We start from the raw sequence: 57,528 nt of genomic DNA on the forward strand, positions 1-57,528 counted from the left end.
AAAACCGCCTTTGTCATTTGGGCCAATACCGACTAAGCCGTTGACGGATGTATCCGCTGGCAATGCTACTTTAGTTGCAGCGGCGACAAATTTCATTGCGCCAATAAAACAAGCGGAATAACCAGCAGCGAACATTTGCTCCGGGTTAGTACCTTCGCCGCCTGCACCGCCTAGTTCTTTAGGTGTGCTCAGTTTAACGGCGAGGTGATTGTCGTTACTAGCTGCTGTGCCATCACGACCACCAGTTGCTGTTGCGTTTGCTGTGTAAAGTACTTGCATGTGATTCTCCTGTTGGATTGGACTAATGAGTTTAGTCCAAATAAATAATTGATCAAGCTGAAATAAATGTTGCTGCGACTAATTTTCGATCTACTTACTCTGAAATTCTAACTACGCCGTTTTGGCATTATCGCTGCCAGTGAAAATATAATAGTACACAATTAAATTGTGCGCAATCTAAATTTAAATAAATATTTAGTAAACTTATTTAAAACCCGTATTTAAAAACCGCATTTAAAAATCTAACCATACAAATATCTCAAGCAATTCTTTTGGGTAATGTTTGTCGAACGATACTGCTCGGTTAGCCTAAGTTGCTCTCCGTTAAATCACCTCTGATTTGCGATAACTGAGACCGCAGATTGATTAAGGTTTCTTTCGTTTGCCCACTGGCACACATAATTTGCAGAGGGATTTCTTTGGCAGCTTTTTTCAGTTGCTTCCCTTCTTTAGTCAAAGTGATTCTGACCTGGCGTTCATCGATCTCGTCGCGTGTACGTTGCAGCAGATCGGCGGCTTCCATCCTCTTTAATAGCGGCGTTAACGTGCCAGAATCCAGGAATAGCGCCTCGCCTATATCTTTAACCAGAATGCCATCATGCTCCCACAGCACGATCATGACCAGGTATTGTGGATAGGTCAGGCCGATTTTTTCTAACAAGGGTTTATACGTCTTAGTCATCGCCAGGGACGCAGAATACAGCGCGAAGCAGAATTGATTGTCTAGTGCCAGTAAATCGACTTCAGCAGTAGTGCTATCTTTAGAACTATTTTTAGAGGTATTTTTCATTGCTGTATTGATACGCTGATGATGGTGGATCTGAATGTTACGTCTTGCCAGAAATTGCATAAAGTGTGCATGAATTATCGGCGCTCTAGGCCAGATTATCAAATAAAGACGGTACCTTTACCACGACGCAGCGGCAGTTTTGAGTAAGTTCTCATAATGTCACACGTTATAATGTCGACTATTTCATATATCCAGGACTTACGCAAAATGATCCAGCAAGACGTAGCGACGACGATAGTACTTTAGTACAACTAAGAGCTACAACGCAGCTGGAGCGGTTTTGCGTAAGTCCTCATATTAATTCATGCATCAAATTGCATTTTACTGTTCGGATCAACATCGTTGCTCTGAACACACCCTAAGGTAAATCGTGACGTTCATCGAAAAACTCTCCGCCGCTTGGGCGAAAAATAATTCTTTGTTGTGTGTCGGGCTTGATCCTGATGTATCTCGCTTTCCCGCAGAGATCGCGCAGCAGCCAGATGCGATTTTTGCATTTTGTAAAACTATGATTGATGCGACCGCGGATCTCGCCTGCTCATTCAAGCCACAAATTGCGTATTTTGCTGCCTTACGGGCAGAAGATCAGTTGGAAGCTATTTGCCGCTATATCAAAACAAGGTATCCGGCGATCCCGATTATTTTAGATGCCAAACGTGGCGATATCGGCGCAACCGCCGAGCAATATGCGCGTGAAGCGTTTGAGCGCTATGACGCCGATGCTGTGACAGTCAATCCGTATATGGGTTTTGATTCAGTCGCGCCGTACATGGAATGGAAAGACCGTGGCGCGATAGTTTTGTGCCGCACCTCCAATGCAGGCGGATCGGATTTGCAATTTTTAGATGTCGGCGGCAAACCGCTGTATCAGCATGTCGCCCAATTGGTAGCCGACAAATGGAATACTAACGGCCAATGCGCCTTGGTCGTCGGTGCAACTTTTCCTGCGGAGCTAGCGCAGGTACGCCAGATCATTGGTGATATGCCTTTGCTGGTACCGGGAATCGGTGCGCAAGGTGGAGATATCGCAGCGACAGTTGCCGCGGGTAAAACGGCTGGCGGAACTGGGATGATGATCAATTCGTCCCGAGCAATCTTGTACGCCAAACCGCAAGCCGAGGAGAGCTATAGCCAGGCTGCGCGACGGGTTGCGATGGAAACCAGAGACGCGATTAATGCTTGTCGTATTTAAGTAAAAAGCGTTTGATTGAAGAGTTAAAAAGGGAGCCTGGCTCCCTTTTGTCATTACAGCTTACCGGTCTTAAAAATAAACCTGCATTCTAAGCACTCACTGAAATACTACTTCCAGAGCCGGTATTGCCAGACTGAAAAGGATCAGCGTAGGCCTGCAATAACTGCAATGCTTTTCTAAATAATGTGGCATCGCTGCTGGTGCTGGCGTTGCCGCTACTGTCGGAACTGGTGCCGGTCGATCCTGAGCTGGACGATGCTGCATTGGACGACGTTGCCGCTATTCCAGTAACGCCCGTGGCACTGGTGGTGTTGGCGGTACCCGATGAGCTGGTACCCGACGTTGCTGAGCTAGATGTCTCGTTTAGCTTTGCCTCGGCGGCGGCTAATAGTTTCTCCGCATAGGCCAAACTCTCTTTGGTTGACACCGTGCCATCTTCATTGGTATCCGCCGGGTCATAGGTTTTTGTCGCACTGCTGCTGGCGGTTGCACTGGCAGCGCCACCACCACCACCGCTTTGTTCGCCAGAATCAGCTGATTGCGCCTGACCAGAGCCTGCGCTTTGAGTTGGCGGTGGAGGTGGGGCTTGATTGCTGACATCGCTAGCGCCTGCACCAGAAGTGCGGCGGGCGTTGAACTGGCTTTCTAGTTCATCGCTGAGTTTTTGCAAACCAGAGCTGAATTCTTGTTTAGTGACTTTGCCATCGCTGTCACTATCTAGTTTTTTGAAAAGATCACTAATTTCGGTCGTGCTGCTTGAGCTGCTGCCAGAAGCTGTAGTTGCATTGGACGAGGTTGTAGCAGACGTGGAGGAGGACGAGGAAGACAGTTTGCTAAACGCCGACTGCAAATCAGCTTCGCTTAAATAGCCCTGATTATTGGTATCAAGCTTACTAAAAACATCGTCCGCAATCTGCGTCGGGTCTGGCTTTTGTCTTTGTACACTGCTGGAATAATTATAGGCCGAGGTAGTGCCTATGCTTCCTATTGAACTCATGATGTCGCTCCCTTCTGATTGATGACGTTAGTAAGCAAAGTGCTGCGGAAAAACGGATAGTGCCAGTTTCTCCCAGCGATGTTGCTTAGCTGTGTCTGCTTTGTATCAGACTCGACATATTTAAAACGAATACAAGAAGTTGAGTATGTTCAGAACAATCACTGAATAGGATTTTATTAAAATAATGTAATTACTGATCAGACAATTTTCTAGGCAAGCAGATCTGTGCAGTCAGGCCGCGGCGCTCAGTATTATTGAACAAAACTAAATCGCCAGCATGCTGGCGTGCGATTTCTCTGGCGATACTTAAGCCCAGACCAACACCGCCGCTATTTCTGTTACGTGATTCTGATAAACGGACAAATGGTTCAAACACCTGCAGTAACTGATCTGGCGGAATACCTGGCCCATCATCAACAACCTGAATTAAAAGTTGATCGGGACTATCGCGCAAAATAATTTCGACTTCTTTGCCATGACTGAGCGCATTTTCTAAGATGTTAGAAATACAGCGACGCAAATCAGAAATAATCGCAAAGAGTGGCTGAGCATCGCCTGAAAAATGTACCTGATGTCCTTGCTCTTGTGCATTATCAACCAAGGCTTCTACCAAGGCTTGCACGTCCAATAATTGCCCCGATGCAGTCGCTTTACCGTTACTGCGCAGGTACTCCAAAGTCGTATCCAGCATCAAGCGCATTTCTTCTATATCTTGTTGCAATTTATCTTTGGTGGCATCGTCGTCCAGATGTTCTATCCGTAATTTCATGCGGGTTAAAGGTGTACGCAAGTCATGCGACACCGCAGCTAAAAAGCGACCTCGCTCTTCTAATTGCAATCGAATCCGTTCCCGCATTTTATTAAATACATTGGCGGCCTGGCGTGCCTCTGCCGGGCCGGTTTCCAGCAAAGCTGGTGCATTCAAATTATCGCCAACCTGGCTTGCGGCATGCGCCAGATTTTGTATCGGTTTCGCCAGATTGCGTGATCCATACCAGGCAGCAATTGCAAGAATTAAAAATTGCATAGACATACTCAGAAAAAAACCCAGCATCGGCCCCGGGAAGTGATCTTCATGCGGTGGCAGATGTCTTAGTGGTGCCATATTGTCGGGCGGTGCCGTTTGCATTTGCCTAGAAAACGGTGGTCTGTTCTCTGCATGCGGATGTGGAAAACGGTCACCCAAAAATACGAATAACAAAATAAATGTCATAACATGGCTGACGATCACCGCCCCCATTGCCAATCCGAATAAGCGTGTAAAAATCGTATCAGAGAAAAAACGGCGTAATCCCAATGTTGTTGCTGGTGTTGTCGTCATTATTTAATTCGAGGAAGGATGAGGCAAAGACGGCGATGGCAGCAGCGTCGGTGTAACTGTTTTCGATGCAGATGCAGATGCCGGTGGCTGAAACATATAGCCTTCGCCGCGTATGGTTTTTAGCATTGATGGTTGGCGCGAATCCTCACTGAGTTTTTGCCGTAGTCGCGAGACCAGCAGATCGATACTGCGATCAAATGCCAAAGACGATTTGCCACGTGCGATATCCAATAACTGATCGCGGCTAAGAACTTGCCCCGGGCGCTTTACAAAAGTTAATAGCAAACGGAACTCTGCATTGGACAGCGGCACCACTAAATTGTCGGGCGTATTGAGCTGGCGCGTATGACAATTAAGACGCCAGCCATGGAACGTAATTTCTTCTTCGGTTCGGTTATTGTGCTGGCTATGGTGTTGGCTAATTTGGTTGCTCTGGCTGGCCTGACCGGCCTGTGTCCGGCGCAAAATCGTATGGATACGCGATACCAGTTCTCGGGTATCAAAGGGCTTGACTACGTAGTCGTCTGCACCTAACTCTAAACCAATAATTCTATCGGCAGATTCGCCGCGAGCGGTCAACATCAGGACGGGGATTTGGCTGTCTTTGCTATTTCGCAGACCTCGCAATAAAGAGAGTCCGTCTTCATCAGGCAACATCAGATCAAGCAAAATAATATCGATCTGGGTAGCTGCTAATTGTTGACGCATCGCTTTACCGTCGGCGACGGTAATGCAGCGGATACCAAATTTTTCTAAATAGCGTGCTAACAGTTCACGGATGTCAGCATCATCATCGACCAGCAGGGCATTAATGTGCGGTTCTGGCAGCGTTGCCTGCGAGTGGGCTTTACTGGCGTTGGGGCTCGTTGTGAGTGCATCAGTGTGTACATTAGTCGTAGACAAATCAATTTCCTTCACACTATCTTTGACAGGACTTGCGCTACATTACTCCGGCGAAGTTCTTTTAAATTTTTTGCTACGCTTCTTTAACATAGCGTAGCAACTTATCTAAAGCATGCACGATAGTTTGCTCACGTACCGCGTGACGATCACCGCTAAATACTTTGCGTTCAGTATGCGTGATGCCTCCAACCAGCCAGGCAAAACAGACTGTGCCAACCGGCTTGCCCGGTACTGCACCGCCCGGACCAGCAATACCCGTGGTGGAGAGGGAGACATGGGCCTCAGAATTGGCTAGCGCGCCTTCTGCCATGGCCGCGGCAATTTCTTCACTGACCGCACCGTGCTGTGCAATCAATGCGTCGGAGATATTTAATAATTCCGTTTTGGAGGAGTTGGAGTAAGTGATAAACCCGCAATCAAACCATTCCGAGCAACCGGCGATTTCGGTAATGGCTTGGCAAACGCCGCCGCCAGTGCAGGACTCTGCGACCGACAATAAAAGTTTTTTGGATTGCAGGGCTGAGCCGACTTCGGTAGCGAGTTGAATAACATTTGGCATGGCATGGTCTCCTGTGGTGGATTAACTCAATTAGGCGAATAAACGAATCAAGTTGATGAATTACTTTACCACTTTGTCCATGCGCATTGATAGCGACTTGATGAAGTTTCAGCTTTGTAAAGTGGATTTTTACAAACGTGCAAGATCAGATCTTTAGCTAACACTACTGGCTGAAACAGTTTGCCTGCAGACGTTGAAAAAGCGTAAAAAAGTACGTATTTGGAATACTTTTTTTAGTTTTTATAACAAAGATTGGATTGAGATGATTTTATATACTCACTATGAGTATATTTTATTGTCCAAGTAATCTCTGGACAATTTGGCATATTTATTAAAAATAAGGGGGGAGTATATTCAATTTAATGAGGAATTTAATGCAATGAAGCCGTCAGATTACGCGCCACAAGGCAAATAGCAACAAGGTATAAAACGCGGCCAGAATATCGTCCCACATCACACCAAAACCGCCTTTGAGCTGACGATCAAAATAGCCTATCGGTGGTGGCTTGACCATATCAAATACCCGGAACCAGAAAAATGCCCAGCATTGGGTAGAAAAACTGGCAGGCGTGACAAACAGCAATACTAGCCAAAACGCAATGATCTCGTCCCACACCATGCTGCCATGATCTGCCACGCCCATATTGCGCCCGGTTACCTGGCATGCCCATACACCCACGACAAAACCCAGCACAATAATCCAAGCCCACGAGCTTGGCGTGAATAAATCTGGCCAGCGCGTACTCAGCACATTAAAACTTAGCCAGGCAAATAAGGTGCCGCTGGTACCAGGCATGATGGGCGAGAGTCCGCTGCCAAAGCCTTGCGCGAGGATATGTGCCGGATTACTCAGCATAAAGCGTGCGCTTGGTTTGATTGTTTTTATGCCGTCGGTGCTAGAGGTGTTAAATATGCTCATGGGCTGATTCTGTCTCGGCTACGGACTACTAAAATGATCAAAAGAGGTCAATGATAAAGCTAATGGCTGCCCGCTGGCATCCAGCAAGCGTAAGCCAAGATCAGTCTCAATCCGGCCAATACGTGTGACCGTAGTCTGGCTGTGGCGTCCCGCCTCCGCAACCGCATCACGTTGGCTAACAGGGGCGGTAAAACATAATTCGTAATCATCACCACCCGCAAGACAAAACTCGCGGCGCCTTGTTTGATCTTGCTTGCGTAGCGCCAAACCTGCTGGCAAATCATCCACCGACAAGCTGGCACCAACACCGGATTTTTTTAGAATATGCCCAAGGTCGCCGATCAAACCGTCTGAGATATCCAATGCCGCATGCGCAATAGCCTGCAATGCCGTGCCCAGCGCAATACGTGGTGTAGGCTGATGCATGCGTGGTGCGGCAATCGCCAGATCGGCGTCACTCAAGCGCATCTCATCCCAATAGTGCGCCAATGCCAGACGCGCATCGCCTAAAGTGCCAGAAACCCAGATGTCATCGCCGACCTGTGCGGCATCACGGCGTAAGGCTCGTCCGGGCGGCAATTCACCAAAAATCGTGATGCAAATTGTCAGCGGACCTTTAGTCGTATCGCCACCGATCAAAACACAGTGATGTTGCTCCGCCAGTGCCAGCAAGCCGCCAGAAAATTCTGCCAACCAATCTGGTCTTGCTTCTGGCAAGGCCAGCGCCAAGGTAAACGCAACTGGTTTGGCACCCATCGCTGCGAGGTCAGACAAATTCACCGCCAGACATTTATGCCCCAGCATACGGGGATCGGCATCCGGGAAAAAGTGCCGGCCCGACACCAGCATATCGCTGGAAATCGCCAATTGCATGCCGGGTGAAGGCTGGAGTAAAGCGCAGTCGTCACCTATCCCCAGCGCAATCCGGCGGTCGCTGCTGGCGGGTGTGACGAAATACTGTTGGATAAGGTCGAATTCAGAGAGCATGCCGGATTGTACCGAATCTCTTTTGTTGATCAAGTGAATAATGATTGAAGACAGGCAAGGCTATTTCTTTCTAAAAAAGATGGTACTAGAGAAAAGAAAAAACAAGAAAATGCAAGAAAAAGCGATAGCAAAAGTAAGTAAAAAACAAAGTAAAAAGCTCAGTAAAAAGTCGGTTGCAAGGACATTGTGAATTTGATAGACAGCCAGAAGTAGATAGATCCGTGTTGCACTTTACACTCAGATGACCGAATATAAACTTTCCCTGCGGGAAAACTTGAATCTTCGGGTTAGAATTCGACAGGTTTATTGGCTGATGAATTGGTTGATTGCTCGGCAGTTCCAACAGCTCCGGCAGTTCCCGCAGTTCCATTAACGGGTCTATTTTTATTTACGGACCTGTTTTTATTTAGATTCGTTGCGTCATTCGAAACCCTATTTATCCAATGGGGTGCGTTGCAGTTGTTATCCATATTCTGATATCTACTGATACTTATTGATTCGTGTACAAGCTAAAAAATTATTTCCATGCATGGTTGCAAAAAAGTGTGTACGTGCGGCTATATGTCCCACTGACTTTATTAATTATTCTCGTAAGCGGGTTTCGCTATTATTTGCTGATACAGGCTGAAACTACTGAGGTCAGGCAGCGCGCCTCTGCTGAAATGCGGCAAGCAAGTCATTTTTTACTACCTGTAATTAAAGAGCTTTCAGCGAGACATCAGCCTGCTGAGATAAAACAATTAATTGAACGCGAAATAAGTACCAGTGACCAGATTACCGAGATCACTTGGCAGGATGAGCACGGCCAGCTTGTTGCAGAAAATATTACCAACAGCATCAGTGCTGCACCGCCTTGGTTTTTTCATTTTATCCTACTAAAAAATGAGTCGCAGGTTCATCAGATTATGTTATCAGATGGTGCTATGGCGACGCTCCAGTTAACGACCTCGCCCGCTACGGTCATCGATGCTATCTGGGCTAAAGTATGTACGCAAGCCAAGCTGTCGGCTGCGATTATTTTTACTATTTTTTTCTTGCTTAGTTTGATTTTACGCGCCAATGCCAGAACCTTAGCAAAACTCGCCATTGCAACGATCAGATTTAAAAAAGGCGAGCATTCCGTCCGTATGGAAGTCGCTGGTAGTGTGGAATCGCGCGCATTGGCAAGCACCTTCAACAGCATGACGGAAGAAGTTCAGAAACTCTTTAAGTCTTTGCAACTCAGCAGACACGAGCTGGCAATCGAGAAGGAGATCGTAGAAACTACCTTGGCATCCATTGGTGACGCTGTGATCAGTACCGATATTGACGGGAATATTTTGACCCTGAATAAAGTCGCTCATCAGCTGACGGGTTGGAGCCAGCAAGAGGCGCATGCTACACCTTTAAAACACGTCTTCACTTTGCTGGATGCAATCGATCAACGCAGAATGACGATTTTTGTTCAGGGTATTCATGTTGTTGAAAACAAGCTTGAAAGCAGCGGAAACAATAGCCCAAATAATAGCGAAAAAAATAGAATTGAAAGTGATAACCAGGATGTACTGCAATCCTCGGGGAAGATGCTGATAAACAGAAATGGTCAGCAACATGAAATCGACTTTACTGCTTCTCCGATCAAACGGAAAGACAGTAGCGTAATTGGTTGCGTTCTGGTCTTCAGAGATGTCAGCGAAAAGCGTCTTTTAATGCAGAGAATTTCTTGGCAAGCCGGTCATGATCAGTTAACAGGCTTAGAGAATCGTCACCTGTTTACTGAGCGTTTTAAACTGGCTATTGAGCAGGCAAATGCCGATCAATATTGGCTCGCAGTATGCTTGCTTGATCTGGATCATTTTCAAACTATTAATGAGCAACACGGACAAGAAGTCGCTAATAAATTACTTCAAAATATTGCAGGAAGATTAGAGACGTGCATAGCAACAGCTAACTCCGGCAATTACATAGCGCGCTTGGGCGGTGACGAATTTGTTGCATTAATCCAAGTCCAGATCGGCGCCGCAGATCTGGAGGATAAATTGACCAGACTAATGACGGAATTATCCCGTCCGCATCAATTTGAGCAAAAAGAAATTGCCATCACAGCGAGTATTGGCGTGGCAATTTATCCGCGTGATGATCTTAATCCCGATATTTTATTGCGTAGCGCTGATCAGGCTATGTACCAAGCAAAATTGAATGGACGCAATCAATTTCATGTCTTTGATGCGCAATTAGATCAGCAGGTCAGGACACATCACAATCAGCGCACCAGAATCAGACGTGCATTAATTGACGGCGAGTTGAGGTTGTATTACCAGCCCAAAGTCAACATGCGAAAAGGCGAAATCATTGGTATGGAAGCGCTATTGCGCTGGCAACATCCTGATAAAGGTATCGTCGGGCCACTACATTTTTTGCCGATAGTTGAGCATACCGATTTGATCGTTGATATCGGCGAGTGGGTTATACATCAGGCATTGGAGCAATTAGTTCTCTGGTATGAGGCTTACTCGCATTGGGTGCTTAGCGTGAATATTGCGGCAAGACATTTTCAGCATCCCGATTTTTTGGCAAGATTGACGAGCATTCTGGCCGACTATCCCCAAGTCAATCCACAATCTTTAGAAATTGAAATTTTAGAATCTGCAGCGATTCAAGATATTCAGTATGTCCGTGAAGTCATCATCGCCTGCCAAGAATTGGGTGTACGTTTTGCCTTAGATGATTTTGGAACGGGTTATTCCTCTTTGTCGTATCTAAAACGATTACCCACTAATACCTTAAAAATCGATCAGAGTTTTGTCAGAAACATGCTAGAAGACCAAGAAGACCTTGCGTTAATCAGTGCGGTTATCGGCCTTGCCGATGCTTTTAAACGCGAGGTTATTGCTGAGGGTGTTGAGACAGCAGAGCAGGGCGTCTCCTTAATGCGACTTGGTTGTGATTATGCGCAAGGGTATGTAATTGCGCATCCTATGCCAGCGCGCACAGTAGACTCTTGGGTAAGAACATATAGACCAGCATCTGAGTGGAGTCTGCAAGCCAAACTTGCCTAGCTGGGTGTTGGCACAATGTTGGCTTAAGGACGGCCGCTATACAGTAGGATATCAGTTACTAATTTCTTGATTAAATTACCTTAATAATGATGATCTCTATACGTCGCTACCTTGCAACTGACTGGAACAGTATTTGGCCGATCTTGCAGACCACTTTTGCCCAAGGTGATACCTACGCTTATGATACTCAAAGCACCGAGGCAGAGATACATAGCGCGTGGATTAAGACTCCTGCCGCCACTTATGTCGCCTGCGCAGCAGATGGACAGATATTAGGTACTTATATCCTCAAACCTAACCAGCCAGGTTTAGGTAGCCATGTCTGCAATTGCGGTTATGTGGTCGCGCCAGATGTACAAGGCAAGGGTATCGCTTCTGCAATGTGTGAACATTCGCAGTCAGAGGCAATCGCGATGGGGTTTCTTGCTATGCAATTTAATTTGGTGGTGTCTACCAATGAGCGCGCCGTGCGCCTTTGGCAGCGGCTGGGCTTTAGCGTGATTGGTACTCTGCCTCTCGCTTTTAAACACCGGCAACTTGGTTATGTTGATGCTTTTGTGATGTTTAAGACCTTGGTAAGTCCACCATCTGATTAGATGTGGACAGGATTATGCGCTGATAGACCAACACACCTTAAGACAGCCAGTGCATAATTCTGAGTGCTTGCTATAGGTTAAATATTCTCAAGGACTACAATGATACGTGTTGCCATTTGTGATGATCATCAAATTGTTCGTGCTGGATTTAAGCAGATTTTTTCTGAGGTAGCCGATATTGAGGTCGTGGCTGAGGCAAGTACCGGCAGAGAAGCATTGGATATTGCGCGGAATAAGTTGTGCGACGTGATGCTGCTCGATATCAGCATGCCAGATCAGAGCGGCATTGATACTTTGCGCACCATCAAGCAAGGGCAGCCAGAATTACCGATTTTGATTTTAAGTGGTTATCCAGCTCAGCAATACGCGGTCAATTTATTCAAAATGGGTGCCAACGGTTATCTGAATAAAGAGTATGACACCGATGAGCTGATTAAAGCTGTTCGTACGGCCGCTACCGGACGGCGTTATGTGAGTGCAGAGGTGGGAGAAATATTGGCGCAGGGCTTTGATCAAGATGTCACTGCAGCTTTACACACAGAATTATCTGATCGGGAGTTTCAGGTATTTTTGCGCTTGGCGAAGGGAGAATCGGTGTCTGATATCGCGCTTGTTTTATCGCTTAGTGTAAAAACGATCAGCACCTACCGTGCTCGCGTGATGGAAAAAATGCACTTACATTCAAACAGTGATCTGACGTATTACGCTTTAAAAAATAATTTGCTGGATTGAACATTACTTAAAAAAATCGTCAACTATTTCAATAAATTTACTTGTATCGCAAGCTTGTTTCCCCATTAAATTTTAAGACTTTAATGTAGCAAGTCCCGAATACGGCTGACCAGCAAATCCATCTCACGCGACTTATCAAAAAAATCTTCAGCACCGTATTTAAGACTGTGGGTTCGCAACGCTGGCGTAGGATGATTGGTAAATACAAAGCGCTTTCCGTAATCACGGGCATCATTTTGTAAGGCGGCTAATACGGCTAAGCCATTACCTTCGCTCAAACTGATATCTACAATCGCTACGTCCCATTCACTAGCCCTCAATTGCTTTAAAGCGTCTTTTTCGTTCTCAGCAAAACCTACCACTTCGATCTGTTCCGTGTCATGCAGCATGTCAATCAAGACAGTACGGATTCGCTGAGAATCCTCTATCAAGAACACTTTAAGTTTTTTCGTTACATCCATAATTTCGACCTCACGTAACATCGCTGAAGATGTTGACGATTTTTCAGTTATTTGCTGCATTGCGGCTCCAATTCGCGATTTCCATTTATGATCTCGCTTTAGAGTCATTGTAAACATGGTGATAAGTGCTTGCAATCAGCGTAAACTGAAGATGATGTAGGAGTGTTCCTACGTGCAGATTTTTCGTACTATTTCGTACTTAGTTTTATTAATAATCGCCAGCTAAAATCTTAAAAAAACGCATAACAGTCGCCACATCCATAGCAAATTAGGATATTCGTGTGAATAAAACTTCCTCCACTTCACTACCGCTGTACATCACAGCTTTATTTCTCGTTTGTTTAATTACCTTGATTGGTAACGCGATATCTGATTATCAAAATCTGCAAAAGCTGAAAAATAATACCGATTGGATCGAGCACACATGGAATATTAAAGATCATTTAAAAAATGTGAATTTGCTCATCATGGATGCCGAGAGCAGCATGCGTGGTTATTACTTATCAGGCGATGAGGTATTTTTAGGGCCGAAGAAAAATGCCGCTATTCAGCTTAATCAGGAATTTATTTTACTGAATAGTTTAGTCAAAGATAATCCAGCTCAAATTAAAAATCTATCTCAGTTGCGCGAGATGTTTGATCGGAAAATGAAAAAATTTGATCAAGGTATTGCGCTATATAAAGATGGCGGTTTAGATGAGGTTGTTAAGGTAATTCGGCTAGGTGAGGGCAGAGAAATCATGGATGAGATCCGTCTTCTGGATGTCATCATGGAGAAAGAAGAGCTGGAGTTATTATCCAATCGTCGTACTCAATTTTTTAATGAACATAATCAGGCGCTATGGATAGGCAATATGATCAATATCATTGCCATTCTGGTGTTAATGCTTTTTTATCGTCTGATACAAAAGAGCTTTGCAAAACAAAGAGAGGTAGAGGCAGAATTAAAAACGACAAACGATAATCTTGAGTCTACGGTCATGGCACGTACTGAACAGCTGTCAGTTTTGTCGCATCATCTGCTGCGTGTATCTGAGGAAGAAAAAGCAAAATTAGCGCGAGAGTTGCATGATGAAATGGGGGCTAGCCTGACCGCTATTAGTATGGATGTATCAATGTTGACGGAGAAATTAAAGACCAAAGAGCCAGCTTTGTCTCTTCAGCTACAAAGAGCAAAAACCACCTTGTTAGAAGTGGTTGATCTTAAGCGTCGCATTATCGAAGATCTGCGCCCCAGTATGTTGGATAACCTTGGTCTGGCAGCATCCATACAAAATTATTGTGACGAGGCAGCGCGTATCGCTGGCTTGCAACTGGTGATGGATATTGATGAGGATATCGACAGAATAGATCCAGCCTGGTCTATTGCTTTATTTAGGATCGCGCAAGAATCGCTGACGAATGTGATCAAGTATGCCAAAGCAAAAAAAGTCACAGTCAGTTTAAAAAGAGAGCGGTCGGACCTGTATTTACAGATTTTAGATGACGGTATTGGTATATCTATTGACGCTATTAAAAAACCGCGCTCACATGGATTGCTGGGGATGCGTGAGCGTACTCTGCTATTGGGTGGAACGTTTACGATCAAACCAGGTAAGGACGATACGGGCACATTAGTTGAGGCGCGTATTCCCTACCCTGGACAAACTCCTGCTAGCGAAATGATCTGACTGCTATCGTTTGATTGCCGCATTTGCCAGCATTAAATCGAAGGCATGTCTGGCGACTTTGTAGCATTCGCCAGCATGTGCTTCCAGGCCTTCTCTATCCAATACCGTGATGCTGCCACGACGATATTTTAGCAAGCCGGCGTGTTGTAACTTGCCGGCGGCCTCGGTAATACTCTCACGGCGTACACCCAGCATATTTGAAATTAACTCATGCGTTACTTTCAGCTCATTAGTCGGCAAACGATCTAACCGGTCTAACAACCAACGGGATAATTGCTGGTCTACAGAATAGTGGCGGCCAGAGACAGAATTTTGTGCCATCTGTGCGAACAAGGCTTGGGTATAGCGCATCATCAAAGACTGTAATTTATCTCCTTGATTACAAGCTTCTTTTAAGACAGATGTTTTTAAACGATACGCGTAACCTGTACTTTGTACCATTGCTGTACCCATGGCGCTTTCGCCCATCAGTGCAGAAATACCGACCATACCCTCATGACCGATCACGGCAATCTCTGTTACACCACCGTCTGCCAGCACGTATAAGAGCGCAACGATGGCAGTAGTTGGGAAGTAGACATAAGAGAGCTTATCGCCGTAGTCATGCAATTTTTGATCAAACGACAGGTCGACAAACTCTAGATGCGGCAAGAGGAAGGCTAATTCTTCAGCAGGCAATGCCGCCAACAAATCATTTTGAATTGGACCGATAGGACGTGGATTCAATACTGCATTGATGGCGAAATCATGTTTCAGCAAAGAGCGTTGTAAGCGTGGTGCTACATCTGCTTTGATGGAGATTTCAGTGCGCAAGGATTGAGTCATTTTTAGCCTCTCATTTAAATCACGTAAGTCGTATCAAACTTGGTCAAAGTTGCTGCAAACATCAACACGTCTGGTGTCAGTGCATGAGTTGTACTTTATGTGTTTAAAGTAAGAGTTGCCATCGGAATAAGGGGCGTACTTTTGTACGCAAAGAGCCTGGGATGTTGTCAGCGTTGTCTTACAGCACAGGCAGGGAGAATAGCACCAGAGATTGTTTTTGCCGAGATAATATCTGGCGCTTTAACCTGTTAATTTAATATACTCCCATCTAAATTTTTTAAAAATTGTGCATTATCCAATGATTGTATGGACGTTAAAAATATACATGGTGGGAGTATATTATTATCTTGTTTAATTATCGAGTTGGTTTTATGCGCTTTCAGCACTGTATTTTGTTACCGTGTAATGTCAGATTCTTGATTGGCGCGTGTAGGACTCAGTTTTAATCCAGCGTCTGAGTTACCTGAGTTAGCGCAAAGCGGATCAAATCTGCTTGTCCTTCAATATGTAATTTGCGTTTGATATTGAGTCTGTGTGTTTCTACCGTTCTGACACTTAAGTTGAGTTCGCGGGCGATGTGTTTATTGGATTTGCCTGTAGCGATGCTTTTGAGTATGCCTTGCTCTCTTTGGGTCAGCATCTGCGCCGCCGAGGGCGCAGCGGATTGTTTTTGTAAGCCTGAGCTGAAATACCGCTTACCATCCATCACATCATGGATGGCCGCGATGATCTCTTCCGCCGGCGCATCTTTTAAAACATAAGCACGTGCGCCAGCTTGCATGGACTGGCTGACATATTCCGCTTTCTCATGCATGGATAACATGATCACTGCGATTTTTGGATAATCCCTGCTTAACTGTGCAGTCAAACTAATACCGTTAGCAGAATTTGCCCCCAAATTGATATCCATCAGTATCAGATCAATGGGCAAGTTGGCTGCCAGTTGCAGCGCCTGCTCAGCATGAGCCGCTTCACCAATAATATGGAAATGCGGAATCGTTTCCAGCCTGGCTTTAAGACCGTCTCTGACTAGCGGATGATCATCTACCAGCAGCAGATTGATGGATTTTGTGGTGGCCTGATCTGGCGTTGCTGTGTTCATGATGAGTTCCTTGCGATGCTGGTGATGCGGGCAATAACTTGGGTACCGCTGGCGCTGGAATGCAATTCTAACTGGCCGTTGACGGTTGCCAGTCGCTCTCGCATATTGCTCAATCCTATACCGCGTTTGGGGTGACTGGCGATACCTTGTACGTCAAATCCGGCACCATTGTCCTCGATCATTAAATCGACAGAATGTTTGTCGCCCCGCAAAGTAATCTGCACCTGTGTCACCTGGCCAGCATGTTTGTGGATATTGGTCAAAGCCTCTTGGGCGATGCGGAATAAGACCGTATTACTGATGTCGTCCAAACCATCGCAGTCGCCATCGCTTAAAAAGTTGACTGGCAGGCCAGTGTCTTGGGTAAATTCTTCGCTTAAATGCTCAAACGCTGCGGCGAGTCCCAGGTCATCCAGCATTGCAGGGCGCAGATCATGTGAGATTCTTCTGACCTCGCCTAGTGCATCGTTGAGTTGGGTTGTGGCGCGCATGAATGAGGATTTAGCAGATATATTTTTAGACCCGTTCTCAGAGGCGGTTTCTAACTGCTCTGCATCCAGCTTGGCTAAGCCTGATTCGATTTGCAATTTGACCGATACCAATAACTGACTCAATCCATCATGCAGATCACGCGATAAACGGGCGCGTTCGTCTTCTTGTGACCGGACTACACTTTGCGCCAGCACCTTGAGTTTTGCCTCTGCTACGCGAGATTCGCTAATGTTTAATGCCAGGCCAGAAGCGGCAATCAACAAGGCGCTGGTGATGGCAATGCCCGCAATCCAGAATAGAGTGCTTTGGCTATTTTTAGTATTTTGTACTTCGATTTTATTCAAAGCGTTATTCACATCATCGAGATAAATACCGCTACCCAGCATCCAGCCCCAGCGCTCCAACGGTATGACATAACCTAGTTTGGCGGCGACCTTGTGGGTGGAGGGTTTTTCCCACAAATAACGGACTACGCCGCCACCTTCCTGCGCTTTAGCGATCAACTTCCTGATGGTGAAATTACCCTCAGGATCTTTCATATTCCATAAGTCCTGGCCAACCAGATCGCTTTGACGTGGATGCATCAAATTTTTGCCATGCATGTCATACACATAAAAATAACCATCATCGCCGAAATCTAGCTTGGCTAAAATTGCCTTGGCTTCTTCTTGTGTGCGGAGATCTTGTTTTTCTGCATTGTATAAATTCGATATCGCAGCAGCACCCAAGGTGACATAGTGTTTTAACTCAATTTCTTTACTCGCCAGATAAGCTTGTTCCACAGTCGTGCGCTGTTGCTCCGCAAGCAAAGTGGTCTGATAAAAAACCGCCATCGCAATCGCTGCTAAGGAAAGCAGCAAAGGGGTGATTGCAAACAGGATAATTTTTTGTCTGAGCTTCATCGGGTTGGTTTTAATTAATTTGTAGAAAAATTTTTAGGATCAGCTTTAAATATCAATTTTAAGCATCAAGGTATATGAAAAAAGCCCCGCAAGGATGCGAGGCTTAATATGTTTTATCTGGACAGCTAAACTGCTGGGCTTATTCAGTCGGTGGTACATAGCCAGTTGCGGCATCTGCGCCATCGCCAAAGAAATGTTTTTCCATTTGTGTTGCCAGATATTTACGGGCGCGGGTATCTGCTAAATTCAGACGGTTTTCGTTGACCAACATCGTCTGATGTTTGAGCCAGGCAGCCCAGGCTTCTTTCGATACGCTTTCGTAAATTTTCTTACCGAGTTCACCCGGATACGGAGGAAAATCTAAACCTTCAGCTTCTTTGTCTAACTTAATGCAGTGGACCGTACGGGCCATGGTAAAACTCCTATCAATCTTTGAAAAGGGACTTACGAAAAATCGCCCCAGCTGCGTTGTAGCGTCCGTTCGTACTAAGTAAGGTACTAAAGTACTGTCTTCGCCGCTACGCCTTGCTGGGACAATTTTGCGTAAGTCCTAAGAAATAACAACCGAGGTTGCAGCGATGCTCAAGATTATAACTGCTTAATCAGCACCAGCGATTTGCGCTGCCAGTTATACATTTTTTGCCGATTCTTTGGCAGATCATCAACGGTCGCTTTGACAAAACCGCGTTTTAAAAACCAGTGCTCGGTTCGCGTCGTTAAAACGAACAGCGAATGGATACCCGCTCGCCTTGCCCGTTTTTCAATATGTTTGAGGATCCGTTCACCGTCACCCTGACTTTGCACATCGGGATTGACCGTCAGGCAGGCCATTTCTCCCATTTTCTCCATAGGGAAAGGGTAGAGCGCCGCGCAGCCAAAAATCACACCATCATGCTCAATCACGGAGAAGTAATTAATCTCACGCTCGATCAGCTCACGACCACGTTTGACCAGGGTGCCGTCGGCTTCCAGCGGCTCGATCAGTTTAATAATGCCACCGACATCTTCAATCGTGGCTTCACGCAAGCTCTCCAGATTTTCATAGCTGACCATCGTGCCGACGCCATCATGCGTGAATAACTCTAGCAAGGCAGAACCATCCAGTTTGTAGGGCACAATATGTACCCGAGGCACGCCACCGCGTGACGCCTTCACCGCATGTTCCAGATAAAACGAAGAATCTGCCGGCAGATAATTTGCTTTGATTTCTTGCTCTGCCTGTACCGATGATAGCTCGCGTAGCTCATCATTATCTTTGTCCAGCATCATCGGTGTTTCGCTGATGAAGATCAGCTTATCCGCTCGCAATGCAATGGCAGCAGCCACCGCGACATCTTCCATTGTCAGATTAAATGCCTCACCCGTCGGAGAAAATCCCAAGGGGCCCAGCAGTACCAGACTGCCAGCAGCCAGAATCGAGTGGATGGTGTCATACGCTACTTTGCGGGCAATCCCTGTTAGACCAAAGTCAACGCCATCGACAATTCCAATCGGTTTGGCCGTGACAAAATTACCAGAGATGATCCTGATCGCAGAATGTGCCATCGGCGTATTTGGCAAACCTTGGCTGAATGCAGCCTCAATATCCAGTCGCAACTCGCCAGCCGCTTCTTTAGAACACTCCAGCGCGGCGGTGTCGGTGATGCGTATGCCATTGTGAAATTTGCCTTCCACGCTGCGCAATGCCAGTTGCTCAGCCACCTGTGGTCGTGAACCATGCACGATGACAATTTTGATTCCTAGTGCATGTAACAGCGACAGATCTTGCGCCAGAACTGGCAAAGCGCCCGCCATGACTAGCTCACCCGGGAAGGCGACCACAAAGGTTTTGCCACGGAAGGCGTGAATATATGGCGCGACTGAGCGCAGCCATTGAACGAATTGAACAGGATTTTCCATGGGCAGATTATAATGCGCTCCGCTATGTCTGCTAATAATTCATCCAAAAATTCTCCCAAAAAAGCCACGACTGATTTACGTCAATTGCGTGATAGCCTGCGTCAGGCTCAACAAGTGAAGCTAGAAGTGAAGCCGGACGCGGTTAAAATCCCCGTTGTGCCGCCACCAAAGGCAGTCCAGCCTGCGCAAAATCACCCAACTACTTCAGATCATCGAGGGATTGCTCCGCCTGCTAAAACTAGACAGGGTGGGACAACGACCGTGCGGGAGCAAGTGCTACCGTTCCGTAACCCGCCCCCGATCATCACTTATCCCGAAGAGTTACCGGTGTCGGGTAAGCGTGCCGAAATCGCCGAGGCTTTGCAAAAGCATCAGGTCATTATTGTCTGTGGTGAAACCGGATCAGGTAAGACTACACAGTTGCCGAAGATTTGTCTGGAGCTGGGGCGTGGCTTAAAAGGCTTGATCGGCCACACTCAGCCACGTCGTATTGCGGCCTCATCGACCGCCAAACGGATTGCGCAAGAGTTAAATTCGCCACTGGGCGAGCATGTTGGCTTCAAGGTACGTTTTACGGACACATTGACCAAGGGGGCCTATGTCAAACTGATGACGGATGGTATTTTGCTGGCTGAGACGCAGACCGATCCGCTGCTCAGGCAATACGACACGATCATCATCGATGAAGCGCATGAGCGCAGCCTGAACATCGATTTTCTGCTTGGTTATCTCAAGCAGCTACTACCCAAGCGCCGTGATCTGAAAATCATTATCACGTCGGCGACGATTGATGCACAGCGCTTTGCCAATCACTTTGCTGACGATTCTGCCAATCCGGCCGGACCGGAGCCTAAACCAGCACCGGTGATTGAAGTGTCTGGCCGCCTGTATCCGGTTGAGGTGCGTTATCGTCCGGTGCAAGAAGATGAAAAGGATAAAGAACGCGACCTGATGACGGCGATTACGGATGCAGTCGATGAATTATGTCGGGTTGGTTCTGGCGATGTACTGGTGTTTCTGCCGGGTGAGCGCGAGATCCGCGACGCTGCAGAAGCCTTGCGCAAACATCATCCAGATCACGTAGAAATTTTGCCACTATTCGCTCGTCTGTCGGCGCAAGAGCAAGAGCGCGTATTTAAGGTTAGCAATGCGCGACGCATCGTGCTAGCGACGAACGTCGCAGAGACATCGCTGACAGTACCTGGCATTCGTTATGTAGTTGATACCGGTCTGGCACGCGTCAAACGCTATAGCTATCGTAATAAGGTCGAGCAATTACAGATCGAACCAGTCGCTCAGTCTGCGGCGAATCAGCGCGCTGGTCGTTGTGGCCGTGTCGCTGCGGGCGTTTGCATACGTTTGTATGAAGAGACCGATTATATTCAGCGACCAAAATTTACAGAGCCAGAAATTCTGCGCTCGTCCTTGGCTGCCGTTATCCTGCGGATGAAGTCTCTGCATTTGACCGATGTTGAAACCTTTCCGTTTATCGAGCCGCCACCCGGTCGTGCCATTGCGGATGGCTATCAGTTGCTGCAAGAATTAGGCGCGATGGATGAGGGCAATCAGCTCACGCCTACCGGTAAGCAACTGGCTAAATTGCCGCTTGATCCTCGCGTCGGACGCATGATTCTGGCAGCGCGTGATAATCATGCGTTGAGCGAAGTGCTGATTATTGCAGCCGCCTTATCGGTACAAGACCCGCGTGATCGTCCGATGGAGGCACAAGCTGCTGCGGATCTCGCTCACAAGAAATTCGCGGATGAAAAATCAGAATTTAATTCGTATCTCAAAATCTGGAAATGGTTTGAAGACGCGATAGAGCACAAAAAAACCAATCGTCAGTTACAAGATAATTGCCGCGCGAACTTTCTCTCGCAAATGCGGTTGCGGGAGTGGCGCGATGTCCATAGTCAATTACTGACGATTGTAAAAGAGCAGGCATGGCGCATGAATGAAGCGCCAGCGACGTATGAACAATTATACATGGCGCTGCTGACTGGTCTGCTTGGTAATATCGGCTACAAGTCGGATGAAGAGGCACATTATCTGGGTGCACGCGGCATCAAGTTTTATATCTGGCCGGGTTCTACTTTAGCGAAGAAGGCAGGGCGTTGGGTGATGGCGGCAGAGCTGGTCGACACCACGCGTTTGTATGGCCGCTGCATCGCCCAGTTGCAGCCGGAATGGCTGGAAAAAATTGGTGGCCATTTATTAAAAAAATCCTACGGTGAACCTCGTTGGGAAAAACGTACTGGACAAGTTTCTGCGTTCGAGCGGGCAACTTTGTACGGCTTAGTGGTGTATAGCCAGCGCCGTATTCAATATGGTTTGACACATCCCACCGAGGCACGTGAAATTTTTATCCGTGATGCGCTGGTCGGTGGCGAGCTGGATACCCGTTTACCTTTCTTTGCACACAACCAAAAGCTAGTGCGCGAGATTGAAAATCTCGAACATAAATCCCGCCGTCTGGATGTATTGGTGGATGACGAGTTGATCGCAGCGTTCTACGATAAATATATTCCTGCCGGTGTGTACAACGCGGTATTGCTGGAGCAATGGCATAAGGACGCAGTGAGGGAAAATCCCAAGCTGCTCTACCTGAATAAAGACGAACTGATGCGCCACGAGGCGGCCGGTATCACGACCGATTTATTTCCTAAAACGATGCAAGTGACTGGCGTTGCGCTGCAACTCAGTTATCACTTTGAACCACGTAGCCCGCGTGACGGCGTTACGTTAAGCGTGCCCTTGTTCTCACTGAATCAAGTATCTGCGGAGCGTAGCGAATGGCTGGTGCCCGGGATGCTCAAAGAAAAAGTGCATTTACTGATCAAGTCTTTGCCGCAAAAAATTCGCCGTCATTGTGTGCCGCTGCCAGATTATGCAGCGGGTTTTTGTGACCGCAATGAGTTTGGTACCGGTAATTTAATCGACGTAGTAATCGCCGATATCCGTGAGCAAACAGGTTTGCTGTGTAAAACGACGGATTTTAAGTCTGAGACTCTGCCGGTTCATTTAACCATGAACTTTAAGGTGGTTGATGAGCATGGTCGTCAGTTAGAAATGGGACGTAATCTATCGACCTTGCGCGCCGAGTTTGGCGGCCAAGCCAGGGAGAGTTTTCAGCGAATTGCTTCTGCTGAAAAATTAGCCTTGCTGGAGTCCAGTAGCAATACGTCTAATGTGAAGGCGGTCGCTGCTCCTAATACTCATGCTGCAGCGAGCCGTACTCAAGTATTGTCCGCGACGTCAACGGCAAAAGCTAGCACGGTACAGCAAGCAAAGTTACAAGAGAATCTGACCGCCTGGACTTTTGATGAGCTACCAGAATTGCTTGAAGTCCAGCAAGGTAAGCAAACCTTGATTGGTTATCCGGCGCTGGTTGATAAGCTCACGCATTGCCATATCGAGGTCTTTGATGATCCTGATGAAGCGGCACGCGTACATCGCATAGGCATGCGGCGTCTGTTCGCTTTGCAATTGAAAGAGCAAGTCAAATTTCTGGAAAAAAATATCCCGGGTTTGCAGCAAATGGGCATGCAGTTTATGGTCTTTGGTTCGCAAGAGGAGTTGCGTGATCAGATCATTCAGACCGCGATTGAGCGTGCTTGTTTACAGCATCCTTTACCGAGTAATTCTGGCGAGTTTAATAAGCGCAGAGAAGAGGGCAAAGGGCGTTTGAATTTACTCGCCAATGAAATCGCCAGACTTGCCGCACTGATTTTGGCGGAATATCACGGCTTACCAAAAAAATTGCAGGGCATTAAAGCGCATGCGCTTGCCGAGCGGGATTTGCAAACCCAGTTACAACAACTGATCGGTAAGCGCTTTATTGCTGAGAATGACTTCACGCAGTTATCGCATTTTCCACGCTATCTGAAAGCGATTACGGTGCGCTTAGAAAAGTTGCGGGCTGACCCGGCACGTGATGCCAAATTGCTGGCCGAATGGAATAGTGTCGCCCAACCGTGGCAAAGAATGCCGCGTAAATCCGGTGCAGATGCTGATCCAAAATTGACTGAGTTCCGTTGGTTGCTAGAGGAGTTGAGAGTCTCTCTATTCGCCCAAGAGTTGCGTACACCGATGCCTGTGTCAGTTAAGCGCTTGCAGAAAGTGTGGGAGAGTTTGCAGCGCTGATGTTTTGTAGACTGAAATAAAAAATGCCGATCTTTATCGGCATTTTTTATTTATCAACACTTTTGATTTAGCTACTTTTTAATCAGGGCGATTTTTTTCTCACGATCAGAGTGACGATGGCGATCACGATCAGTATGGGCAATAAGGCAGGAAGAATTGCCAATAGGATCGCACCAGCAATCACTGCAAATAACAACACCAAAAATATCGACACACCCGCCAGTACGACGCCTGTAATGCCAATGGCAAAAACCACCGCCAGTAGCCCAATCATGACGCCGCCTGCCGCTATGCCAACCCCTGCAAAACCGTGTACGGATTCGCCATCGATCATGATTGACGAGGAATCCATTGAAAAATAGGTAGCGCAGATCAGAGCCAGGATCGTCGCTAAAACGCTAAAAGTGACGAGGTAGTTGCGTGTGGAGTTTGTCATGATGGCACCCTTAAAAAATCGTTAAGAACATCAACATCTTCTGTGTTGATGCAATGAGTGCATGATAGGCAAGCAGTTGGCGATGCTCAATTCACTTGCGACAGACTGCAAGAAACGTGGTTCCAATGGAAATTGAGCAAGATGAGCGGGGCGAAAGAATGTTGAGTCGAGTCGGTGGCCAAGCTGATATTCGTATAAGTCGGGAATCATTCTTCAGTGATTTATTTCCGACCAGGATTTACTTTTGCAGGCGTAAATTCGACATTATTTTTATATACTCCCCTATATTTTTTTGGAATATGTCATATCGTCCAATGATTATATGGACACTCTAGCTATACTAATTAGGAGTATATATTAAGCCAAGATTTTCCTTTAGATGCACGAGAGGTGCCGTTTGATTGCTGACGGCGCATTTCTGGTCATTTTTGAGGTTCTTCGTTGCCCGGCTTGCCATGAGCGCCGTATTTACAACAAACTCGCGTCAAAACTATCTTGAAAAGCGCATCCTTCATCAGCTCAAATCCTTAATCCAGGGTTGCAATCACCGGTGCGTGGTCAGATGGTTGCTCCCATTTACGCGGTACTTTGTCGATGACGCAAGCGGTGCAACGTGCTGCCAGCGGCGCCGACAACAGAATATGGTCGATACGCACACCTTTGTTCAAGCGGAAACCCAACTGGCGATAATCCCACCAGCTAAAAGATTTATCTGCCTGTTCAAACATTCTGAAACTGTCTTTCAGACCCAGATCAATCAATGCTTGCAACGCGGCGCGCTCCGGTGGAGAGACTAAATTCATCCCTTCCCAGGCAGCGGGATCATGCACGTCCCTATCTTCGGGGGCAATGTTGTAGTCACCCAGTAGGGCTAATTGAGGATATTGTTGTAGCTCTTGTTGTATCCATTGATGCAGTGCGGCGAGCCAGCTTAATTTGTAGGGATATTTCTCCGAGTCCAGCGCCTGTCCGTTCGGCACATAAGCACAAACGATGCGTATCCCTTCGATCGTGGCGGCAATGATGCGTTGTTGCTCATCAGGGAACAGCGGATTGTTTTTCTGCACATCACTCATCGCATGGCGCGAGATGATGGCGACACCGTTGTAGGTTTTTTGTCCAGTAAAAGCCACGTGATAACCCGCAGCCTCAATCTCCGCCTGCGGAAATTTATCATCCGTGAGTTTGGTTTCTTGCACGCAGACGACATCGACGGGATTGCTCTCTAGCCAGGTTAATACTTGCGGTAAGCGAACCTTAAGGGAGTTAACATTCCAGGTGACTAATTTCATGATGGATATCCTGCTACAAGGTTAGGTGGTTGGTGTGGTTGGCGTAATGTTGACGTTGTCTGACTACAGAGTTATTAATGAGTCGAAAAACGCTAAGTTTAACGAAGACCTTAAGTACAAAATAAAGTGCAAAATAAAATACTAAATAAAAAGCGTGCAATGCTAAGGCAAGGCACGCTTTTCGTATTTTCGTTCAAACTAGGGAAGGCGTTGTTTTCTCAACGAACTCCCTTCAAACTCCGACGGATTTAGCCAGCACGATTGATTAAGAACATTGTCAGCAGAGGAACTGGGCGACCAGTAGAGCCTTTGGCTGCACCTGATTTCCATGCTGTACCAGCGATATCCAGATGCGCCCAAGTATATTTCTTGGTGAAGCGTTCAAGGAAGCATGCTGCAGTAATACTGCCGCCAGCCGGACCACCGATATTCGCCATATCAGCAAAATTTGATTTCAGTTGCTCGTTATAAGCTTCTTCAATCGGCATACGCCATGCGGTATCACCGGTTTGTTTACCAGCGGTCAGCAATTCAGTCGCCAGCGCATCATGTGCCGCGTCATGGCGTGTGAACAAGCCAGTGTTGTGATGACCTAAAGACGTGACGCAAGCGCCGGTCAGTGTTGCGACGTCAACTACGGCGGATGGTTTGAAACGCTCGGTGTAAGTCAGTGCGTCGCACAAAATCAGACGACCTTCTGCATCTGTGTTCAAAATTTCTATCGTTTGACCAGACATGGATGTAACGATATCGCCCGGACGTGTGGCACTGCCAGAAGGCATATTTTCGCAAGTTGGGATGACTGCGACGACATTCAGCTTCAACTTCATTTCGCCAATCGCACGCATAGTACCGAGGACAGAGGCCGCACCACCCATGTCGTATTTCATTTCATCCATACCGGCGCCGCCTTTGAGCGAGATACCGCCGGAGTCAAATGTAATACCTTTACCGACCAGCACGGTTGGCGCATCTTTGGCTTTGCCGCCCATGTGTTTTAACACGATGAACTTTGGTGGTTCGACAGAGCCATTGGTGACTGACAGAAAGCTATTCATTTTGAGCGCTTGCAATTGCTTGCGATCTAATACTTCTATGCCCATTTTGTAATCGGTAGCGATTTTTTTCGCTGTCGTTGCAAGATAAGTTGGCGTGCAGATGTTGGGAGGCAAATTCCCCAATTCTTTGGTTAAATCCATGCCGTTTGCCAGCGCAATGCTTTGTGCCAGGGCATTTTTTGCAGCAGTTGCTTCTGCTGCATCAACGCCGAAAGCGACTTTTTTAACGCCAGTGCTTGTCGTATCTTTTTTGCTTTTGAGGCCGTCAGCACGGAAAATCGATTCGTGGAAAGCGAGTACAGCAGTGCGTATTACCCAAGCAGTGTCACGCTCTTTGACTGATGGCAGAGCTAGTGTTGCGTCATTTGCGCCTAGATTTGCCAAAGCACGTGCAGCGGCATTGACTGCCTGCGTGAACGCTTTTTCTGATATGGTGGCGGCTTCTTCGCCTAAACCAACTAGTAAAACACGTTCTGCTGAGACGTTGGCAACATTGCGCAGTAATAATGATGAGCCGATTTTGCCTGTGATGTCACCGGATTTGAGTGCAGCAGCGATGTCGCCTTTGCTATCTAATGCGGAAGCTGAGGCGGATAATTTTTTGTTTTCGAATACGCCTACAACTACGCAGCCAGTTTTGGTGGCATTCACAGTGCTTTTGGCGTCGAATGTTTTTATGCTAAAGTCCACGTATTACTCCTCTTTGTAAGTCTCGTAAAAACGATATTATAACCCTCCATGATTTTTCAGCGCGCGCTTCGACGTGAATTACTCAGTGCCGCAGGCGCTGTCTTCACCATTCTCTTTACTATTACCGTTACCTGGATGCTGATCAAGATACTTGGATTGGCTGCGGGCGGCAAAGTAGCGTCCTCGGATGTCATCCAGTTGATCGGCTTCTCCGCTTTGCAGTATCTTCCGATTTTATTAATTTTAACTAGTTTCATTTCAGTGTTAATGGTGGTCACGCGAACTTATCAAGACTCAGAAATGGTGGTCTGGTTTGCCTCTGGCGTGAGTTTGACGAAATGGATTGCACCGGTATTGCGTTTCGGTGCTCCCATCGTTGTGTTGACTACGTTGCTCAGTTTTATCGCAACGCCATGGGCGAATCGCCAAAGTACTGAGCTTAAAGAGCGGTATGAAAAACGTGAAGACATTGCCAAAGTAGCGCCAGGTAAGTTCCAGGAATCTGCATCGACAGACAGGATCTTTTTTGTAGAAGAAGTTGCTGGCGATTTAAGCAAAGTACAGAATATTTTTATTAATACCTTCAAAAATGGACGCTCCAGTATTGTGGTCGCCAAAGAAGGGAAAGTAGAAATTGACTCCAAAGGGGATAAGTTTTTGGTGATGAGTCAAGGTCGGCGTTACGATGGTCTGGCAACTGAGCCAGATTTTCAGATGATGCAGTTTGAGCGATATGGCGTTTTAGTATCGGGACAAACGAAAGCTGAAGCTGGTGATAAGTCAGCCAAGTCACTTTCTCTGCAACAGTTATTAGAAGACCCCAATAGTTTTAACCAGGGTGAGCTGTTGTGGAGGGTCTCCTTGCCGCTGATGTGCGTGGTGTTATTGCTGTTAGCCATACCTTTAGGCTTTGTTAATCCTAGGGTAGGGCGATCAGCAAATGTCATCGTCGCTCTGTTACTGGTCATTATGTATCTCAACTTTATCAATATCATGCAAGCGTCAGTAGTACAGGGACGTTTTGGTTTTAATCAGGCTTGGTGGCCGGTTCATTTGCTGACATTAATCTTGGTTGCATTTTTATTTTCATGGCGCTTATACGTCAACAGTAATGCCCATCCGCTGGTACTCTGGTCTAAATTTAAATGCGCTTTGCGTAGAGATAATAATAAAAAGAAGTGCATGTCATGAGAGTACTACAACGTTATTTTGGCGCAGAAATTATCCGGGCCGTGTTATTCGTCATGCTCGCCCTGCTATCCTTATTCGCTTTTTTCGATTTGATGGGAGAGCTGCAATCGATTAATAAAACGGGTTATCGCTTACCACAGGCTTTGTTTTATGTTGTGCTGGGTTTGCCTGGCTACTTGTATGAATTTATGCCAATCGCAGTATTGATCGGGACAATTTATGTATTGTCACAGTTTGCCTCGAATTCTGAATTTACCATCATGCGCGCTGCCAGTATGTCAACGGTAATGGCGGGTACGATGCTGGCAAAAATTGGTTTGGTATTTGTAGTTGTAACATTTATATTCGGTGAATTTATCTCTCCGGTAACGACCAAATTAGCCGAAAAAGTCAAACTCAGCGCACTTGGTGCTGCGGTCACTCAGGAGTTTCGATCCGGTTTATGGACTAAAGATTTGATTCGTGAACATGGATTGACCGGCAATATTGTCGGATCCCGATTTTTGAATGTGAAAGAAGTTCTTCCTAGAGGCCAATTGCTTGGGGTTAAAGTATTTGAGTTTGATCAGCAGTTTCACCTGACCAAAGAAGTAGTCGCTGAAGAAGCGGAATATATGGGTGCTAATGTCTGGCGGGTGAAAAACGTCAGTGAGACCTCTTTCCCCAAGAGTTTGTCTATGCAGGATATCTCTAGCGTATCGACTGTTAAGCGTGCAAGCATGGATGTAACATCAGAAATCACGCCAGATATTTTATCGGTCTTGCTGGTTGATCCAGACCGCATGTCTGCCTACGATTTGTCTGCTTATACCAAACATTTGTCCGACAATAAGCAAGGCACAAAACGTTATGAAATCGCGTTCTGGAAAAAAGTGACTTACCCATTTGCGATTCTTGTCATGATGGCGCTGGCTCTCCCGTTTGCTTATTTGCATGCGCGTAGCGGTGGCGTTAGTCTGAAGATATTTAGCGGCATTATGATTGGTATGGTTTTTTATCTGACCAATAGCCTGTTTTCACATGTCGGACTATTAAATACCTGGCCAGCTCCAGTGACTGCATTAGTCCCCAGTGTTTTATTTTTATTGATGGCGATGGCAGCCCTTTGGCGAGTTGAGAGAAGTTGATATGACGAAAGTAATAAAAAAAGCCCAGATTTTATTCGCGCATGGTGCACGTGATCCACGTTGGGCAGCACCTTTTCAACGCTTGCAGCAAATGACTCAGGTCAGTTTGCCCGATGTCACGGTTGCCTTGGCGTTTCTAGAATTTATGACGCCGAGCTTGCCAGATTTGGTCAAGCAGATGGTCGATAATGACATTACAGAAATAAGCATCGTGCCTATTTTTTTGGGACAGGGCGGTCATGTTTTACGTGATTTGCCGATATTGCTTGATCAGCTAAGATCGGACTATGTTAGCTTGACGATTAAGGTCGCAGAAGCTGTCGGTGAGGACGCTATGGTGTTAGCTGCAATTCGTGACTACTGCATTAAGTCGATGTAATTTAAGGTGTGGTTGAACTGGGTGTGCGGCTAGTGCTAGGGGCAGCGGCAGGCTCAGATTCTGGACTAAGTTTGGCTGGATCTACTTTTCATCGCTTCACCTATCATCACCAGTACCGGGCCTTCGCAATCGCTAAGACCATCTTCTAATTCTTTTAATTGCAGTCGCAAAATACGCTCTTTTGGACGACTGCAATTTTCTATCACGACGACTGGTAAGTCCGGTTGATAGCCTGAAGCCAGCAATCTCTGTGCTGTTAATGCAGCTTCTTTGCCGCCCATGTATTGAATCAAGGTATCGCATTCTGGTATGCGAGTATCTGATGTTTCGCCCGGTGCTGTGCTGGAGGTAAAGAATGCAACGCTGCGGGCGATGCCACGTTTTGTTAATGGCTGGCAGGCGCTGGCTGCGGCGGCAACGGCAGTGGTGATGCCAGGCACAATGGCATATTCAATACCCGCTTGCTCCATAGCCGTAAGCTCTTCATCGGCACGCCCAAACAACATAGGATCGCCGCCTTTAAGACGCACCACAAGGCCGTAGTGCTGTGCACATTCAAGGATTTGTTGATTGATTTGCGATTGTGCGGCAGAGCGTTGGCCACTACGTTTACCGACTGAAATTTTTACCGCTTGCGGGCAAAGTGCCAGCATTTCTGGCGTTACCAGGGCATCATGCAAAACAACCTCTGCTTGCGCCAGCAGGCGAGCACCGCGTACGGTAATGAGGTCGGCAGCACCGGGGCCAGCACCAATTAAATAAACTTTGCCACCCGGTTTCTGCATAATAGTTTTGTCAGCTTAGACTGTAGATTCAGTTAATTTGATCATACCAGCCGCCACTGTCTGGTGGGTCACTTCATCAATTAAAATAAACGCACCAGTCGAACGCAAATCATCGTAGGCATCGACTGCCAATGGCTGCGCCACGTTGATCGTGACGGTAGCTATATCATTGAGTTTTAGCGTTGTTGCAGTGCGTCGCTCCTGCGTGTTGATATCTAATAAGGTATCAATCGCCGTTACCTTTGCCGCTACTTGTTTGGTCGTATGTTTAATCCAATATTTGCGGCCAATATCCATCGCATCTTCTGATAACCAGCATAAATCGGCTTGCAATGTTTTAAGCTGAGTTGCGGGGCGACTAGCAGAGGCCAGCATGTCACCGCGTGAAATATCCAGATACTCGTCCAGCAAGATCGTCACAGACTGACCAACCACCGCAAATGGTAAAGAACCATCCAGTGTCAAAATCTCTTTGACGGTCGCAGATTGTCCGCCAGGCTGTACTACTAATTTGTCACCGACGCTGACTTTCCCAGCTTCGATTCGACCCATATAGCCACGGAAATCATTGGCTTCATGACCGTTATGACGCGCTACCAGTTGTACCGGAAAACGGAACGGCTCGTCATGGCAATCGTCATACACGCTGAGTGATTCCAGTAACTCAATCAAGGTCGGGCCTTGATACCAAGCCAGCTTATTACTCGCCGTAACGACGTTATCACCAGCCAACGCAGAGAGCGGAATCGGGTGAATATCTTTCAGGCCCAATTGCTGAGCGAATGTTTGGTAGGCAGCGACGATGCGATCATAAACAGTTTGGTCGTAATTAACCAAATCCATTTTATTTACAGCAACAACCACATGTTCGATTTGCAGCAAGTGCGCAATAGTGGAGTGGCGTTTGGTTTGTGTGAGTAAATCCACGCTGCCGTCATCACCTAATTTGACCTTAGAAACGTCAATCAAAATGATCACAGCGTCAGCGGTGGATGCACCTGTCACCATATTGCGCGTGTATTGCTCATGTCCCGGAGTATCGGCAATAATGAACTTGCGTTTCGGCGTTGCAAAATAACGATAAGCAACGTCGATCGTAATACCTTGTTCACGCTCAGCTTCTAAGCCATCGGTCAGCAAGGATAAGTCAATGGTGTCACCGACAGTACGTTTATGTTTGGCACGTGACATGGCATCTAACTGATCAGCAAAAATACCCTTACTGTCGAAGAGTAAGCGACCAATCAGCGTACTCTTGCCATCATCGACTGAGCCTGCGGTGATGAAGCGTAGTAGCCCGCGTTCTCTGGTAGCGTCAGCTAAAATGGGTGCCACAGCCGTATTCAAAGTAGCCATTAGAAATATCCTTCTTTTTTACGTTTTTCCATTGAGGATTCTGATGTCTGATCATCCATGCGGGTTGCACCGCGCTCAGTGATTTGGGTAATCGCTGTCTCTGCAATGATGGCATCTACTGTCGCAGCGTCGGATGACACCGGGCAGGTGCAAGAGATATCACCGACGGTACGGAAACGAACCACTTGTGTTTCTACCGTCTCGCCATCGCGTGCTGGTGTCAACTCTGTCAAAGGGACTAATAAGCCATTACGTGGAATAACCTGACGCTCATGAGCAAAATAAATGGATGGCAATTCCAATTTTTCACGTGCGATATATTGCCAGACATCCAGCTCAGTCCAGTTAGAAATAGGGAACACACGCATGTTTTCGCCAGGATGGACGCGAGTGTTATACAAGTCCCACAACTCTGGTCGTTGCGCTTTTGGATTCCATTGGCCGAACTCGTCACGGAAGGAAAATATCCGTTCTTTTGCACGTGCTTTTTCTTCATCACGGCGCGCACCGCCCATACAAGCGTCAAATTTATGTGCCGCGATGGTTTCTAGTAGCGTCACAGCCTGGGCTGCATTACGAGAATCGGTTAAGGGATTCCGTAATCGTACGGTGCCGCGTTTGATCGACTCTTCCACCGACCCGACGATCAATCGCTCACCCAGTTCAGCTACTTTTTTGTCGCGGAAAGTGATGACCTCGGCAAAGTTATGACCAGTATCAATATGCACTAAAGGGAAGGGGAATTTCCCCGGGCGAAAAGCCTTCTCTGCGATACGCAGCATCACAACAGAATCCTTGCCGCCAGAAAATAGTAAGGCAGGATTGGTGCACTCAGCAGCGACTTCACGCATGATATGGATGGCTTCGGATTCTAGCCAATCCAGATGGCGATTACTCGCTGCATCGATAAATTGTTTTTCCATGACTGTATTCATAATCTTCTTTTGACTGTTGGGCTATGACTTTTGAAATACTACTGCTTAGCTATCACTGTTTATTTATCTATCTTCAGGCAATAGATTTAATTCTGATGAGCTTGCCATCAACCACATGTAAACCACATTCTTTTGATTCAGGATTTTCCCACCACCAGCGGCCTGCGCGTACATCCTCCCCAGGCGTAATTGCGCGAGTACACGGCTCACAACCAATTGATGGATAGCCTTTGTCATGCAAAGGGTTATAAGGCACATTATTACTGCGAATATAGTGCCAGACATCTTCCTCTGACCAATCGGCCAAGGGATTAAATTTTTGCATACCATGCGCCGCATCATCTTCTTGTACAGCGAGTTCTGTACGCGTTGCTGCTTGAGAACGGCGCTGTCCTGTCACCCATGCTTTATTGCCTGATAATGCGCGATTAAGCGGTTCTACTTTACGGATACGGCAGCATTCTTTGCGCATTTCTACGCTATCGTAAAACGCGTTTAAACCATTTTGCGCAACGTAATTTGCAACTGCTTCTGGTTCGGGCTTAAATAAATGAATCTCAGAGCCATAGACTTCTTTGATCTTGTCTAGCATGCCTAAAGTTTCTGCATGCAAGCGACCTGTTTCAAGCGAAAAAATACCGATGGCAAGTTTGTTGCGCAAGATCAGATCGGTCAGCACCATGTCTTCTGCCGCCAGACTAGAGGCAAACACAGCCGGGGAAAATTCTATAGCGATGCGTTGTAGCGTGGCCTTAGTGTCTGACAATTTATCCGACAATTTATCGGCTAGCTCATTTGTAAAATCGCTCATATTTGCTCCGTAGTTCTATGCTCACGACGGAATAGCGGATTCTTCTCATCCCATGAGGTCTGATACTTTTCGCTGAAGTCAGTCAGACCTTTGATCGCGTCTTGAATACTGCGATCTTCACGCGTTGCAAAGGCATTAAATCCAACACGCTGCATATAAAATAACTGGTCACGTAACACATCACCGATTGCGCGTACTTCACCTGTAAAACCAAAACGTGATCTTAAATTGTAGGCAATCGAGTAACCACGGCCATCCGAAAATTTAGGAAAATCAACTGCCACTAACTTGAACAGTGATAGATCCTCTTTTAATTCCTTCGCTTGTTCATCACTACCAAACCAGATGGCAATATCTTGCGATTCTTGCTGACGTTTAGCCAATGATTCACGTTGCAATTGCCATACTTTTAGCGGCACAATGACTTTGCCCGTTGGAATGGCGACAGCATCTGGCGTCTCGCCCTCAGCCAGGCGTAATACTGCCCAGTCGTCCTGAACGATGGTCTTATCTTTGATTATTGCACGCATATAAATTCTTTCTCAAAAATATAGGACTTACGCAAAACTGCCCCAACTGCGTTGCAGCTCCTAGCTGTACTAAAGTACTATCTTCGTCGCTACGCCTTGCTGGGACAATTTTACATAAGTCCTAAAGTAGATCAGTACGACACTGCCGCACCAGCATCTTCGCCGTAATGTTCCAGCGTTTTGATCGGTGTGGCATAGACATATTCTTTAAACGGCACAATACCTAAACGCTGAGCTGTATCTATAAAACGTTCGTTCTCAATACGATCACGCAAATACACCTGGATAATCCGTTCGATTACTTCTGGCATTTGTCCAGCTGAGAACGAGGGGCCGATGATTTTACCAATCGCAGCTTTGTTGCCCTGCGCACCACCAATCGAGACCTGGTAAAACTCGCTACCATCTTTGTCCACACCCAAGATGCCAATATTGCCGATGTGGTGATGACCGCAGGCATTAATACAACCCGACATGTTGAGTTCTAAATCTCCGATGTCATGCAGATAATCGAGGTCGGCGAAACGGTCTGTAATATCGAGAGCAATAGGAATCGATTTTGCATTTGCCAGCGAGCAAAAATCACCACCCGGGCAGCAAATCATATCGGTCAATAAGCCAATATTCGGTGTTGCCAGTCCATGCGCTTTTGCTTCTTGCCAGAGCGCGAATAAGGCAGATTCCTGCACATCAGACAGCACGATATTTTGTTCATGTGTGACGCGTAGTTCGGCGAAGCTATAACGATCGGCCAGATCCGCCATAAAATCCATTTGCTCCGCAGTTGCATCACCTGGCGGTACGCCTGGCTTTTTCAAAGACAAGACTACGCTTGCATAGCCCGCAACTTTATGTGGTTTGACATTACGTTTTACCCAATTAGCGAAGGCTTTATTGTCCTGCTTATGTTGTTCATAGCTAGCATCAGTTGCAGGCAATGTGGCATAGGCGGGCGTACTAAAGTAAGACGCAACACGCTGCAATTCTTCTTTTGTCAGAGTCGCTGGACCATCCTTGATGTCAGCCCATTCCTCTTCCACTTGCTGGGCAAATATATCAGCGCCGATGGCTTTTACCAGGATTTTGATGCGCGCTTTGTACTTGTTGTCACGGCGACCGTATTGGTTATAAATACGCAGGATCGCTTCCAGGTAAGTCATCACGTGTTGCCACGGCAAAAACTCACGGATCACGCTGCCAAGTATCGGTGTGCGACCCATGCCGCCGCCAACCATAACTTTAAAACCGACTTCACCTTGCTCGTTATGCACCACCGTTAAGCCGATGTCATGCACCGCAATCGCAGCACGATCTTCTAAGGAACCATTGATGGCGATCTTAAACTTACGCGGTAAATAAGCAAACTCAGGATGGAAGGTCGTCCACTGACGCAAAATTTCTGCATAAGGACGTGGATCAATGATCTCATCCGCAGCAACGCCGGCAAATTCATCCGAGGTGATATTACGCATGCAGTTACCGGATGTTTGAATGGCGTGCATTTCTACCGATGCCAGTTCTTCTAAAATGGTCGGCGTTTCTTCCAGTGTGATCCAGTTGTACTGGATATTTTGACGTGTCGTAAAGTGGCCATAACCGCGATCGTATTTACGTGCGATGTGGGCAAACTTACGCATCTGGGTAGAAGACAACATTCCGTAGGGTACAGCTACACGTAACATGTAGGCATGGCGCTGCATGTATAAACCATTTTGCAAACGTAGCGGTAAGAACTCCTCTTCCGTCAATTCGTTCGACAAGCGGCGACGTACTTGATCGCGGTATTGAGCGATACGTTCTTTGATAATTTGATGATCGTGTTGATCGTAGCGATACATTGTGAGGTCCTAAAAAAATACGCTCAAAATTACAGTTTAAAGAACCAGCTTAGCGGCAACAATAGTTAAGGTTGTCGCTAACAGTCCACGCAAAAATTTTTCCGGTACGGCACGCGCCGCCATGGAGCCTATCGTAATGCCAGGCAATGAACCTATTAACAAGGTGCCCAGCAACTCCCAGTTGATTGATCCTAACCACCAGTGACCGACGGCAGCAATGGCAGTCAGTGGCACCGCATACGCAATGTCAGTCCCGGCAATGTGCGCAGCAGACATCCGTGGGTACAACATCACTAGCAAGGTCGCGCCAATTGCACCGGCGCCGATAGAGGAAACGGTTACCAAGGTGCCCAGCAAAACGCCAGAAACGATAGTCGCCGCAGCCAATTGCGTACCTTGCAATTGCTTCTCTGGATGGCGATTAAGCCATGCCAGCATTTTAGACTTAAACAGTAAGGCGACCACGGTCAACAGCACCGAACCGGCAATAGAATAACGAATAATCTGACCGATTTCTTTATCCAGAGCGCCAAAATGTTTCAGGCTCAGCGTAGCAATCAATGCTGCCGGAAGGGCGCCGTAACACAGCAAGCGCACCACATGCCAGTCCACTGTGCCACGTAAGCGATGGGTAAAAGTGCCGGTCGCTTTAGTAATCGACGCAAATGCTAAGTCGGTACCGACCGCAACGGTGGGTGACACGCCAAACAGCAGAGTCAACAAAGGTGTCATCAGCGATCCGCCACCAACGCCAGTCAGCCCTACCAAAATACCTACTGCAAAACCGGACGCTACATAGCCTAAATCCATACTACCCCGTTCATATCACCATGTTGAAAGTAACAGCATAGTAAAGAATCTGAGCCTTAATCCAAACTACTTAGTCTTTATTTGCTTATATGTAGTTTTGACATATGGATAGACGTTATTTGTATAAATATATTTTTAACGGTCGTTTAGAGAAAACAGATGTGCTGAGGTAGAGGTGGGCATGCAAGTTTGAGTGATGATGACTATATTTTTAAGCATACTCACATGGAGTAAATTTTTATTGTCCATACTTTCATTGGATAATTCAACGTATTTTGTATTTTTAGAGGGGAGTATATGAATTATTAAATAATAAAGCGACTCAAGAAATGATCTGTTTAAAAAATACCCAATGGTGACAAAAGACTGAAGAGAGATGACGAAGGCGTGCGATCGTTGGGTGCTGAATATCTCATGCTTTAAGTATTAGTTTTGTCGAAAAATTTTACACTTAGTTTTTTGTTCGAGAATAATCCTGACTAAGTTATTGATTTAAATAATTATTTCTTTTGGGCATGTTTATTGCTTTGAGGTAATTGTAAGACATTTAAAGTTAGCTAACCTCCAGAAAGAAAAAAATGCGTTTTTTGAATAAATTAGTAAAAAGTTTAGTATTGACCACCGGAATTGCACTGGTTGCCATCAGCAGCGCGCACGCAAGTTATATTAACTATGCAAGCCAAGCTAGTTTCTTGCAATCAGTTAATCAGGCAGAAACAGATAATTTTGCAACCTGGAATGGCGGCAATTTTGAAATTTTGAACAACGCTCAAGCTAAAGCGGCTTCTATCGGCAACATCGGCTATGTTTCTACTGGCTTCCAAAACTGGAATATCATTACCGGTGGAGGTCTTTGCTGGGGTTGCAACGGATCTGGCTATATTGATTTGACTGGAACTAATTTCGGTACAGTTAATGGCGTTTATGGTTTCTCCGTTAATCTGTCTATCAACTCCGGTTACAACGAATACATTACTTTCGGTGATAATTCCGTTTTGGCTATCACCAATCCAACTGGCTTTTATGGCATTACTTCTGACAGTTTGATCAAAAAAGTTGAATTTGCACATGCGCCAGGTCAAGCTTCGTTTGATGGCTCTGTTCAAATTAAAAACGTAACGATCGCAGCAGGTGCAGTACCAGAACCAGCAACAATGGCTTTGTTTGGTCTAGGTCTGTTGGCTTTTGGCGTAATGCGTCGTACTAAAAAATAATTGGTACTAAATTTTTAAAAAACCTGCTTCGGCAGGTTTTTTTATGGGCATTTGTAATTTGGTTTATAAATTGTCCAAAAGATGATCTTGCGATGTGTTTGGCAATAGCTAAAATTAAGCTAAGCTAGATGTATTGCTACCCATATTTACTCCAATTGGCTTAGGTAAAAGAGACTCAAAGTGAAATATCTATTCAAGTCACTGCTATCAATTGGGATGCTGTTAGTCGCCAGCGCAATCGCTGCGCCAGCCGATTGGTATAAATGGCGTAGCAAAATTGAGTCGATTGAAATTTGCTCGCAAACTTCACCCGGGGAGGGATGGACGCGTGCTGGTGGCCCGTTCAAAAATGCCCAATGTGAAAAGCTAAAACAATGAGCTTATATATTCAGATGGAATTAGAAATGTATTGAAAGTTTCTATTGAAGCGTCCAATGATGATCCGTGCACTACTTCACCCGTTTCAGGCAACTAAGTGGCAGCATCCCTGCCGGAACCGTAGTTTGATCAACACCTAGTACCGTCATTTTATCGGGCACATCTGCTGCGCCGCATACCCAAGTGACTGGCACAATGGGTGCATCTGCAACAACAGCAGGGCGCATCGTTAATACTTTGCCTTTGATCGCATTATTCACCTGATTGCCGAAGGTAATATTGATTGCGCCATCCTGTACTTTCACCTCACTCACAAAATTACTGACCATTTTATCGGCACTCGGCAAACCGGCAGCGGCATTATCAGCAGGCATTTTTTGTGTAGATGCCCATGCTGCGGCGATAGGTTTTTTTGCGACATCAGTGAGGGGGGTAATAGATTCGATTTGCTGTCGAATGACGCGCAATTGAATTGAGGGATAAGCCACAGCACCTAAGATAGCAATAATCGCGACGACGACCATCAATTCTATTAAGGTAAATCCTGAACGAGTAGGTTTCATAAATTGGGATGCTTTTTCTAAACATTGATCATAACAAGCGCGTCAGATTTTTAGCTCATTTATAGAAAATATTTTCAATCAACTTCATTCAGTTTTTCGTTCAAATGCAATGCAAATACGCGTTGCATTTTGTACTCTATGCAGCCTGCTGGACATCACAGACACTAGACAAATTTCTACCTATCGCGTACCTTCAATAATCTGGCTCGACAGGCAATTTCTCTTGGTAAGTCCACAGTATTCGTTATTCTTTTGGAGTCACGCTATGCACGCATCTGTACAAAATTCTGTTTCGCATGCCTATAAAAAAACAAAGCTAGCTGGTGCCGTATTAACTACTGCCAGCTTGTTGCTATCAGTTGCCTGGGTCAATACTGCTCTCGCTAGTGACACTAAGCCCTTGGCTAAGACATCTGCCACTACACCCGCAACTACGCCTGTAAAAGCGGTGGCTAAACCTACCATAGCAGATGTAATTAAAGCCTCTGCTGCCAGTGACTGGCGACCACTTGATCCAAACAATACCTTGTATATGGATCTGGAAAAGGGACGAGTCGTGATCGAGCTTGCACCTGACTTTGCGCCTAATCATGTGAAAAATATTGAAACCATGGTCAGAGAAGGTTTTTTCAACGGTATGGATATCGTCCGCTCACAAGAAAACTATGTGGTCGAATGGGAGGACTCTTCGGGCAAGCGTGATATGAAGAGCGCCCGTAAAAATCTGGACCCCGAATTCACTGTCAAATACGACAAAAAACTACCGTTCACTCGTTTGCCGGATGTAGATGGTTTTGCACCGCAGGTTGGTCATGTAAATGGCTTTCCGGCTGGACGTGATCCTAAAACCGGTACTGCCTGGCTAGCACATTGTTACGCTAGCGTCGGGGTTGGCAGAGATAACGAGGTCAATAGCGGTGACGGCAGCTCCTTGTATGTAGTGACCGGACATGCGCCTCGCCAGTTGGACAGAAATATCACTTTGGTTGGTCGCGTCATGCAGGGTATGGAATTGCTGACCACCTTACCCCGTGGTACTGGCCCCATGGGGTTTTATAAAGAAACCGAGACCATGACGCCGATCAAATCAATCCGTATCGCGGCTGATGTGCCAGAAGCCGAACGTACTAAATTGGAGGTGATACGCACCGATACGCCAACCTTTAAAGCCATCGTTGAGGCACAACGTAATCGTGGTGGCGACTGGTACAAAGTCCCCGCAGGCTATATTGATCTGTGCAATGTGCCGATTGCAGTGCGGGCGATGCAGTAATTAGATTGCTGATCTGGCGGAGATAGCTTGGAAGACGGGCAGGTGATGATAATAAATTAGATTGAATTGTCACCTGAGACTATTTGCTTCTCGCAAAACGTTTTCAAGCCTGATAAGCGATGTTGTATTACCCTCGCAAAATAGAGTGCTGCTATCGGTTCAATCAAGATACGCAGATAAGCAGGCTTGGCAATGATCGTGTATCGAAATCGCGCCAGGGTCTGCTTATCCCCAGTGCGGTTGAAGATCCACGAGCCTGCGAATTTTTCTAAAAACCAGGGCCCCTTAATCATCGTCACTGCAGCACGCTCTGGCGGCATCAATTGCACAAATTCGACGATCATGGACATACCTAATTTGGAATGCACTTCGACCTGTGTCCCTATTTGAAGTGCGGCACCGGCGTCGTCAACAACAGCAATTTTTTCTGGAAATGGGTCCCACTCATAGCGAACTCCATAGTCTTGCGAGACCTGATAAACCAAGTTGATCTTTGCATTGATTTCGATACTACGTTCGATAATTGTCATATTATGCCGGCCTTAAAAAAGCTAAAAGAAAAGTCTTAAACTGGTTTGTGCACCATCAACCAATACACAACCAGCAACCCGCCAAATGCCGGGAATCCCAACGCAGTCCAGATTTTTTCAAATAACCAGTAGCGGTCTGGCAATGCCAGATTGTTGCTTGCTGCCAGCGCTGCCATGTTGCGCATTTTTAGCTGCAAGCAAACTACGGGTAACCAGCAAACCGCTGCTAGCACATACAGCGCCAATGACCAGATGATCCAGCTGGAACCGAGCGGAAAACCTGCAAGCCGTATCATCCAAAAACCAGAAAGTGGTTGGATAATCACTGCAGGTGTCGTGAACCACCAATCAGCTCGGACAACCCATTGCGTCACCACAGCGATCGCTTGGACATTACCGCTGCGATTAATAAAAAATAGATAGAACGCGGTACCAAATCCGGTGCCAAACATCAGGGTCGCAGACAGGATATGCAGCGTTTTAATGGTGAGGTAGTCCATGCTATTTTCTCGTTTTTGTATTTTGTATTTTGTGTTGAGGTGGCGTTGACTGGATATGTATCCTTGTCCGTATCCTCACCCGCCATGCGCCACATGACGAACATGATTGCCAGCAAGGGCAGATTTTTGCTCAAAGGACCAAATGGGTGTGCCCAAAAGTGGGGAAGAAAAATGCTCATGATCGCTGTATATGATCCGACTAATCCTAACTGTAATAGCCACAACCATCGGCGGTCACGCAGCAATAAGGCGAGACCCAATGCCGCATCCGTCAGGCTGGCAGCGAGCAAAGTTGGCTCCTGCCACACGGTCGCTACACCGCAAGCGGCAAGCCATTGCAAACTCTCTTGGTGCGGCCAGGCAAACCAGGACACATAGGCCGTCAATAGCCACAATCCTGCCATCACAAAGCGCAGCATAGGCAAGCCCCAACTGGCTACCGCGTTTAGCTTTTGTTCTGGTCGGGTAAATAGTGCCGGATCGCGTGGTGTGTAGCCTAATAATTGCCTGATATCTGCGTCGTCTGCGGTATTGCTGCCGTCGGTGCTCTCGGTCAGCATGACGAGTGACTCTGGCGTCAACGCGCTGGTCGGATGCAGTGCCGCGATCCTTGCCACCACCTTGGCAACTGGCAAAGGTAAGTCAACAACGATTGCCGGCGCTGCCCGGATGCCACTACGGATTGCCGTCAGATATTCTGCCATGCTCATTGCACGCGGCCCTACTGTTGCCACTTCTTTTGGTGCGTTTTTACCTAGCACCACCAGTTGAACGATCGCAGCCGTCAAATCATCGATATGGATAGGTTGTACTAACGCGCGGTGCGCTAGCGGCATCGCCAGTATCGGCAACGTCGCCAACATTAAAAATAGCTGACTGCTAGCACCCTTATCGCCATAGACCAATGAGGGGCGGAGGATGCTGGCATTCAAATGACGTTGCCGCAAATCGTCTTCTGCAGCACCCTTGCTGCGCCAGTATCCGGTCGTGGCATCTGCGTTGCTACCCAAAGCAGAAACCTGGATAAGCTGACCGATGCCAAGCCGCTCGCACGCAGCAAACAAGGCGATAGGCGCAGCCCGGTGCAGCACATCAAAATCACCAGCTTTGACTTCTCGAATAATTCCCACACAATTGATGACAACATCAATATTTTTTAAATGCGGCAACCAGGCTTGTTCTGTCGTCATGCCGGCAAAATCAATCTCACGCCATTGGTAGCTTGTGGCCGACTTTGCAGATTTTTGGTCAACGGGCATCGCAGTTGGTTTGTTGCGGCTTACCGCAATCACGTTGTATCCACTTTGGAGCAAGGCCACCGCTACGTTGCTGCCTATCAGACCGGTCGCACCTAATACAAGTATGTTCATCTCTGATCCTTCTTCTTTTAGCCCCACTTTTATAATTGCAATGGATTAGCTCATTAGCTGGATGCGATTGAAAAATGCGTCGCTGACTTCGTACTTTGCATCGTCCACGCTGCCAACATATCTCGGACACCCCAGCCAAATACGCCGATGCTCATGAGACTTAATAACCATGAGGTAACGCCGTAGTGGACGTAATGCATCTGATCTGGCAATGTCGCCCAAGTCAATAAAACCGGAATCAGCAAGGCGCAATAAGCGCCACCGCCCATGCTCAGCGCCAGATGCATGACGCGCTCGGTGGCAGATAATGTGCGTGTGCGATCTTCTTCTACAAAATCCCAGGCGGTGAGCAAGACCTCAATCACTAGCACCGCTGCAAAAAGCCAGGCCCAGCTACCGTGCCATTCAACCCAGGCAAGTCCGGCAAAGACCACGGCATATAACACCTCACGCACGCCGTGGATGGCTTGCTCCAGAATGGCGCTAGGTCGTTGCGGCAAGCCTTCACGCCACTCGTGATTGATTAGTACATCCAGTGCACCTAACACACCTTGCGCCACTAAAATCCAGAGAATGCTATTCATGATGCTGCCCTTGTCAATCTGGCTTGATCTTCGCGCCATAGCCAGATCAGCGGAGGCAACATCATGACTACCGCGAACAGGTCAACCCAGACATGGTTCCAGCAATCGGCTTGTAATGAGATCAGCATGTCTTGCGGTGCCCACACGACGATCCCGATAATGAGAGCTTTCCAGGCGAAGCTGCTACGTTGCTGGTCGCCAAAATAGACCAGTGCGCCCATCCAGATCGCGGTGGATTGCACCGTCGGCCCAAATAGCGATATCCACCAAACCTGCTGGGCACGTACAGTCGCTGCGCCCGATGTAGTTAAGGTATGTAAACTATTCCAGGCATCGCCCCAGAAGGCGAGTTCTATCCCGTGATGGTAATTATTGAAAATTGATGCATTGGCGATCCAGGGCAACAAAGCACCGACCAATAAATGCATCGCGGCAGCGGCGTACATCCACCTGACCAGCCATATTCTTTTTGTGTTTTTTGGTATGGAACTCATTTTATATCTCTAATTTCTGTATAGACAGAAATAACTGGTGAAAAAAAAGCGAAAAAAAGCGGAAATAAGGCGCCGATTACAGAAACGGATTCTCTCTGCGACATACTTCCTCATTACAGGCGGGTATTTTGTATCCCAATAAGGCAGACATCCGATAACGGTTGCGGGCAAAACTGCGATATAAGCTAGACAGTGCAGGGCGCAGCAAGCGTATGCGCAAAGGTGCAACCATCCATGCACGGCCTACCAAGGTATAAGCGACCAGCATACTGTCTAGCCCAACCAACAGCTCACCTTGATCTGTCAGACTATGCAATTCCTGACCGAGTGCTTCCATCGTCACACCCAAAAAATCAGGTGAGAAATCACCGGCGGCGATATCGGTAAACGCCAGATTACCAGCGCTATCCCAAGTTTTTAATCTATGCATTTCTGCTGCGCAGAAAGGGCAATTACCATCGAAATACAGCGTTAGTTTTGGGGTACTTAGGGCGCTCATTTTAGTAACTCCTTGAGTCAAAATTGTTTCGGATGTTTTTACTTGCGCATGATTGATTCACGATGACGCTTGAGCAATTAATCATTGCTGATCAGGCGCGCCACCTTGCCACCCATTTTTAAAAAACGCTGCAAGGTTGCCGGTGGCAGATGTTTATAGTCTTCATAGGTAGCCGTCAGCATTTCCAAAAAAGCCAGCACTTGATCCATTTTCGCTTTAGTCGCCGCTTCCAATCCGGGATCGTTTTCCGCTTCCAAAGCGCATTCCCGCAATACAGTCAGGGTAGGATCAATCTCGCGGCGTTTACGCTCCTCGCTAATGACGCGGAAGATTTCCCACACGTCTTGCAAGGCCACAAAATGATCGCGGCGGTCGTCCAGCACATGAGTAATTTTTACCAGCCCCCAGCTTTGTAATTCTTTCAGGCTATTGCTGACATTAGAGCGGGCGACATTCAGCGTATCGGCAATATCCTCGGCTGGTAGTGGCTTATTGCACAGAAAAAGCAGTGCGTGGATTTGTGCCACAGTACGATTGACACCCCAGCGTGTACCCATTTCACCCCAATGAAGGATGTACTTTTGCATAGTCGGTGTCAGTTGCATGGCATTTCCTTAATTTCTGTCGTTACAGAAATAATAGAAGTATTTTCAGATCAAGTCAAAGCTTATCTTTGGTCTTTTTAATTTTGCCTAGATGTTTAGTGCTCAAGGCTTTATCCAAGCGACGGGGATCTTTGGGCTTACTATGTTGACCAGCGATACATTCACGAACGTCAGGTATCAGTTTAATTAGTAGCAATGTTGAATTACTTGGTAGGGGTATATTTAGACTGTCCATATAATGATTGGACGATAAGGCATATTTCTATAAAAATATGGGGAGTATGCATATGACGCATAGCCTGAGCATCTAATCCAGTGATGCGTCTTTCGAGCTCTGGAAATGCTGATTCGGAGACTCTAAAAATTTTATCAGCACTGTAAATTTCGTTGATAGAATCAAAACCATCTCAGATATCAATTTCACTGACTAGCTAGGTATATTGTTGTTGAGTCTGACAGAGTAAAACGGCACCTTATTCTGTTTTCCAGCCCCGACAAACCGACGATATATTTCCCCTGTTTCCATTACATACTGAAGATGAATAAACATACATCGTCCAATATATGAGCGCAGCACTCACCGCCGACGATCTACTCCTGCGCGCTCCTGTGTGGGAGGCGCTTTCGGATTTTTGGCTTGACACAGAACTCCAGGATTTTCAATTTGACCATATTGCTCGCGTCATCGCTGCTTCGCCCTATTCGATTGAAGAGGTGATTGCTATTCATAACTATGAAGTTGCTCCCGCTGTCTCCGCAAACCTGATAACTATCGCCGGAGAATGGTCAGGGTTTGACAGCGAATGGTTGAATGCCAGATGCAGATATTTTGCCTCACGCCGACAGTCGATTTGGTTTAAATCCAGAATTGCGCTGCAACTCCCGTTCCAATGGATTTTTACTGTGCGGCTTTGGAGTCAGCTTATTCCTCGGGTTCAATCAATTCGTCGTGTCGAAGCGAACTCGACACAGTTAACAAATAGGTGATCTAAATGGGTTTACTGATACTGCTATTTTTAGCTGTTATTTATGTGTTATTGGTCAGTCTGTTGATTAGCTACATTAAGCCGTGGTGGTTGAGACCGTTTGTCGCAATAATATTTATCGCCATCCCGACGGCAGACGCAGTCTATGGGCGATATCGTCTTCATCAGATGTGTAACGCCGAATCGGGATTGAAGATTTATCGTGTCGTTGACAATGTGCCAGGATTTTATAGTGCGTTTATTTCCCCCAACGAGGAATGGTTAAAAAATTATGGATATAGGTATATTGAAGGTAGCGGGCCTGGGGGGCAACTTACTAGGCTGACTCTCCAAGAGAATGGTTCTATTAGCGAGGAAATCGGTGGCGAATCAATTAGTAAATACGCCTATGGATTTAAGCATGGAAACATAACCGATATTTACTACCGAGTAGAACAAATAATATATGTAAAAGCAACAAACGAAATTTTAAGTCGGGTCGTCAATATTAGCTTCACCGGGGGTTGGGTCGAACGCTTGTTAGCGGGGCTCTACGGTGAGACTGGATCAGCAGAAAATTGCGGGCAAGACGTAGGAATAGAAATGGTTCCTCAAACACTTAAACCAATTAAACCAACAAAATAAATATTAAAAGATGACCGCTTATTTTCAATCACATCTAAAAAGGGTCACTTAAATGGGCTTACTGATATTACTATTTTTAGCCGTTATTTATGTGTTACTGGCCAGTCTGTTGATTAGTTATATCAAACCGTGGTGGTTGCGACCGTTTGTCGCAATAATATTTATCGCCATCCCGACGGCAGATGCAGCTTATGGACGATATCGTCTTCATCAGATGTGTAACGCCGAATCGGGATTGAAGATTTATCGTGTTGTTGACAATGCGCCCGGATTTTACGATCCACTAAATTCACCTACTGAAGGGTGGATAAAAAAATATGGATATAAGTATATTGAGGGTAGAGGTCCTGGAGGTCAGTTGGCTAGAATGATACTCAAAGATGACGGCGCCATTGATATGGAGATTGGTGGTCAGCCAATTAGTAAATACGTGTATGAGTTTAAGCATGGAAACATAAACGATATTTATTATCGTTCAGAACAAACAATATATGTAAAGGCAACCAACGAAATTTTGAGTCGAGCGGTCAATATTAACTACTCCGGAGGTTGGGTCGAACGATTATTAGCAGCCATCTATGGAGAGAGAGGATCAGCTGAAAATTGCGGAAAAGACGTAGGTATAGAAATCTTTACTAAAACACTGAATCCAATCCGATCAAATGCAAACCAAAATAACTGACCTTTTCCCGCACTCCAATTATTCTTCAAGCATCTAACCGTTTTCTACAGTAAGTACAGCATGCGCTTATTAATTTAACGCGCGCCCTTGTGATCTTTTTGTCCGTCATTTTTATGGCGTCCTGCAACTTCGGTTTGCTCGGCTTTTTGCTTTTGGTTTTTTGCGGCTTCCATATCGGAAGGATGTGATTTGCCGTTGTGCTGATGTTGGCTTGGTGCTTTGGTTTGCGGTTTCATGGCTTGTTCCTTTGCTGGATGAAGATGGTTTGAGGACGGGCTGTCCCTCGCCACCGTTTTTTGTGACGACCGGTATGAGCTTGTTTCAAACCGGTCATCGCATGTTGCTCAACGAGTCTGATATCAAGCGTTGCTCATATCGTTTGCACTGGGTTTGAAATGCTTTGGACTGATCCGAAATTTCGCGCGTCTGTCGCCCATAAATGCGCGTAGATCTTTAATGCTGACGTTCGAGATTTCGTGCATGCGTATCAATAATGATGCGCCAACGGGCAATCTACGATGACGTATTTTGCTAATGACTGGCGGTGCTACTTCCAGCGCTCTGGATAGTGCGGCATCGTTTTTAAAATGTAATTGGCGGATTAAAGTATCCAGTAAATTATCTGGATCGTAAGCAAATTCTGCTGCTTTTGTTTTTAATAAGTTGGTCATATAGTTCCTCTGTTGAAGTGAGTGGGTTCAGTTGCTACTTTGCTACTCTGCTGGTTTTGGTGTGACTTCCAGCTAAATCTGGTTATTCCTTAGGACTTACGCAAAACCGCCCCGGCGGCATTGCAGCGTCTCCCGTAATAAATTCGTCGCTACCTCTTGGCGGGACAATTTTGCCTAAGTCCTTCTTTATTACCGATTGTTGTTTTATAAACCTCATTTATTGCTCGCTCTGTACGATACCCAACACATAAAATTTATTTATTCCAATACGCACATAAGTTAAAAACGTAATTTACAAAATACAAAATACGCAGGCGAAAAAAATGCCCCGAAGGGCATTGGTTATTTGGGGCAATGATTTTTTGCCTTGTCATTAGTTTTTGGACCTCAACAAGGTAAATAAGAGCTTATTGCCCCGGATTGCAAACCTCGGCATGAATCGCGTTAATTTTGGCGATGACTTCATCTGACAAACGGAGTTCAAACGCATCGATATTTTCTTTTAGCTGCGTCAAATTCGTGGCGCCGATAATCGTGCTGGCGACTAACCAGCGTGAATAGCACCATGCCAGCGCGAGTTGCGCGGGCGTCATGCCGTTGGCGCGGGCGAGTTCTGCATAGCGGCGACTGGCTTCGAATACGGTCGGGCGCATGTAGCGTGGGCTCCAGGTTGCCGGGAAGCGGGTTAGGCGACCTGTTGCGTTGGCATCTTCGTTATATTTGTTGGTGAGCTGACCGAAGGCGAGCGGGCTGTAGGCTAGCAGACCGACGTTTTCGCGGAAGCAGGTCTCGTCCAGTCCTTGTTCAAACCCGCGATTGACTAGGTTGTAGGCATTTTGGATAGAGACAATGCGGTTGGCGGATTGCTTCTCGGCTTCTTTAATAAACTCACTGACGCCCCAAGATGTTTCGTTCGAGACGCCGATCTGGCGCAGCTTGCCGTCTTTGATCAGATCATTGAGCGCGCCCAGCGTGTCGGCGATGGCTGCCGAAGGACGTTCTAGCTTTGGGTCAAAAGACTTTTGGCCGAAGATCGGTGCGTTGCGGCTAGGCCAGTGTAGTTGATACAGATCGATGTAATCCGTTTGTAAGCGTTGCAAGCTGGTCTCGACTGCGGCACGGATGTTGGCAGGTGTCAGATCGGTATCGCCATTACGTATCCAGCCAAAACCGCGCGACGGACCTGCTGCTTTAGTGGCGAGAATAATCTCTTTGCGCTTGCCGGATTTTTTGAGCCAGGTGCCGATGTAACGTTCAGTCGAACCTTGAGTTTCGGCACGCGGCATGACTGGGTACATCTCTGCGGTATCAATAAAATTAATGCCGCGTTCTAATGCGTAATCGAGCTGGCTATGTGCTTCGGCTTCGGTATTTTGTTCACCAAAGGTCATGGTGCCAAGACAGATTTTGGACACTTGCAGATCGCTGCTGCCGAGTTGAGTTGTTTGCATAAGTTGACATCCTCAGAACGAAAAATTCAGAATGAAAAAAGAGATTAAGGTGCTTTCTCAACCTGAGCTAGGGTTGAGCCAAGGTTGAGCCAAGGTTGAGATAAGCATGACTTTAGCGTGATTTTGAATTTGCTTTCAGTGCTGCCGCGCATTCCCTGACTAATGCTGGGCCACGATAAATTAGGCCGGAATACAGTTGTACCAGGGCGGCGCCCGCATCGATTTTTGCCTTGGCGTCCGTGCCGGAAAAAATCCCGCCGACGCCGATAATCGGTAGTGCATCGCCTAATTCGGATTTGAGTGCGCGAATGACTTTATTCGATAATTCAAATACCGGTTCGCCAGATAATCCGCCTGCCTCTTCAGCATGTTCCAGGCCTTTTGCCGCGTCGCGGGTGATGGTGGTGTTGGTGGCGATGACGCCATCAATTTTGTGGCGCAGCAGGGCTTCGGCGATATTTTTGATTTGCTCGCTGTCCATATCCGGCGCGATTTTTAATGCCAGCGGCACATAGCGCTTGTAATGATCGGCAAGTTTTTGTTGCGCTTCTTTGAGCTGCGCCAATAAGGCGTCGACTTCGCTGGCACCTTGCAACTGGCGCAGATTTTTTGTGTTGGGCGATGAGATGTTGACCGTCACATAGCTGGCATAGGGATAGACTTTTTCCAGACAAAGCAGATAGTCTTCTGCTGCGCGTTCTATCGGCGTATCGGCATTTTTACCGATGTTAAGTCCGAGCACACCTTGCTTATCCTGATAAAACTGCGACGCCTGCACATTGCTGACAAACGCGTCCACGCCGCCATTATTAAAACCCATGCGGTTGATGATGGCATTGGCTTTTGGCAGTCGAAACATGCGTGGCTTCGGGTTGCCAGCCTGGGCGCGTGGCGTAACCGTGCCGATTTCAATCGAACCAAATCCTAGCCCGGCCAACCCATCGATATACGCGCCATCTTTGTCCAGACCTGCCGCAAGTCCAACGGGGTTGGGGAACTGGATGCCCATGACAGTGCGCGCATCATTGGCGGGTTTGGCGATTAGTTTGGTCAGACCTAGGGCGGCAGAGCGTCGTAAGGCAGACAAGGTGAGGTTGTGCGCTTGCTCCGCATCCATCGCAAACAGGACAGGGCGAGCCAAGGCGTAGAGTAATTTATCAGGCATAATTTTATTTTTTTTAGGGGAGTATTGGCAAAAAATGGTGTGGTTGTCCAGAGAATCATTGGACGTTAAAAAATACACGGGTGAGTATATGTTTCTGTCAAGGCTTATAGAAATTTGTCTCGGCGAGATGCCGCAAGGCAGCCGGGGTGATTTTGGGTAAGTCCCATCATAAAGCTTTCCACTCACCTTGTATTAAGCCGTCTAGCGGTTTGAAATTGGTCTTGTAAGCCATCTTAGGGCTGGCGGCAATCCAGTAGCCCAGATACAGATAAGGCAAGTTCAATTCTATGCATTGCTGAATTTGCCACAGCACATTGTAAGTGCCGTAAGACGCATTGCTGTCATCCGGATCGTAAAAGGTATAGACCGACGACAAGCCGTCACTCAAGATATCGATGATGCTGACCATGCGCAGCACATCTTGCTCGTCGCGAAACTCGACCAACCGCGTGTTGACACGACTTTGCAGTAGAAACTGCGCATATTGGTCACGACTATCCTGATCCATTCCGCCGCCGGCATGCCGCTGATTTTGGTAGCGATGGTAGAGCTCATAATGCTCGTGCGAATAGGTCAATGAGGCGACCCGGGCGACCAGTTTGCCATGCTTGCTGTTAGCGCGACGCTGACTACGATTGACGCTAAATTCATTGACGCGGACGCGTACCGGCGTACATGCCTGGCAGTTGTCACAATGCGGACGATATATAAATATGCCACTTCGGCGGAAACCGTTTTTGATCAGCTCTGAATACGTATCGGCATTAATGAGATGTGCCGGGGTAGCGACTTGCGAGCGCGCCTGCAAGCCATCCAGATAACTGCATGGATAGGGCGCTGTCGCATAAAACTGTATGCTGGAAAAAGGTAATTCGTTCAGCTGTGTCACGGCATTTTTACCATTACGTTTTTGATCAGATCATTTCAAGCTTATTTGGTAAATAACTTTTCAGTCGTCCAATCCAGGATGGGCGGCATTGCTATCGCTTGTTGCAAGTGAAGAATAAATTCGCTGCGAGAGATCAGTTTGGCGCCCAAAGACGCTAAATGCGCAGTCTGTTGCTGGCAGTCTATCATTTCCACATCGTTTTTACGTAAGAAAAATACCAGGTGCGCCAGAGCGATTTTAGAGGCATCGGTGACCCGTGCAAACATCGACTCACCATAGAACATGCGACCGATGCACACACCATACGCACCGCCGACCAGTTGCTCGTCTAGCCAGACCTCGGTCGAATGGGCAAAGCCCCGCTGATGCAATCCCACATAACCGGCGATGATGTCTTCTGATATCCAGGTACCGCTTGAGATGCCATCGCCATCTCTGCGTGGATCGGCACATGCCCGCATAACTTCTTCGAATGCGCTGTCGAAGCGGATTTCCCAGTGCGAATCTTTGGAGATTTTTTTAAGGGTCTTTTTTAGGCTGTCAGACAATTTAAAATCGCTGACTTTCAAGACCATGCGCGGATCGGTTGACCACCATAAAATAGGCTGACCTTCAGAAAACCAGGGAAAGATACCGTGCTGGTAAGCATTGAGCAGACGTTCTGGCGATAAATCTGCACCGGCCGCCAGTAAGCCAGCCGCGCCATCAATCTCCAGCAGTGCGGTTTCTACTTCCGGAAAAGGGGTGTCAGTATCTAGCCAAGGGATCATGCTGCTTGTTTGCTTTGATTTGCTTTAGTCATGCTGGTAGCTTACGGAGAGTTTCACGCGATTCTAAGGCTTTTAACATTATCAATAGTACGGTACCAATCGACAAGGCGCCAGCCGCCAGATATAAACCCGATGCGTAACTACCTTGATGTAGTGCGAACCAAGCGGTAATAATAGGCGCGATGATTTGTGCTACGCCATAAGATATCGTCATTTTCCCCATCATTTTTGCCGGACGCGTTGGATAGTAACGTCCTGCCATCGTCAATACCAGGCTTACCATCCCAATAAAAGTACCGCCAAACAGTAATGCGCCGACGACCGATGCAGCGAGCCCACCCACCATCACTGGCAACAAAATACCGATGATTTGCAATACGGCCGCTAGGATCAGCGCATTTAGATCACCGGTCCGGCGCGCCATCAGATCCCACAGTATGCAGGCGGGCGTGGCAGCAAGACCAATCACCAAAAATATCATGGTTCCTTTACCGGCCAGCCCGGGCAAGTGGTCAACAATGGCGACGATAAACGTCGCACTGACAACGTAACCGACACCAGTGCAAAAATAAGCCGCCATGAATAATTTTAAAAATAAGCTGCTGGGCGGGTGGTCTTCCATCTTTTGGCCAGAATTGGTCAAGCTGCTGCTATCCGGCGCGGGCAGCCAGCGTAATGCAGGGACTAGCAAAAGGCAGCCGATAATAGCAAAAGCAAACCATTGTTCGCGCCAGTCTAGCCAGTGACTCATTACCGCGACTGCCGCCGCGCAGCCAGCAATACCAATTCCAAGACCAGAAAAATGTATACCCAGTTCGCTACGATGATTGTGGCGGATCAGCCAGTTTAAAATCAGTCCTGTCCCTAGCAACATGCTGGCGGCGCTGCATAAACCTGCCACATAGCGAGAAATCGCCCAAACGGCAAAATGATCACTCAGCCCCATCAGGATCGTACTAAGTACGGCAAATACCATGCCGATCCGGTACAGCCGGTCTTTCAGTCGCAAGTCGCTGATCTGCGAGGCAATTAAAGCGCCGCTCAGGTAGCCGGCGTAGTTGAGTGCCGCCAGCCAGCCGGCTTCAGATACCCCGAGTCCGGCTTGCTTTTGCATGATGGGTAGCAAAGGTGTGTAGGCAAAGCGTGCCACGCCAACCGCTAAGATCAAACTGAAAATACCAGCGCTGAGTACCTTAAGACGTTCTGCCTGTTGCTGCATAGTTTACCTATGTTGGGTAATTCTACGAACGCGTGATATATCGGGTTATGCATCGAGTGATGCATTGCGCGTTGTATTGGATAGTAAAAGTAAAATTATTATTCACTCAGAAAGTTTAAGTGATGAATTGTTTTGATCTGGGTCGGTTATCACCAACGCAGATTTGTGTGGGTTTAGCTTTTAATTGTTGGGCATCGTCAGTCACTGCGCATAGGTTTGAAAATGTCATGCTCATGCAACGTATATTGGCCGCCTGACTCGAGCTTGGCAAAATCCTCAAAGAAGAACTTGAGCGTATGGCTTACAGTGGGGAAGGCGATGTCCTTCCAGGGAATATCTTTTTCTGCAAACAGAGCGACTTCCAAGCTTTCTACACCTGCCAGATAATCTAAGTCTAATAGCGTCGCCCGATAAAACAAGTGCACTTGATGCACATGTGGCACGTTGAGGATTGAAAACAATTCATGCAATTGAATATGTGCACCGGCTTCTTCTTCAGTTTCCCGCTGCGCAGCCTGGGCGGTGGTCTCGTTATTTTCCATAAAACCTGCAGGCAAGGTCCAGTAGCCACGACGAGGTTCTATGGCTCTTTTGCATAGCAGGATTTTGATTTCACCGTCTTGCTCCCAGACTGGAATGGAGCCAACTACCATTTTCGGATTTTGATAATGGATTGTTCCGCAGGCAGGACAAACAAAGCGTTCACGCGTGTCGTCAGCAGGAATCTGGATTACAACAGGGGTGGCGCATTCGGAGCAAAATTTCATGGCACAGAAATATAAAAGAATAGACGATGGGATGATGTTGATAACCAATTTTTAAGGAGTGTATCACCGTCAGTCTCGATGTTCTTCATTCATGAAATTGAAACAGAAAGTGGCAAATTTTGTCTACATCTGAATTGCGTGAAAAATGGTTTTAAAGTGCTGGCAACATCGACGATGCTCTTATAAATCCAAGATAGGCATTGCGGACAAGAGCAAAATCGGATATAGTGTTGTTCTCAGACGCGGGGTGGAGCAGTCTGGCAGCTCGTCGGGCTCATAACCCGAAGGTCGTAGGTTCAAATCCTGCCCCCGCAACCAATAAAATCAAAGGCTTACAGAATTGCTGTAAGCCTTTTTGCATTTAAAACGATTTATTGCTGCAATTTTGCTGCACTTCCGTTTGAAATGCCGGTGTCTATACCCTGTTCCTCAACCTCAATTGGAGCAGAAGTATGGCAACAATCAATAAACGCGGTCCGTATCAATATCAAGCCATTGTCCGGTGCAAAGGCTATCCAACCCAAACACGCACTTTAGAAACCATCAAAGCAGCCAACGACTGGGCCAGAGACGTCGAGGCAAAAATGCGACGTGGCGAGTTTAGCGACCGTTCAACCGCAGAAAGTACGACTCTCGGCGATGCACTAGAACGCTATCGCTTGGAAGTAACGCCCGCTAAGCGCGGTCATGTCAAAGAAAATTACCGTCTGTTGCAGTTGATGCGACACCCTCTGGCTTTACGTCCACTCGCCAGCCTACAAAATGTCGACTTTTCCACTTACCGTGACCAGCGACTAAAAGAAGTCGCTCCGAAGACAGTACAACTAGAACTTTCCGTATTCTCTGCTGTACTCAATACAGCCCGTCGTGACTGGTCAATTTCGGTAGCCAATACCATCACCGATATTCGCAAACCAAAACTCCCCAGAGGCCGCTCCCGGCGTCTGGTTGGCGATGAAGAGATACGCCTGTTTGATACTGCTCGTAAGAGGGAATCATCTGACCTAAGTTTATTAATCGTACTTGCTATCGAAACTGGTATGCGTTGCGGAGAAATGGTGTCCTTAACTTGGGATCAAATCGACCTAGCTCATCATTTTATTCATTTGGATATGACAAAAAATGGGACTGCTCGGGATGTGCCCTTGTCAGTCACTGCAGAATCTGCTCTGCGCAGTGCCCAGCAACATCTACATGGCCGATTGACGGGATTCCAGGCAACGGATGGCGTTACTGCGGCATTTAGTCGGCTATGTCGACATGCTGACATAACCAATTTACGTTTTCATGACCTACGCCATGAAGCGGCGTCCAGATGGGCGAAAGTATTACCCGCAGCAACGCTGGCAAAAATCTTTGGCTGGAAAACCTTGCAAATGGCGATGCGCTATTACAACCCTACTGCTGCTGAGTTAGTCGCAGCTATCCGTCAAAAGACAATACATTAGCTTTCTTCTTTTTAGGATAAGTGCCGAAGAGAGATTCAAACTTTTCTCATTGAGAAAACAAAACCAAGCCAATGAATATTGGCTTGGTTAGTTGAAATAATCAGGCAACCAACATCTGTAGTTCTGCCAGCGACTCAAATTGATCAGGCTTAAGTTCAGCGCGGTCGATTGACGTAGCACGTATTTCTACCGCTTTCCCGTTCTGTAATGACACCACGCGCTCCGCACTGGCAATTGTCTCTGGTCGATGTGCAACCATAATGCGAGTCAAGTTCAGCATGCCCAATGCGTGATTGACCTTTTGTTCATTCTGTACATCCAGATGGCTCGTGGCTTCATCTAATGCCAGAATCTTGGGTTGTTTGTACAAGGCACGCGCTAGCAAGACTCGCTGCTTTTGCCCTCCTGACAAACTACTACCCATGTCCCCAACCAAGGTCTGATAACCCATCGGCATGGCCGCAATATCCTCATGAATTGCCGCCTGTCTAGCACAGTGCTCGACCTGTTCTTGCTTGGTATGTGCATCAAAAAAACTGATGTTGTCCTGAATCGAGCCGGCCATCAATACATCATCTTGCATCACAGTACCAATTAGCTTGCGATAGGCATTTATACCTAATTGCTTAGTCGGAATATTATCAATCAAGACCTCACCCTCAGTGGGTTTAAGCAAACCTAGAATGATTTTGCATAAAGTCGTTTTGCCACAACCGCTAGGGCCAACCAGAGCAATGCTTTGTCCTGCAGGAATGGTCAGATTAATCCCGTCTAACACCCAAGGCTCCCCCTCGGCATAACGAAATTTCAGGTTTTTAAGTGTAATCGTTGGCTGTATGCGAGACATATCGGTTTCTTGTACGGTATCGATTTCAGCTTCTTCCAAGACGATATCGGCTAAGCGCTCGCTATGCAGTCCTAGCATTTTTAGGTTGACTACCAAGTCAATGACGTTAAAGAAACGACCTGAGAAGGTGCTGGCGTAACTAGAAAAAGCCATTAGCATCCCAACCGTCAAGACGTTCTGCATGACTTGTCCAGCGCCGATATAAAACAAAGCCAGACTCTGAATACCAAATAAGGTGGTATTAGAAATCTTGAACAATATCGACATCTTCTGCGTCTTGATATCGCGGTTTTGTACATCCATTTTAAGATTAAGCCAGCGGGCACGACGCTCTTCTTCCCGTCCAAATAATTTCAGCGGCGAGATCGCACGGATAGTTTCTAAAAAATGGCTACTCTCTTTGGAGGACAAGACCAAACGTTCTTGCGAAGCCTCGCGAAATGGTTGATAAAACACCCAGCGTAATACGGCATACACCAAGACAGTGACAATTACCAAGGCAGATAACTTCACGCTATATAACAACATCATGCCGAGTGCCAGCAAGGCCATCAGACCGTCTAAGGCACTCTCCACAAACAGACTCGTCAACGTACTCTGGATCGCCCCAATACTGCCAAAGCGAGAGACCACGTCACCCAGATGACGCTTCTCAAAAAAAGAGACCGGTAAATGCGTCAGATGCGCAAAAACTCGAGCACTCCATTGAAAACTGATATCCATACTCCAGCGCATCAAGAACCAACTACGCGCCAGACTGATCGCGGTTTGAGTCACCATTAGTAAAGCAAAGCCAATGACCAGCACCGTCAGTAACTCGCGGTCGCCACTGACAATGACTTCATCCACCACAAATTGATTAAACAGCGGGGAGGTAATCGCAAAGATTTCTAACGCCAGCGCTAGTACCATGACTTGCACAATGGCGCGACGCAGGCCAACGATGTGTCCGGT

57 protein-coding genes and 1 tRNA gene (2 of these 58 running past the window's edge) are annotated in these 57,528 nt (G+C 46.9%); 17 read left to right on the forward strand and 41 right to left on the reverse strand.

Going from position 1 to position 57,528, the window contains the following annotated elements; all coding sequences use genetic code 11:
• Nucleotides 1-279: the 5' portion of an organic hydroperoxide resistance protein gene (locus AAKU64_RS07665; RefSeq protein ID WP_322119686.1), read on the reverse strand. The gene continues 141 nt to the left of window position 1, outside the view; the window shows 279 of its 420 coding nt (coding positions 1-279); it begins with the start codon at nt 277-279; its stop codon lies off the left edge, out of view.
• Nucleotides 280-583: 304 nt separating this feature from the next.
• The gene (locus tag AAKU64_RS07670; protein WP_354331662.1) at nt 584-1,069 is read right to left on the reverse strand and encodes a MarR family winged helix-turn-helix transcriptional regulator; all 486 of its coding nucleotides are present in this window, start codon (nt 1,067-1,069) and stop codon (nt 584-586) included.
• A gap of 370 nt (nt 1,070-1,439) precedes the next feature.
• On the opposite strand from AAKU64_RS07670, the gene pyrF reads away from it, so the two are divergent.
• Nucleotides 1,440-2,261 (forward strand): orotidine-5'-phosphate decarboxylase, encoded by an 822-nt coding sequence (pyrF, locus tag AAKU64_RS07675; RefSeq protein ID WP_354331660.1) that lies wholly within the window; start codon nt 1,440-1,442, stop codon nt 2,259-2,261.
• A gap of 88 nt (nt 2,262-2,349) precedes the next feature.
• On the opposite strand, the gene AAKU64_RS07680 is transcribed toward pyrF, so the two are convergent.
• From AAKU64_RS07680 to thiL, 6 genes are all read right to left on the reverse strand, one after another.
• Nucleotides 2,350-3,258 carry an EF-hand domain-containing protein gene (locus tag AAKU64_RS07680; protein ID WP_354361960.1) on the reverse strand — a complete coding sequence of 303 codons (909 nt, stop codon included), beginning with the start codon at nt 3,256-3,258 and terminating at the stop codon, nt 2,350-2,352.
• 190 nt (nt 3,259-3,448) lie between these two features.
• On the reverse strand, nt 3,449-4,579 hold the full coding sequence (locus AAKU64_RS07685; RefSeq protein WP_354331656.1) for an ATP-binding protein: 1,131 nt from the start codon (nt 4,577-4,579) through the stop codon (nt 3,449-3,451).
• 3 nt (nt 4,580-4,582) lie between these two features.
• A complete protein-coding gene (locus AAKU64_RS07690) occupies nt 4,583-5,482 on the reverse strand; it encodes a response regulator (protein WP_354331654.1) in 900 nt (299 codons plus the stop codon).
• Between the two features lie 73 nt (nt 5,483-5,555).
• The gene (locus AAKU64_RS07695; RefSeq protein WP_354331652.1) at nt 5,556-6,041 is read right to left on the reverse strand and encodes a CinA family protein; all 486 of its coding nucleotides are present in this window, start codon (nt 6,039-6,041) and stop codon (nt 5,556-5,558) included.
• Between the two features lie 388 nt (nt 6,042-6,429).
• A complete protein-coding gene (locus AAKU64_RS07700) occupies nt 6,430-6,960 on the reverse strand; it encodes a phosphatidylglycerophosphatase A family protein (protein ID WP_354331650.1) in 531 nt (176 codons plus the stop codon).
• 18 nt (nt 6,961-6,978) lie between these two features.
• Entirely contained in the window at nt 6,979-7,947 is a 969-nt protein-coding gene (gene thiL / locus AAKU64_RS07705; protein ID WP_354331649.1) for a thiamine-phosphate kinase, read from the reverse strand.
• A gap of 500 nt (nt 7,948-8,447) precedes the next feature.
• On the opposite strand from thiL, the gene AAKU64_RS07710 reads away from it, so the two are divergent.
• The 3 genes from AAKU64_RS07710 (at nt 8,448) to AAKU64_RS07720 (ending at nt 12,313) form a co-directional block, all read left to right on the forward strand.
• The gene (locus AAKU64_RS07710; protein WP_354361961.1) at nt 8,448-10,985 is read left to right on the forward strand and encodes an EAL domain-containing protein; all 2,538 of its coding nucleotides are present in this window, start codon (nt 8,448-8,450) and stop codon (nt 10,983-10,985) included.
• Nucleotides 10,986-11,074: 89 nt separating this feature from the next.
• On the forward strand, nt 11,075-11,581 hold the full coding sequence (locus AAKU64_RS07715; RefSeq protein ID WP_354331646.1) for a GNAT family N-acetyltransferase: 507 nt from the start codon (nt 11,075-11,077) through the stop codon (nt 11,579-11,581).
• A gap of 99 nt (nt 11,582-11,680) precedes the next feature.
• A complete protein-coding gene (locus AAKU64_RS07720; RefSeq protein WP_354361962.1) occupies nt 11,681-12,313 on the forward strand; it encodes a response regulator in 633 nt (210 codons plus the stop codon).
• Nucleotides 12,314-12,393: 80 nt separating this feature from the next.
• On the opposite strand, the gene AAKU64_RS07725 is transcribed toward AAKU64_RS07720, so the two are convergent.
• On the reverse strand, nt 12,394-12,834 hold the full coding sequence (locus tag AAKU64_RS07725; protein ID WP_354331644.1) for a response regulator: 441 nt from the start codon (nt 12,832-12,834) through the stop codon (nt 12,394-12,396).
• A 221-nt stretch (nt 12,835-13,055) separates the two neighbouring features.
• Here AAKU64_RS07725 and AAKU64_RS07730 point away from each other — a divergent pair, with 221 nt between their 5' ends.
• On the forward strand, nt 13,056-14,444 hold the full coding sequence (locus tag AAKU64_RS07730; protein ID WP_354331642.1) for a CHASE3 domain-containing protein: 1,389 nt from the start codon (nt 13,056-13,058) through the stop codon (nt 14,442-14,444).
• A 3-nt stretch (nt 14,445-14,447) separates the two neighbouring features.
• On the opposite strand, the gene AAKU64_RS07735 is transcribed toward AAKU64_RS07730, so the two are convergent.
• From AAKU64_RS07735 to argA, 5 genes are all read right to left on the reverse strand, one after another.
• A complete protein-coding gene (locus AAKU64_RS07735; protein WP_354331640.1) occupies nt 14,448-15,269 on the reverse strand; it encodes a Crp/Fnr family transcriptional regulator in 822 nt (273 codons plus the stop codon).
• 442 nt (nt 15,270-15,711) lie between these two features.
• The gene (locus AAKU64_RS07740) at nt 15,712-16,371 is read right to left on the reverse strand and encodes a response regulator (protein ID WP_354331638.1); all 660 of its coding nucleotides are present in this window, start codon (nt 16,369-16,371) and stop codon (nt 15,712-15,714) included.
• The gene (locus AAKU64_RS07745; protein WP_354331636.1) at nt 16,368-17,765 is read right to left on the reverse strand and encodes a cache domain-containing protein; all 1,398 of its coding nucleotides are present in this window, start codon (nt 17,763-17,765) and stop codon (nt 16,368-16,370) included. Before AAKU64_RS07745 ends, AAKU64_RS07740 begins: the two co-directional genes overlap by 4 nt.
• Nucleotides 17,766-17,904: 139 nt before the next feature.
• Nucleotides 17,905-18,177: an oxidative damage protection protein gene (locus AAKU64_RS07750; protein ID WP_322119672.1), complete on the reverse strand. Its 273-nt coding sequence runs from the start codon at nt 18,175-18,177 to the stop codon at nt 17,905-17,907.
• Between the two features lie 176 nt (nt 18,178-18,353).
• Entirely contained in the window at nt 18,354-19,664 is a 1,311-nt protein-coding gene (gene argA, locus AAKU64_RS07755; protein WP_354331634.1) for an amino-acid N-acetyltransferase, read from the reverse strand.
• A gap of 24 nt (nt 19,665-19,688) precedes the next feature.
• Between argA and hrpA the strand changes: the two genes are divergently transcribed.
• Nucleotides 19,689-23,807: an ATP-dependent RNA helicase HrpA gene (gene hrpA, locus AAKU64_RS07760; protein ID WP_354331632.1), complete on the forward strand. Its 4,119-nt coding sequence runs from the start codon at nt 19,689-19,691 to the stop codon at nt 23,805-23,807.
• A gap of 82 nt (nt 23,808-23,889) precedes the next feature.
• On the opposite strand, the gene AAKU64_RS07765 is transcribed toward hrpA, so the two are convergent.
• The 3 genes from AAKU64_RS07765 to AAKU64_RS07775 form a co-directional block, all read right to left on the reverse strand.
• Entirely contained in the window at nt 23,890-24,243 is a 354-nt protein-coding gene (locus tag AAKU64_RS07765) for a hypothetical protein (RefSeq protein WP_354331630.1), read from the reverse strand.
• Nucleotides 24,244-24,770: 527 nt separating this feature from the next.
• Nucleotides 24,771-25,535, reverse strand: coding sequence for an exodeoxyribonuclease III (gene xth / locus AAKU64_RS07770; protein ID WP_354331628.1), 765 nt, complete (start codon nt 25,533-25,535; stop codon nt 24,771-24,773).
• A gap of 248 nt (nt 25,536-25,783) precedes the next feature.
• On the reverse strand, nt 25,784-27,283 hold the full coding sequence (locus tag AAKU64_RS07775) for a leucyl aminopeptidase (protein ID WP_354331626.1): 1,500 nt from the start codon (nt 27,281-27,283) through the stop codon (nt 25,784-25,786).
• 48 nt (nt 27,284-27,331) lie between these two features.
• On the opposite strand from AAKU64_RS07775, the gene lptF reads away from it, so the two are divergent.
• From lptF to AAKU64_RS07790, 3 genes are read left to right on the forward strand one after another with little or no spacing between them, the layout of a single operon-like run.
• A complete protein-coding gene (lptF, locus tag AAKU64_RS07780; RefSeq protein ID WP_354331624.1) occupies nt 27,332-28,474 on the forward strand; it encodes an LPS export ABC transporter permease LptF in 1,143 nt (380 codons plus the stop codon).
• Nucleotides 28,471-29,601: an LPS export ABC transporter permease LptG gene (lptG, locus tag AAKU64_RS07785; protein ID WP_354331623.1), complete on the forward strand. Its 1,131-nt coding sequence runs from the start codon at nt 28,471-28,473 to the stop codon at nt 29,599-29,601. The genes lptF and lptG overlap by 4 nt, the downstream gene beginning before the upstream one ends.
• 1 nt (nt 29,602) lies before the next feature.
• Nucleotides 29,603-29,980: a sirohydrochlorin chelatase gene (locus tag AAKU64_RS07790; RefSeq protein ID WP_354331621.1), complete on the forward strand. Its 378-nt coding sequence runs from the start codon at nt 29,603-29,605 to the stop codon at nt 29,978-29,980.
• 65 nt (nt 29,981-30,045) lie between these two features.
• Here the strand turns inward: AAKU64_RS07790 and cobA are convergent, their stop codons facing one another.
• The 7 genes from cobA to AAKU64_RS07825 all read right to left on the reverse strand — a co-directional run bounded on the left by cobA (nt 30,046) and on the right by AAKU64_RS07825 (nt 37,045).
• A complete protein-coding gene (gene cobA, locus AAKU64_RS07795) occupies nt 30,046-30,765 on the reverse strand; it encodes a uroporphyrinogen-III C-methyltransferase (protein WP_354331619.1) in 720 nt (239 codons plus the stop codon).
• Nucleotides 30,766-30,780: 15 nt separating this feature from the next.
• Entirely contained in the window at nt 30,781-32,121 is a 1,341-nt protein-coding gene (locus AAKU64_RS07800; protein ID WP_354331617.1) for a sulfate adenylyltransferase subunit 1, read from the reverse strand.
• Nucleotides 32,121-33,056, reverse strand: coding sequence for a sulfate adenylyltransferase subunit CysD (gene cysD / locus AAKU64_RS07805; protein WP_354331615.1), 936 nt, complete (start codon nt 33,054-33,056; stop codon nt 32,121-32,123). The genes AAKU64_RS07800 and cysD overlap by 1 nt, the downstream gene beginning before the upstream one ends.
• Nucleotides 33,057-33,129: 73 nt before the next feature.
• Nucleotides 33,130-33,867 carry a phosphoadenylyl-sulfate reductase gene (locus AAKU64_RS07810; RefSeq protein WP_354331613.1) on the reverse strand — a complete coding sequence of 246 codons (738 nt, stop codon included), beginning with the start codon at nt 33,865-33,867 and terminating at the stop codon, nt 33,130-33,132.
• Nucleotides 33,864-34,397: a DUF934 domain-containing protein gene (locus AAKU64_RS07815; RefSeq protein WP_354331611.1), complete on the reverse strand. Its 534-nt coding sequence runs from the start codon at nt 34,395-34,397 to the stop codon at nt 33,864-33,866. Before AAKU64_RS07815 ends, AAKU64_RS07810 begins: the two co-directional genes overlap by 4 nt.
• Nucleotides 34,398-34,528: 131 nt before the next feature.
• On the reverse strand, nt 34,529-36,235 hold the full coding sequence (locus AAKU64_RS07820; RefSeq protein ID WP_354331609.1) for a nitrite/sulfite reductase: 1,707 nt from the start codon (nt 36,233-36,235) through the stop codon (nt 34,529-34,531).
• 36 nt (nt 36,236-36,271) lie between these two features.
• Nucleotides 36,272-37,045: a sulfite exporter TauE/SafE family protein gene (locus AAKU64_RS07825; RefSeq protein ID WP_322119648.1), complete on the reverse strand. Its 774-nt coding sequence runs from the start codon at nt 37,043-37,045 to the stop codon at nt 36,272-36,274.
• 578 nt (nt 37,046-37,623) lie between these two features.
• On the opposite strand from AAKU64_RS07825, the gene AAKU64_RS07830 reads away from it, so the two are divergent.
• Both AAKU64_RS07830 and AAKU64_RS07835 read left to right on the forward strand, forming a co-directional pair.
• Complete coding sequence (locus AAKU64_RS07830) at nt 37,624-38,259, forward strand: PEP-CTERM sorting domain-containing protein (RefSeq protein WP_354361963.1); 636 nt, start codon at nt 37,624-37,626, stop codon at nt 38,257-38,259.
• 180 nt (nt 38,260-38,439) lie between these two features.
• The gene (locus tag AAKU64_RS07835; protein ID WP_354334841.1) at nt 38,440-38,637 is read left to right on the forward strand and encodes a hypothetical protein; all 198 of its coding nucleotides are present in this window, start codon (nt 38,440-38,442) and stop codon (nt 38,635-38,637) included.
• A gap of 71 nt (nt 38,638-38,708) precedes the next feature.
• Here the strand turns inward: AAKU64_RS07835 and AAKU64_RS07840 are convergent, their stop codons facing one another.
• Nucleotides 38,709-39,200, reverse strand: a complete 492-nt coding sequence (locus AAKU64_RS07840; protein ID WP_354334843.1) for a pilin — start codon at nt 39,198-39,200, stop codon at nt 38,709-38,711.
• A 265-nt stretch (nt 39,201-39,465) separates the two neighbouring features.
• Between AAKU64_RS07840 and AAKU64_RS07845 the strand changes: the two genes are divergently transcribed.
• Nucleotides 39,466-40,473, forward strand: a complete 1,008-nt coding sequence (locus tag AAKU64_RS07845; RefSeq protein WP_354334845.1) for a peptidylprolyl isomerase — start codon at nt 39,466-39,468, stop codon at nt 40,471-40,473.
• A 56-nt stretch (nt 40,474-40,529) separates the two neighbouring features.
• On the opposite strand, the gene AAKU64_RS07850 is transcribed toward AAKU64_RS07845, so the two are convergent.
• From AAKU64_RS07850 to AAKU64_RS07880, 7 genes are all read right to left on the reverse strand, one after another.
• Nucleotides 40,530-41,003 carry an SRPBCC family protein gene (locus AAKU64_RS07850; RefSeq protein ID WP_354334847.1) on the reverse strand — a complete coding sequence of 158 codons (474 nt, stop codon included), beginning with the start codon at nt 41,001-41,003 and terminating at the stop codon, nt 40,530-40,532.
• Nucleotides 41,004-41,038: 35 nt separating this feature from the next.
• A complete protein-coding gene (locus AAKU64_RS07855) occupies nt 41,039-41,503 on the reverse strand; it encodes a DUF2269 family protein (protein WP_354334849.1) in 465 nt (154 codons plus the stop codon).
• The gene (locus tag AAKU64_RS07860; RefSeq protein ID WP_354334851.1) at nt 41,455-42,873 is read right to left on the reverse strand and encodes an NAD(P)H-binding protein; all 1,419 of its coding nucleotides are present in this window, start codon (nt 42,871-42,873) and stop codon (nt 41,455-41,457) included. Before AAKU64_RS07860 ends, AAKU64_RS07855 begins: the two co-directional genes overlap by 49 nt.
• 53 nt (nt 42,874-42,926) lie before the next feature.
• Complete coding sequence (locus tag AAKU64_RS07865) at nt 42,927-43,457, reverse strand: hypothetical protein (RefSeq protein ID WP_354334852.1); 531 nt, start codon at nt 43,455-43,457, stop codon at nt 42,927-42,929.
• The gene (locus tag AAKU64_RS07870) at nt 43,454-43,951 is read right to left on the reverse strand and encodes a cell division protein (protein ID WP_354334854.1); all 498 of its coding nucleotides are present in this window, start codon (nt 43,949-43,951) and stop codon (nt 43,454-43,456) included. The genes AAKU64_RS07865 and AAKU64_RS07870 overlap by 4 nt, the downstream gene beginning before the upstream one ends.
• A 76-nt stretch (nt 43,952-44,027) precedes the next feature.
• Nucleotides 44,028-44,450 (reverse strand): thiol-disulfide oxidoreductase DCC family protein, encoded by a 423-nt coding sequence (locus tag AAKU64_RS07875; RefSeq protein ID WP_354334856.1) that lies wholly within the window; start codon nt 44,448-44,450, stop codon nt 44,028-44,030.
• A 77-nt stretch (nt 44,451-44,527) separates the two neighbouring features.
• On the reverse strand, nt 44,528-45,055 hold the full coding sequence (locus AAKU64_RS07880; protein WP_354334858.1) for a GbsR/MarR family transcriptional regulator: 528 nt from the start codon (nt 45,053-45,055) through the stop codon (nt 44,528-44,530).
• 564 nt (nt 45,056-45,619) lie between these two features.
• On the opposite strand from AAKU64_RS07880, the gene AAKU64_RS07885 reads away from it, so the two are divergent.
• The 3 genes from AAKU64_RS07885 to AAKU64_RS07895 are packed head-to-tail and all read left to right on the forward strand — an operon-like array spanning nt 45,620 to nt 47,347.
• Nucleotides 45,620-46,042 carry a DUF7079 family protein gene (locus AAKU64_RS07885; protein ID WP_354334860.1) on the forward strand — a complete coding sequence of 141 codons (423 nt, stop codon included), beginning with the start codon at nt 45,620-45,622 and terminating at the stop codon, nt 46,040-46,042.
• Nucleotides 46,043-46,047: 5 nt separating this feature from the next.
• On the forward strand, nt 46,048-46,665 hold the full coding sequence (locus tag AAKU64_RS07890) for a hypothetical protein (protein ID WP_354334862.1): 618 nt from the start codon (nt 46,048-46,050) through the stop codon (nt 46,663-46,665).
• 52 nt (nt 46,666-46,717) lie between these two features.
• Nucleotides 46,718-47,347 (forward strand): hypothetical protein, encoded by a 630-nt coding sequence (locus AAKU64_RS07895; protein ID WP_354334864.1) that lies wholly within the window; start codon nt 46,718-46,720, stop codon nt 47,345-47,347.
• A 74-nt stretch (nt 47,348-47,421) separates the two neighbouring features.
• On the opposite strand, the gene AAKU64_RS07900 is transcribed toward AAKU64_RS07895, so the two are convergent.
• The 8 genes from AAKU64_RS07900 to AAKU64_RS07935 all read right to left on the reverse strand — a co-directional run bounded on the left by AAKU64_RS07900 (nt 47,422) and on the right by AAKU64_RS07935 (nt 54,279).
• Nucleotides 47,422-47,583, reverse strand: a complete 162-nt coding sequence (locus AAKU64_RS07900) for a hypothetical protein (protein ID WP_322119633.1) — start codon at nt 47,581-47,583, stop codon at nt 47,422-47,424.
• A gap of 123 nt (nt 47,584-47,706) precedes the next feature.
• Nucleotides 47,707-48,018, reverse strand: coding sequence for a hypothetical protein (locus AAKU64_RS07905; RefSeq protein WP_354334866.1), 312 nt, complete (start codon nt 48,016-48,018; stop codon nt 47,707-47,709).
• A gap of 407 nt (nt 48,019-48,425) precedes the next feature.
• Nucleotides 48,426-49,469, reverse strand: coding sequence for an aldo/keto reductase (locus tag AAKU64_RS07910; RefSeq protein WP_354334868.1), 1,044 nt, complete (start codon nt 49,467-49,469; stop codon nt 48,426-48,428).
• A gap of 112 nt (nt 49,470-49,581) precedes the next feature.
• Nucleotides 49,582-50,634, reverse strand: coding sequence for a quinone-dependent dihydroorotate dehydrogenase (locus tag AAKU64_RS07915; protein ID WP_354361964.1), 1,053 nt, complete (start codon nt 50,632-50,634; stop codon nt 49,582-49,584).
• A gap of 166 nt (nt 50,635-50,800) precedes the next feature.
• Nucleotides 50,801-51,523 (reverse strand): arginyltransferase, encoded by a 723-nt coding sequence (locus AAKU64_RS07920; protein WP_354334872.1) that lies wholly within the window; start codon nt 51,521-51,523, stop codon nt 50,801-50,803.
• Between the two features lie 41 nt (nt 51,524-51,564).
• Nucleotides 51,565-52,293 carry a leucyl/phenylalanyl-tRNA--protein transferase gene (gene aat / locus AAKU64_RS07925; RefSeq protein WP_354334874.1) on the reverse strand — a complete coding sequence of 243 codons (729 nt, stop codon included), beginning with the start codon at nt 52,291-52,293 and terminating at the stop codon, nt 51,565-51,567.
• Nucleotides 52,294-52,321: 28 nt separating this feature from the next.
• Nucleotides 52,322-53,512, reverse strand: coding sequence for a YbfB/YjiJ family MFS transporter (locus tag AAKU64_RS07930; RefSeq protein WP_354334876.1), 1,191 nt, complete (start codon nt 53,510-53,512; stop codon nt 52,322-52,324).
• Nucleotides 53,513-53,709: 197 nt separating this feature from the next.
• On the reverse strand, nt 53,710-54,279 hold the full coding sequence (locus AAKU64_RS07935; RefSeq protein WP_354334878.1) for an NUDIX hydrolase: 570 nt from the start codon (nt 54,277-54,279) through the stop codon (nt 53,710-53,712).
• A 241-nt stretch (nt 54,280-54,520) separates the two neighbouring features.
• On the opposite strand from AAKU64_RS07935, the gene AAKU64_RS07940 reads away from it, so the two are divergent.
• Both AAKU64_RS07940 and AAKU64_RS07945 read left to right on the forward strand, forming a co-directional pair.
• A tRNA-Met gene (locus tag AAKU64_RS07940) sits at nt 54,521-54,597 on the forward strand.
• 134 nt (nt 54,598-54,731) lie between these two features.
• Nucleotides 54,732-55,727, forward strand: a complete 996-nt coding sequence (locus tag AAKU64_RS07945; protein WP_354334880.1) for a site-specific integrase — start codon at nt 54,732-54,734, stop codon at nt 55,725-55,727.
• Between the two features lie 100 nt (nt 55,728-55,827).
• On the opposite strand, the gene AAKU64_RS07950 is transcribed toward AAKU64_RS07945, so the two are convergent.
• Nucleotides 55,828-57,528 carry the 3' portion of a peptidase domain-containing ABC transporter gene (locus tag AAKU64_RS07950; RefSeq protein ID WP_354361965.1) on the reverse strand. The gene runs 450 nt beyond the window's last position, so 1,701 of the gene's 2,151 nt are visible here — the last part of the coding sequence; its start codon lies off the right edge, out of view; its stop codon occupies nt 55,828-55,830.

The sequence above is a fragment of the Undibacterium sp. GrIS 1.8 genome (genome assembly GCF_040544445.1).
Classification (GTDB): domain Bacteria; phylum Pseudomonadota; class Gammaproteobacteria; order Burkholderiales; family Burkholderiaceae_D; genus Undibacterium.

Bases quoted from the DNA above. Each gene is read 5' to 3' on its own strand.
- AAKU64_RS07670 (WP_354331662.1), bottom strand. From the start codon at position 1,069: ATGAAAAATACCTCTAAAAATAGTTCTAAAGATAGCACTACTGCTGAA.
- AAKU64_RS07680 (WP_354361960.1), bottom strand. From the start codon at position 3,258: ATGAGTTCAATAGGAAGCATAGGCACTACCTCGGCCTATAATTATTCC.
- AAKU64_RS07685 (WP_354331656.1), bottom strand. From the start codon at position 4,579: ATGACGACAACACCAGCAACAACATTGGGATTACGCCGTTTTTTCTCT.
- AAKU64_RS07695 (WP_354331652.1), bottom strand. From the start codon at position 6,041: ATGCCAAATGTTATTCAACTCGCTACCGAAGTCGGCTCAGCCCTGCAA.
- AAKU64_RS07700 (WP_354331650.1), bottom strand. From the start codon at position 6,960: ATGAGCATATTTAACACCTCTAGCACCGACGGCATAAAAACAATCAAA.
- thiL (WP_354331649.1), bottom strand. From the start codon at position 7,947: ATGCTCTCTGAATTCGACCTTATCCAACAGTATTTCGTCACACCCGCC.
- AAKU64_RS07715 (WP_354331646.1), top strand. From the start codon at position 11,075: ATGATCTCTATACGTCGCTACCTTGCAACTGACTGGAACAGTATTTGG.
- AAKU64_RS07720 (WP_354361962.1), top strand. From the start codon at position 11,681: ATGATACGTGTTGCCATTTGTGATGATCATCAAATTGTTCGTGCTGGA.
- AAKU64_RS07725 (WP_354331644.1), bottom strand. From the start codon at position 12,834: ATGCAGCAAATAACTGAAAAATCGTCAACATCTTCAGCGATGTTACGT.
- AAKU64_RS07735 (WP_354331640.1), bottom strand. From the start codon at position 15,269: ATGACTCAATCCTTGCGCACTGAAATCTCCATCAAAGCAGATGTAGCA.
- AAKU64_RS07740 (WP_354331638.1), bottom strand. From the start codon at position 16,371: ATGAACACAGCAACGCCAGATCAGGCCACCACAAAATCCATCAATCTG.
- AAKU64_RS07745 (WP_354331636.1), bottom strand. From the start codon at position 17,765: ATGAAGCTCAGACAAAAAATTATCCTGTTTGCAATCACCCCTTTGCTG.
- AAKU64_RS07750 (WP_322119672.1), bottom strand. From the start codon at position 18,177: ATGGCCCGTACGGTCCACTGCATTAAGTTAGACAAAGAAGCTGAAGGT.
- argA (WP_354331634.1), bottom strand. From the start codon at position 19,664: ATGGAAAATCCTGTTCAATTCGTTCAATGGCTGCGCTCAGTCGCGCCA.
- hrpA (WP_354331632.1), top strand. From the start codon at position 19,689: ATGTCTGCTAATAATTCATCCAAAAATTCTCCCAAAAAAGCCACGACT.
- AAKU64_RS07765 (WP_354331630.1), bottom strand. From the start codon at position 24,243: ATGACAAACTCCACACGCAACTACCTCGTCACTTTTAGCGTTTTAGCG.
- xth (WP_354331628.1), bottom strand. From the start codon at position 25,535: ATGAAATTAGTCACCTGGAATGTTAACTCCCTTAAGGTTCGCTTACCG.
- lptF (WP_354331624.1), top strand. From the start codon at position 27,332: ATGATTTTTCAGCGCGCGCTTCGACGTGAATTACTCAGTGCCGCAGGC.
- lptG (WP_354331623.1), top strand. From the start codon at position 28,471: ATGAGAGTACTACAACGTTATTTTGGCGCAGAAATTATCCGGGCCGTG.
- AAKU64_RS07790 (WP_354331621.1), top strand. From the start codon at position 29,603: ATGACGAAAGTAATAAAAAAAGCCCAGATTTTATTCGCGCATGGTGCA.
- cobA (WP_354331619.1), bottom strand. From the start codon at position 30,765: ATGCAGAAACCGGGTGGCAAAGTTTATTTAATTGGTGCTGGCCCCGGT.
- AAKU64_RS07800 (WP_354331617.1), bottom strand. From the start codon at position 32,121: ATGGCTACTTTGAATACGGCTGTGGCACCCATTTTAGCTGACGCTACC.
- cysD (WP_354331615.1), bottom strand. From the start codon at position 33,056: ATGAATACAGTCATGGAAAAACAATTTATCGATGCAGCGAGTAATCGC.
- AAKU64_RS07810 (WP_354331613.1), bottom strand. From the start codon at position 33,867: ATGAGCGATTTTACAAATGAGCTAGCCGATAAATTGTCGGATAAATTG.
- AAKU64_RS07815 (WP_354331611.1), bottom strand. From the start codon at position 34,397: ATGCGTGCAATAATCAAAGATAAGACCATCGTTCAGGACGACTGGGCA.
- AAKU64_RS07820 (WP_354331609.1), bottom strand. From the start codon at position 36,235: ATGTATCGCTACGATCAACACGATCATCAAATTATCAAAGAACGTATC.
- AAKU64_RS07825 (WP_322119648.1), bottom strand. From the start codon at position 37,045: ATGGATTTAGGCTATGTAGCGTCCGGTTTTGCAGTAGGTATTTTGGTA.
- AAKU64_RS07830 (WP_354361963.1), top strand. From the start codon at position 37,624: ATGCGTTTTTTGAATAAATTAGTAAAAAGTTTAGTATTGACCACCGGA.
- AAKU64_RS07840 (WP_354334843.1), bottom strand. From the start codon at position 39,200: ATGAAACCTACTCGTTCAGGATTTACCTTAATAGAATTGATGGTCGTC.
- AAKU64_RS07845 (WP_354334845.1), top strand. From the start codon at position 39,466: ATGCACGCATCTGTACAAAATTCTGTTTCGCATGCCTATAAAAAAACA.
- AAKU64_RS07850 (WP_354334847.1), bottom strand. From the start codon at position 41,003: ATGACAATTATCGAACGTAGTATCGAAATCAATGCAAAGATCAACTTG.
- AAKU64_RS07855 (WP_354334849.1), bottom strand. From the start codon at position 41,503: ATGGACTACCTCACCATTAAAACGCTGCATATCCTGTCTGCGACCCTG.
- AAKU64_RS07860 (WP_354334851.1), bottom strand. From the start codon at position 42,873: ATGAACATACTTGTATTAGGTGCGACCGGTCTGATAGGCAGCAACGTA.
- AAKU64_RS07865 (WP_354334852.1), bottom strand. From the start codon at position 43,457: ATGAATAGCATTCTCTGGATTTTAGTGGCGCAAGGTGTGTTAGGTGCA.
- AAKU64_RS07870 (WP_354334854.1), bottom strand. From the start codon at position 43,951: ATGAGTTCCATACCAAAAAACACAAAAAGAATATGGCTGGTCAGGTGG.
- AAKU64_RS07875 (WP_354334856.1), bottom strand. From the start codon at position 44,450: ATGAGCGCCCTAAGTACCCCAAAACTAACGCTGTATTTCGATGGTAAT.
- AAKU64_RS07880 (WP_354334858.1), bottom strand. From the start codon at position 45,055: ATGCAACTGACACCGACTATGCAAAAGTACATCCTTCATTGGGGTGAA.
- AAKU64_RS07885 (WP_354334860.1), top strand. From the start codon at position 45,620: ATGAGCGCAGCACTCACCGCCGACGATCTACTCCTGCGCGCTCCTGTG.
- AAKU64_RS07890 (WP_354334862.1), top strand. From the start codon at position 46,048: ATGGGTTTACTGATACTGCTATTTTTAGCTGTTATTTATGTGTTATTG.
- AAKU64_RS07895 (WP_354334864.1), top strand. From the start codon at position 46,718: ATGGGCTTACTGATATTACTATTTTTAGCCGTTATTTATGTGTTACTG.
- AAKU64_RS07900 (WP_322119633.1), bottom strand. From the start codon at position 47,583: ATGAAACCGCAAACCAAAGCACCAAGCCAACATCAGCACAACGGCAAA.
- AAKU64_RS07905 (WP_354334866.1), bottom strand. From the start codon at position 48,018: ATGACCAACTTATTAAAAACAAAAGCAGCAGAATTTGCTTACGATCCA.
- AAKU64_RS07910 (WP_354334868.1), bottom strand. From the start codon at position 49,469: ATGCAAACAACTCAACTCGGCAGCAGCGATCTGCAAGTGTCCAAAATC.
- AAKU64_RS07915 (WP_354361964.1), bottom strand. From the start codon at position 50,634: ATGCCTGATAAATTACTCTACGCCTTGGCTCGCCCTGTCCTGTTTGCG.
- aat (WP_354334874.1), bottom strand. From the start codon at position 52,293: ATGATCCCTTGGCTAGATACTGACACCCCTTTTCCGGAAGTAGAAACC.
- AAKU64_RS07930 (WP_354334876.1), bottom strand. From the start codon at position 53,512: ATGCAGCAACAGGCAGAACGTCTTAAGGTACTCAGCGCTGGTATTTTC.
- AAKU64_RS07935 (WP_354334878.1), bottom strand. From the start codon at position 54,279: ATGAAATTTTGCTCCGAATGCGCCACCCCTGTTGTAATCCAGATTCCT.
- AAKU64_RS07945 (WP_354334880.1), top strand. From the start codon at position 54,732: ATGGCAACAATCAATAAACGCGGTCCGTATCAATATCAAGCCATTGTC.